This window comes from Spirosoma fluminis (genome assembly GCF_054778895.1).
On sequence record NZ_BAAGZD010000045.1, the window covers coordinates 1 to 57,671 of the forward strand.

Consider the following 57,671-nt stretch of genomic DNA (forward strand, 5'->3'; position numbering starts at 1 on the left):
GTTGGAAGCCCTGACAGAAGCTGTTTTAGAGCAAATCGACACTTTGGGAAAAGATCGGAGATTAGTACAAGCCTTCTTCTACAAAAAGGAGATTGGCTTCTTTACAGGTTAATTCACGCATCAATATTAAGTCCGCGCATAGTATAGGTTACGATGGGGTGTTGGGGAACAAAACAAGTGAGATTTCATAGAAAACAAAAACACGTAATCTGATCGACATAACTAAATCGGTTTTAGCCGGAATGTCCGATATTTGCCCCGCCAAAACTATAGTGGCAGCGGGCCAGTCATGCATAACCGTATGGCTGCGAACGGTGCCTTATGTCTGATGTCTCAAAAAGTAGTTCTTGCCTTCAGCGGAGGATTAGATACCTCCTTCTGCGTTAAATATTTGTCGGAAGACCGGGGAATGGAAGTTCACTCGGTGCTGGTCGACACAGGTGGCTTCTCGGATGCCGAATTGAAGGCAATCGAAGAACGGGCCTATTCGTTGGGCGTGAAGTCGCACGTAACGATCTCCAAAACGGACGATTATTATCAGCAATGCCTGAAATTTCTGGTGTTTGGTAACGTATTGAAGAACAATACGTACCCACTTTGCGTGAGCGCCGAACGGATTTTCCAGGCGATTGCTGCGGCTGAGTATGCTCGTGAAATTGGCGCGTCGGCGATTGCACACGGTAGCACCGGTGCTGGTAATGACCAGGTTCGTTTTGATATGGCGTTCCGGATCATTGCGCCAGAGGCCGAAATCATTACGCCCATCCGTGATCTTCGCCTGTCACGGGAAGCCGAGATTGAATACCTGAAGTCGAAAGGTGTTGAGCAGGAGTGGCACAAAGCGGCTTACTCGATCAACAAGGGTTTGTGGGGAACGTCGGTTGGCGGCAAAGAAACGCTGACGTCTGACCAGTTCTTACCCGAATCAGCCTGGCCAACACAGGTCACAAAGTCGGAGCCCGAAACCATTACGCTGACGTTCCAGCACGGCGAAATCAAAGGCATCGGGGATGAGACGTTCGCGAATCCGGTTGATGCTATCCGTAAACTGACGGAAATTGCCGGACCATTCGGCGTTGGTCGCGACATTCACGTGGGCGATACAATCATCGGTATCAAAGGTCGCGTAGGCTTCGAAGCTCCCGCGCCGTTGATTCTGATCAAAGCGCATCACACGCTCGAAAAGCACGTCCTGACCAAGTGGCAGCTGTACTGGAAAGAGCAACTGGCGAACTGGTACGGCACCATGCTGCACGAAGGCCAGTTCATGGACCCGGTCATGCGCAATATCGAAATCTTCCTGGCCGATACGCAAAGCCACGTTACCGGAAAAGTGCATGTATTGCTAGCTCCGTATCGCTTCCAGGTGTTAGGTATTGAGTCAGACCACGACCTCATGGCGTCGGTGTTCGGTTCATACGGCGAAATGAACAACGCCTGGACCGGCGACGATGTACGCGGCTTCTCGAAAGTAGCGTCGAATCAGGTGATGATTTACGAGAAGATTCGTGAAAGTAATTCTTGATGTTAATCCGTTAGGCATTGGGTTCTACCACCGGCAGGCGCAAACGGGCGTTAGCCGTGTGGTAGACCAATTGCTGACGGGCCTGCAGCAGCGTACCGATGTCAATCTGTCCGTCGCGGCTCCTACGCACCTGGCCGAGAATATGCGTTACGTGCAGAATCGCTTAGGAGGTGCTGCCCCAACGTTCATCAATCGCCCGACGGAGCGGCAATGGGGACGTATCGAAAATGCGTTGCTCACTCCGTTTGCCATAGGCAGCTTACCCTCAAAAATCATTCGGGAGGCTTTCTATCGGACTAGGAAACTGCTGCATACCGACGAAGCCCGATTTGATCCGACCCAGTGGGCGGCTAGCAGCATTTACCACTCGCCGTTTTATCCGATTCCCGAAGCCGTACGGACGAACAAGTCGGTGCGTAAGGTTCAGATGATTCATGACCTGATTCCGATCTTTCACCCGGAATGGTTTCCAACGGGCGACAGTACGGTTCGGGACGTATTGAATACGTTACCACCCGACGCCTATGTGATTACGGCATCAGAAGCCACCAAACAGGATTTCTGTAGCTACACAAAAACTGACCCTGGTCGGGTAACGCCTATTCATCTGGCGGCATCACCCACGCTATTTCATCCGGTTACCGATGAAGCCCAAAAGCAGGCGATCCGGGCGAAATACGGTTTGGTCGATGCGCCCTATCTGCTGAGTCTGGCTACGTTCGAGCCGCGCAAGAATACCGATCACCTCATTCGCTGCTTTGTTCAGTTAGTACAAAGCGGAGAAATACCGGTCGATGTGAAGCTGGTGCTGGTGGGTACGAAAGGCTGGAAGTTCGACAAGATCATGGATGAGCTGTCCCGAAATCAGGCGTTACGGTCTCGTCTGGTCGTGACGGGTTTCGTGCCGAACGAAGAACTGGCTCCGTTGTATTCGGGGGCGCTGGGCTTCGTTTACCCATCCTTATACGAGGGCTTCGGTCTGCCGCCCTTAGAGGCTTTGCAATGCGGGATGCCGGTTATTACATCGACTATTCCAGCGATTGAAGAGGTCGTTGGCGATGCGGCCATCAAGGTGTCACCGACGGATGTAGACGCGCTTTGCCAGGCTATGCTGACTGTTATTACGTCCTCGTCGATAAGAAACAGCCTGTCGGCAAAGGCAGTGGAGCGAGCTTCTTTATTCGCATGGGACAAATTCATTGCCGAACACGTTGCGTTATATAAACGAATACTTTCCTGAATGAAACTGAACATTGGCATCATCGGCGGAGCGGGCTACACAGGTGGCGAACTGCTGCGCATCCTGATTAATCACCCTTTTGTCGACATCGCGTTTGTGCACAGCAATAGCCAGGCAGGTAAACCCGTCTGGGCTACGCATACCGATCTGTTGGGCGATACCGACCTGGTTTTCTCGGTCGAAAATCCTGCTGCGTTGCTGGCTAAAGAAGGACTCGACGCGGTGTTCCTCTGCTCCGGTCACGGTGCTTCCGCAACGTTTATGGCTGAGAATGAGGTGTCGGACGATGTAACGATCATTGATCTGAGCGCCGACTACCGCGACGAGCAGAACGATTTTGTGTATGGTTTACCGGAATTGCAGCGGGAGCGCATTCAGGAGGCTACGCGCATTGCCAATCCGGGCTGTTTTGCCACTACAATTCAACTGGCCTTGCTGCCGTTGGCCAAGGCGGGTAAGCTAACCGATGCCATTCAGGTAAGTGCCATTACGGGAAGTACCGGAGCGGGACAGGCGCTTGTGCCCACAACAGGCTTCACATGGCGGAACAACAACGTATCGATCTACAAAGCGTTTACCCACCAGCACCTTGCTGAAATCCGCCAGAGCTTAACCCGGCTCGATCCTGACTTTACGCACGCCATCAACTTTGTACCATACCGGGGTGATTTCACGCGTGGGATCATGGCGAACGTGTATACACCTTTCGACGGTACGCGAGAAGACGCCAAAGAGTTATACCGGACCTATTACGAAGGGCATCCATTTACGCACCTGAGCGAAACGCCGATAGATGTCAAGCAGGTTGTCAACACAAATAAGTGCTTCCTGCATCTGGAGCTGCACGATGGTCAGCTATTGATTACGAGCGTAATTGATAACCTGACAAAAGGGGCATCGGGGCAGGCTGTGCAAAATATGAATTTGGTGTTCGGCTTACCCGAGGATACGGGATTACGTCTAAAGCCAGTTGCGTTCTAAAAATAATAGAGAAGTGTTGGTGACGCCGTTGAGACGTAACCCTTTACGTTTCATCGGCGTCACCAACACGGGCTATTTGTTAGCCCAGAACTTGCCTTATTCAAGGAACATTCACACTTTTTGCCGTGGGTGTATAAGCTGCAACGGGCTTTTTGAGGGCGATTAGGGTCAAACCTGCCGAAAGCAGCAACGACCCCGCCATAAACAGATAAGAAGCCCCAAAATTACCCATCGTGCCGTTTAAATAGCCTACCAGATACGATCCCAGAAAGGCCCCTAAAGCGCCAAAGCTATTAATCAACGCCATGGCTCCACCCGCTACGTTGCTGGGAAGTACTTCGGGAATGATGGCAAAGAACGGTCCGTAAGGCGCATACATCGCTCCTCCCGCGATAATCAACAGGCCGAACGACAGCCAGAAATGATCGGTTCCTAAAGCGTACGACCCGTAGAAAGCCACAGCGCCGATCACCAGGAACGGCCAGACGAACGCTTTGCGGTGCTGAGTCTTGTCGGAATAATAAGAGGCACTCAACATGCCAATGATTGCCAGGACGTACGGCACTGCCGATAACCAGCCCGTTTTGACGATCGTCATATTCGGGGCTGCGTTCAGGATGGAGGGAAGCCACATCACAAAGCCATACACGCCGATGCTCCAGAACGCATATTGCAGACAAAGCAGGATGACAACGCGGGACCGGAATGCTTCGCTGTAATTTTTGACTGGTTTAATCCCTTGCTGCTCCCGCTCCAATTCGTCGGCTAAGGCTTGCTTTTCGGCTCCAGTTAACCAATCTGCATCCTGCGGTTTATCCTCCACCAGCTTCCACCAGAAATAAGCCCAGATGATGGCCGGGATGCCTTCCAGAATAAACATCCAGCGCCAGCCTACGGCCTGAATCAGATACCCCGACAGGACTGACATCCACAGGATCGTGGCCGGGTTACCCAGAATTAGGAACGTATTGGCCTGCGACCGTTCGGTTTTGGTAAACCACCGGCTCAAAAACAAAAGCATAGCGGGCATAACCGCACTTTCAACCACGCCCAGCATGAAGCGAATGGCGATTAGAATCGTTACGTTACTGATAAGGCCCGTTGCCGTAGCAAGTCCACCCCAGAGAATCAATGACCAGAAGATCAATCGTTTTGCGCTTTGTTTTTGGGCGTAAATAGCCCCCGGTACCTGAAAAAAGAAATACCCCAGAAAGAACAAAGAACTCAGCAGGGAAGACATGGCGGGGGTGATGTGCAGATCATTGGCCATGCCGCTGGCGGCCCCAAAGCCAAAATTAGCCCGATCCAGATAGGCTAAACTGTACGTAATGAAAACGACAGGCAGTAGCCGGTACCAGCGCTTTTTCGCCAACGAACGATTCATAAGAGTAAATTCCGCAATGTGTTCAGGTGATGTTAATCTGTATAAGTCGATTTATGCCCGTAGGCTACTGTTGACCGGTACGAAGCCCCAATGCTACGTTATATAGCGTGAATTATAGATAATAAATAGGCTGAGCGTCAGCAAAATGCTGTTTATCTGTTGATTACTTTAAGATAGATCGGCAGGCGGCCGTTAACGGCCGATGGCAAAGCCAACAGAAAAACTAACGTAACATTTACGCATGAAGCGGATTAGTCCCGCCATCCTTCCGGTTTGAACGGGGTTTGATTATCGCTCAGCAGACAGGGAACCAGCGGGGGACGGTCGTTAAACGGCCACAACCTGACTTTAGGTCTTTCTCGCTCGCCCAGATACGGTGGCGGAGGTTCAGGAGTAGGCCGACGCCTATTCAGGACGTAGAAGAGATCGTCGCCTTCGCTTAGATGAGGACCCGATGGGTCAGTCGCGCCGAACGCTAAGCCCTCGGTATCGGTTCGGTTGAGCCAGTAATGGACCAGCGAACTGGCTGAAGCGGAGAAATAGCCTACTACGCCGACATCTGGATTATCAACCTGCCGTATGTTGCCGATTAGTACGCTGGCTGGCGTGTCGGCCAAGCCGCCCGTTTTCTGCGTTTGATCCTGGAAGAGTTTGTAATACCGATACGCGTCGGGGGATAGCGAGAGCTGACGGATATCAACCAGCGCCGGTTGGGCGTCGTAGAACGGAACCTGCGCTACCCGCTGCTGGATAATCGGGCTGCCATTGAGGAACTTATCATCCAGCACCGTAATGTCGTAGCCATAAAATATGTGCCAGCATGGGGTCTGACATTGGTAATCATAAAGGAAAAACTCTCTGGGAACTTCCGGCGCTTCTTCACCGGCTTTACCCGCCGGAGGGCTGAAGCAGTCATCCAGGCGTTCGGTGCCCGTCACAAAGTAATCCCGGCCTCTGTACATATTAGGCAGCACTTTATAGTAGGAATAGACGCCCTGCAAACAGGTTTTACACCAAAACTGCCGTTCCCAAAGTTTCCACTCCCAGCGGTAATAGTTGTGCTGGCCGGCGGGGTCCTGCGTATCAACGAAGATGTCGTGAGCGGCTGTATAGCCATCGAGTTGCTGTGCTGACAAACTCGTTGGGTTGAACTTAACTGTCACCTTCGCTATTGGCGATACGGGCTGCATCACCTGCTGGGCTGATACGTAGCGGGTGCCGTCGGGGAGGGTGAAGCGCAGCTGATAAGCATGTCCAACCTGCCCTCTGAAATCGCTGGGAAGCTGATACGTACCGTCGATGGTTTCATGGCAACTGACAACCGTAGCCGAATCAACCACAACCGCTACGGTTGCCTTACTGAGCGGGATGGTGCTGAACTGACCCGTGAGCCGATCGGCCTGGGAACGATTCAGCTTAATAAGCTGAGGCTCTACCTGATCGGTAATCAGACCGTCAACGACCAGAATATCATTTGTGCCCTGCGTCGTAAGGTCAATCGGATCGATGCAGGCGAGGGGAAAGATAAGGGCCAGCAGGTAGATCAGCAGGTTTAATGAAGGGCGCATACCGAACGTTTAATATCGACAAGAGAGTGATGACCAGTGTGCATTGTATTCTGCTAATAACGCGTCAGGGCGTGCAGTCTACTTACCAGTTCATAAAAAACCCACCTTCGTTATTAAAGACGGTTACTCATGCCGGTAAAGTTAGTATCCGTACCAATCGCCCCACCACTTTTGCAGGTTACGTCGAATTTCGGCTTCGCGCGCGTTATGACCCGGTTCATACAGCTTTTGCCCTTTCAACTCATCCGGCAGAAAGTTCTGTTGGGCGAAATTACCTTCGTGACTGTGAGCATACTGGTAATTTTTGCCGTACCCGATCTGTTTCATCAGTTTCGTCGGGGCGTTACGTAGGTGCAGCGGTACGGGTAAATGCGCTGTTTTCTCCGCTAAGGCAATAGCCTCGTCAACAGCAGCATAACTCGCGTTACTCTTCGGCGAGGTCGCCAGGTAAACGGCTACCTGCGACAGAATAATCCGGCCTTCCGGCATACCAATGGCTTTAATGGCCTGTACCGCTTCGGAGGCCATAATCATGGCGGTTGGATTGGCGTTGCCAATATCCTCCGACGCCAGGATCAGCATCCGGCGAGCGATAAACACCGGGTCTTCGCCCGCAATGATCATGCGCGCCATCCAGTACAACGCTGCGTTCGGGTCGGAGCCACGTAACGATTTAATGAACGCCGAAATAATGTCGTAATGCTGCTCGCCTGATTTATCGTAACGGGCAATGTTTTGCTGGGCTATTGTTGTTACCAGTTCATCGGTAATCGTCAGCGGATCGGCCGATACATGCGCTGAGGCCACTAACTCCAGCAGATTTAATAATTTGCGGCCGTCGCCACCCGACAGACGCAGCAGTGCATCGTAAGAGTCAACTGTTATCGTTTTCGACCGAAGAAAAGCGTCCTGGGCAATGGCCCGGTCAATGAGTTGAATCAATTCGTCACGGTCGAGGCTCTCCAGAATATATACCTGACAGCGCGACAGCAGGGCACTGTTTACTTCGAACGATGGGTTTTCGGTGGTAGCGCCGATCAGCGTAATCTGTCCCTTCTCAACGGCACCGAGCAGGGCGTCCTGCTGACTTTTGTTGAACCGATGAATCTCGTCGATAAAAACGACGGGCGGAAACATACCGCTGGGCCGATTCAGAACATCCCGAATATCTTTAACGCCCGAATTGATGGCGCTGAGTGCAATGAAAGGGCGCTTAACGGCTTCGGCCAGCAATAAGGCCAGGGTTGTTTTTCCAACACCCGGTGGACCCCATAGAATCATGGATGGCAGCCGACCGGCGTCGACGGCCCGGCGCAGGGCACCGCCCGAACCGATTAATTTCCGTTGTCCAATAACCTCATCGAGCGTGCGCGGGCGAACCCGCTCGGGTAGTGGCGTTGAATCTGTATTCATCAGGCGAAGTTACCGGAACGACGAGTTGTTCGCAACCCGCTTGGTTAACGTAGCTAATTCAAAAAATAAAAAACCGGTAGCTTTGAGAGCTACCGGGCAAAGTCAGGTTTAGGAATAAGCAGTATTAGGTATTAAAGAGAAACGTTTTCTGGGGTAACGTAGCGCTTGAGGTTGCTCATCGCGCCGAAGATCAGGTTATAAACCGATTGAATGTTAATCTGCATGAGGGCCGAAATTTCTTCGTTGCTCATGTTCTGAAAGTAACGCAGATGGACGGCCTCACGCTGGCGACGAGGCAATTTTTCAAGGGCCTGATGCAGGCAGTCGTTCATGTATGAATCTTCCTCGTGCGCAATAAGCAGGTTTTCGTGCGATTGATCCGCTCCTGGCAGTGTATCGCCTACCCGGCGACCGTTGGTGATTTCATCCTGACTAACCAGCTTCTGTTCGGCGGTCAGGTGACGGACCAGCTTCCGCTTGATGGAGGCCATCAGGTAGAACCGTACCGAAGTAGTTGGTCCAATGGTAGTCCGGTGTTTCCACAGCTCAACAAACAAGTCGTGAATGCAATCTTTAATCAGTGCCCGATCCGTTGCGAAATGAGCGCAGTAGTGGTAGAGAGTTTGCACGTAATTCTGATACAACCGAGCGAACGCGTTTTCATCGCCACCACGAAACTGATTCCATAATGTTTCGTCGTCGGGGCCGGTTTGTGTACGAGAGCGAGCCATGAGAGGGTAGGTAAGGGTTGGGAATAGCCTTGAGGTCTGTAAACATATTCATAAAAAATTGAATTAAAAACGGTAGGCAAATAAAATTTTTTATTGGCCTTATTTGATTATTTGAAGGGGGGCGAACGAAAACCGCTTTCCGTCAAATAAACCTTTGTTACTCAATTTTAAATCGGGTATAACTAAGAGGGCCATGAACGATAACGTCATGAACGGAGCGGCCAACGTACTGCCCAGTTCCTGCTTCGTGTATAGGTCGAGGGCCGTATACTGCTCCGCAATCTCGTAGCCGTCGCGGTCAGTCATTAAACCGGCAACCGGTAAGGGAAGCAACTGCGTATCGGGTGTGGTAGTCAGATGCAGGAACTTCCGGCGGCTCATCACTTCCTGATTATTCTGCGGCTGCTGGCCACTTACCGCAGATAATCCGCCGTTTGCTTCGATCACCAAATTAACTGCCCGGCAGATGCTCTCGTCGTCGCAGCCCACCGCGGTGATATTATGCGAGTCGTGCCCAACCGATGAGGCAATTGCGCCCTGGGTTAAGCCGAAGTTTTTGATGAAGCCAATGGCGGGTGGTTCGTCGTGATACCGGTTCACGACGACCAGTTTCAGGATGTCGCGTTCGGGGTCCGGTACGATATAGCCATCCTCTAGTTTAGGTTCCAGATGCAGCTCATTGGTAACAAGTTGCCCGTCGAGGGCTTCGATAACCCGAATCTGCCCTCCGGACTGTCCATCGTAAGTGACCGCAAAGTCGCCTGCTATTTTCGGCGAACAGTTAAATTGATTGACGTGCGCACTCCGCAAATCAGGAATGGCTGACTGACCATGTTCGGCCACCACCTCTCCGTTGATCACTGTTTGCTGTAGGTGAAAATCGAGCAGGTTGTTAATCACAATATAATCAGCGGGGTCGCCTTCGCGCAATAAGCCGATCGGCAGTCGATAGTGTAGAACTGGATTCAGGCAGGCGGCTCGCAGAACGTTCCAGAGCGAGTGCCCTGCGGCAAGGGTACGTAACACTAGCTGGTTGATGTGGCCTTCGGCGAGCGTATCGGGGTGCTTATCGTCGGAGCAGAACATGATCTGTTCCGGAAACTCGGCCAGCAGGGGAATCAGGGCCTCAAAATTGCGGGCGGCACTTCCCTCGCGAATCAGGATACCCATGCCCCGCCGGGCTTTGTCGAGCCCTTCGGCGTACGTAAAACATTCGTGATCGGTACTGATTCCGGCGTCGACGTAGCGCTGGGCATCGTCACCAGTCAGACCGGGCGCATGTCCGTCAATAGGTTTGTTGAACGCCTTAGCCAGCGCAATTTTCAGCATCAGTTCCGGATCCTGATTCAACACGCCCGGAAAGTTCATGACCTCCGCCAGATACCCAATTTCCTTCATCGCTAACAGCTTACGTACGTCGTGGGCGTCGATGGTTGCGCCGGCCGTTTCGAACGGAGTAGCGGGCACGCAGGAAGGCGCACCGAACATGAACTTGAACGGAACCCGTTTGCCTTCTTCGATCATGTACTCGACACCCCGTACGCCTAATACGTTGCCGATTTCGTGCGGGTCGGAAACAGTTCCTACGGTCCCGTGAACAACCGCCAGCCGGGCGAACTGGGGCGGAGTGAGCAGGGAGCTTTCGATATGAACATGGGCGTCGACAAAGCCGGGAAGGATGTACGGTTCGCCGGGCCGTTCCTGCCCTAAACGGTCCAACTGTACAATACGTCCGTTTTCGATGATCAGCGTGCCGTAGAAAATCGTTTGATCGAAGAGATTAAGAATATTTGCCGTTGTCATAGGTCAGATGCGGATAAAAAGATTCCGGCGGTACATCCACCGAAGAATAAGGTAAAAAATAAGTAGCGTGGCAGCGCCGATAAGCAGTGGTTCGTAAGCTAGGCCAAACACCTGAAATGGCCCATGGCCGAGGTGAGTATATAATGAAGTAACGATGAAGCGGTCGATGAGGTGTACCAGACAGTAGATCGCAATGGAGTTCATGCCCACTACGATCAGCGGAAAGGCCCACTTCCGGTAGTTCAGTACGTCGATGAGGTAGTAAAATAGGGCCAGTAAGCCGAAGCACCAGCCTCCGCTGAACAAAACCCAGGCGGGCGTCCAGATGCGTTTAACGACCGGACAGATACCGGCGATGTGCAGCAGGAAACCCGCAACCAGCCCAATGACACCGGCCATTAGCAAGTGTCTCAGTAACCCACGGGGCGTTACGTCTGACCGTAGCCACCAGCCAGCCTGCAGGCCCAGCAGCATCGTGCCGAGCGTTGGGATGAAGCTAAGCGTTGCATATCCACCCCCGTTGTATAAAAACGGGTGTTCTCTGGGAAATAGGTTCAGAAACCACGTATCGAAGGCCCAGGCGAGGTTACTGTTTTTGTTGAAATGCGCCATCAGTCCGGTATAGTGCTCTGGCCAATCGGGCGGAACGCCCACCGACGCGTAGTCAAACGTAGCATCAGGAGCGGGGTACAGAACAAACGCCAGCCAGTATCCGACCAGCACTACGCCTAAAGCGATCCAGGCCGTTCGGGGTCTGGTGTTGCCCAGTAGAAATAGAAAGGGGTAACCCAGGCCGATTTGTGTTAACGTATCTTCAAACGTAAAATAGGTTTGATCGGTGTGCGTTGAGCGGAGAAATATACCCAGCAGAATCAGGATCAGGGACCGCCGAAGCGCACGACCGAACTGCGTGCCGACCGACTGTCCCTGCGTTGCCCGGCTGGCAAGCGAATAGGGCAGCGCAACCCCCACCAGAAACGAAAACGAAGGCTGAATTAAATCGTGCAGCGAACAGCCTGCCCACTCAACGTGGCTTTGATGATACGTTAGAAATGCCCAGAACGGACTGTCCGGAAACGCTTCCTGTAGCTTATGAAACCGCAAAATCTCGGCCGCCATCAGTGTCATCACAAAGCCTCGGTAGGCATCCATCGACATCAGACGGCCAGCCAGGAAGCTGGTGCGCTTTTCGGGTAAAGGAGTAGGCATGTTCGGGTAGGAAAATAGAGGCCAAAACTTGGGATTGACGGTCACTTTCGCAATAGCGTTCGACAAAGTTTTTGCGGCAGGTGGTATATTTCGGCTGAATACGTCTCTTTACAAGAAAAAACATATTTTCTGATGCTTGCCCGTGTGCTGAAAGTTCATCCTGCCGACAATGTTATCGTGGCCTTGCGCGACTTGTCGGCCGGGGAAAAGATTGCGTTTGAGAACGATCTGTATGAGTTGCCGTACGCCGTCGGGGCGAAACATAAATTTGTTACCGAAGATCGCCAGCCGGGCGACCCGATTATCATGTACGGTGTATTGGTTGGGAAGGCTACAAAGCCAATTCGTCGTGGTGAATCCATTACGACGTTTAACCTCAAACATGATGCCGACCGGTACAGCCTCGACAAAAAACAACCATACTCCTGGCAGCCGCCGGATGTGTTGCCCTGGCAGAACCGCCGGTTTATGGGCTATCACCGGGCCGATGGCAGCGTTGGAACGCGTAACTACTGGCTGGTGGTGCCGCTGGTTTTCTGCGAGAATCGGAACGTACTGATCCTGAAAGATGCGTTCGAGCGGGAGCTTGGCTACGCCCAACCCGAAACGTACCGCGAACAGGTGCACGAGCTGTTACATCTGTATCAGGCGGGTGATATTGGCGCGATTAAGAAGATGCAGCCGTTTGTCGATGAATCGCAGAACAAGACATTGACGAACTTAAACCAGCGCCACCAGCACCGGCCGTTCAAAAATATTGACGGAATCAAGTTTCTGACGCACGAAATGGGATGTGGCGGTACCCGGCAGGATTCTGCGTATCTGGGCTCGTTGCTGGCGGGGTTCATTAACAACCCAAACGTAGCGGGGGTAACGGTGTTGAGTCTGGGTTGCCAGCATCTGCAGGCCGATACCATCGAGAAAGAAATCAAGCGTCAGAACCCTAAATTCAACAAACCGCTGCTGATTTATGAACAGCAGAGCGGTACCGAATACGCCCTGATGGCGCAGGCGGTGAAAGAAACGTTTCTGGGGCTAATCGAAATCAACAAGATCGAACGTCAGCCTGCTCCGCTGAGTGCCCTGACTGTTGGTTTGAAATGCGGTGGGTCCGATGGCTTTTCCGGGATTTCGGCGAATCCGGTGCTTGGCCATTTGTCGGACGTATTAGTTGGACTGGGTGGGAAAACGGTGCTGGCGGAATTTCCGGAACTGAACGGGGTGGAGCAGGAGCTGATTAACCGCACGACCGACGTAGCAAAAGCTCAGAAGTTCATTGATCTCATGGGCGGTTACTCGGCCCAGGCCGAAGCAGTGGGCTCCGGGTTTGACATGAACCCATCGCCTGGTAACATAAAAGACGGTTTGATTACTGATGCCATTAAATCGGCAGGGGCCGCCAAAAAAGGCGGTACGGCTCCCGTTGCCGATGTACTCGACTACGCAGAACCTGCCAGAACACCGGGTTTAAGTTTGCTTTGCACGCCCGGCAACGATGTTGAAGCCACAACCGGAATGGCAGGTTCCGGTACGAACGTCATTTTGTTTACTACGGGCCTAGGAACACCCACGGGCAATCCCGTTTGCCCCGTTGTGAAAGTGTCGACAAACACGACGCTCAAAAACCGGATGCCCGATGTGATTGATTTCGACAGCGGCCCCATTATTGACGGCGAGCAAACGATCGAGCAAAACGCCGACGCATTATTGGAGTACATCGTTCGGCTAGCTTCCGGCGAAGAAACGACCCAGGCCGAACGGCTCGGGCAAGATGACTTTATTCCCTGGAAACGCGGGGTATCTTTATAAAGAGTGAACGAGGAAGTCTACAACCGCCTTCTTTCACTCGTTCACTCATTCACTCTTTAGTTATGTTTTCACTTAAAGACAAAACAGCGCTGGTTACGGGGGGAGCCAGCGGAATTGGTCTGGCTATTTCCCGGACGTTTGCCCAGGCTGGCGCAACGGTTCACATTTTAGAAGTCAACGCGGATCTGGCGCAGCAGGTTGCTCAAGAAATTAACGGAAGTGGAGGACAAGCCCAGGTCCATGCCGTGGATGTGTCGGACCAGGCGCAGGTTATTGACACCGTAAACCGCATTGCTGAACAAGGCCGTATTCATATTCTGGTTAACAATGCCGGGGTGTCGCACATCGGTCGGGTAGACACAACGACCGAGGCTGACTTTGACCGGATTTTCCGCATCAATGTAAAAGGTGTATATAACTGTCTGTATGCCGTTATTCCGCACTTTAAAGCAAGCGGGGGAGGGGTAATCTTAAATATGGCGTCGGTAGCCGCTACGCTGGGCTTATCGGATCGATTTGCTTATTCCATGAGCAAAGGCGCGGTGTTGACCATGACGCTTTCGGTGGCCAAAGATTACTTAAACGATAACATCCGCTGCAACTGCATATCACCCGCTCGGGTGCACACACCGTTTGTGGATGGATTTATCGCCAAGAACTATCCGGGTAAAGAAGCTGAAATGTTCGAGAAGCTATCTAAAACCCAGCCGATTGGCCGTATGGCTAAGCCCGAAGAGGTTGGAGCTCTAGCATTGTATCTGTGCTCCGACGAAGCCGGATTTGTAACCGGTTGCGATTATCCGTTGGATGGCGGATTTACGCGGTTGAATTCATAGCAGTAATCGGAGATGTCGGCTATGAGTACCCAACATCTCCGATTGCCGAATCATTTCTTACTCAAGAGCAGGGCATCCGCGTCGCGGAAAACGCCGAAGTAAATATCGGGTAAGCCATCTTTGTTAAGGTCGGCAACTTCTACCGCGATTGCTTCTTTACCAGCACCTTCCGGGAGAAGTTGCTTTGTCTGCTCGGTAAACACGCCTTTCCCGTCGTTCAGCAGTGCCTGCGGACCCGCGCCAAATACGTTGGCCAGGATGAGGTCGAGGTCTTTGTCGTTGTCCAGATCAACAAACTGCGCGTCGGCGGTATTGAGGTTGTTGACAGCCTGATAACGCCGTGCGGTTTCGTCGATGAACACGCCTTTGCCGTTGTTAATCAGCAAGCGATTAGCCGGGTTTTTGGTCTTTCGGAAGTTGACGTTCGAGAAATGAATATCCAGATCCCCGTCGTTGTCAACATCCGCCAAATCGACTTTCCGAGTCTCTTCAGCACCAGCCTGAATCGGTAAGCGCCCTGCTGTGGCATTGGTAAATATACCTTTCCCGTTGTTCAGATACAGCTTGTTGTCGTCTTCATTACCGAAAATCAGATCCAGGTCGCCGTCTTTGTCAATGTCGGCTGCTTCAACGTCCTGCGTTACGTCCTTGTCTTCCGGTAAACGGGCAGCGGTTTCATTCGTAAACTTTCCCTTGCCATCATTCGCCAGAAAATAGTCCTGCCCATCATTACCCATGATCAGGTCGAGGTCGCCGTCCTTATCGAAATCACCCGCTACGACCGCATTGCTGATGCACTGAACCGGAAACTGATCACTAACGTCTTTAAAGACGCCCTTACCGTCGTTGAGGTGGTACTCGTGTACTTTATCGTCTTCACTCACGAAAATGATGTCGGTATCGCCATCGCGGTCAAAATCACCGAGTGCAATGTCTTCGTGATCATGGTTTTTGGCCGTCAGCCGTCCCGCGGTGCCATTCGTGAATACGCCTTTTCCGTCGTTGATGAGGATTACGTTCGGGCGGAATTCGGAAGCAATAATTAAGTCGAGGTCGCCGTCGTTGTCGATATCTAATGGCTCAACATCCATGGAGTTGCTGATGAGGTCGAGCAGGGGCAGGTTGGTTTGCGTAACGTCGGCGAACTGAACCGGTTTTGGGGCCGAACTGGTCAACGCTACACTGAAGGCGGCTACCGTTAGCCAATGAACCGAATGTTTCATGCGATCAAATTTTGCAAAGTTTATTGAAATCTGAATTCGACCTTTTGTCAAAAACTGCTTTTGTTCGGTCAGCCCGTCGGATAGTTTCGTTGCGTATTACGTATATGCCATGGTTCACTTCAAGCCCGCCCACGACGCACTCTTTATCAGCAGTTCCCGACCCGACGGAAGCAAAGCCGTTTTCTCGCGCCTGCACGCCTTTCAGCGAGTAGACACCGATTCGCCCACGGTGTCGATTAAGTACGTCATGCAGGGCCTGGAGAACTACCGCGTAAATCGGCATACCCATCGGGTGAAGGATGGTGAATTTTTGGTCGTGAACCAGACGCAATCGCTGGAAATAGACTTTGCGTCGCAGCAGGCCGTGCTGGGGCTGTGTCTGTACGTAAATGAGCAAATCGTGAACGATGTATACCGAAATATGACGGGCGACGATGGCCGTTTGCTGGATAACCCGGTCTCGCCGTCGTGCCGGGGATTTGATTTTTACGAATCCGTCTGCTCCGTGCATGACGATACGTTAGGGCAATTCCTGGAACACCTCGCTTGTCGTACGAATCTGCAAACCGGCCAAATCACGATGGATAGCGACGAACTGTATTACCAGACCGCCGAAGGGCTGCTGCGGTCGCAATTACGTATTGCCGGTGCCATCAATCGAATGTCGGCCCAGCAGGTTAGCACACGTACCGAGTTGTTTCGACGCGTAAACCTGGCCAAGCGGATGATAGATGCTGACGTACAGGCTAACTGGACCGTGGCCGAACTGGCTTCACAGGCTGCTTTGTCGGAGTTTCATTTTTTTCGCTCGTTTAAGCAGGCGTTTGGCGTGTCGCCCCGTCAGTATCTCATTCAGAAGCGACTCCAACAATCGGCAAGTCTGTTGAAAACCAGGCAATACGCCATTGCCGACGTAGCGTTTTTGACGGGCTTCTCCGACGTATTTGCGTTTAGCAAGGCGTTCAAAAAAGCGTACCTAACGACGCCAGCGGCTTATCGAACAGAATAGCAGGTTTTGACAAAGGTCACTGGTAGCTATGCACCTAGTTTTGCCTGAACGACTTTCGGAGGGGGGAGTCCGGAAGCGAGCAAAGTAGATTTGACAAGTAAACATTATGAAACGTATTAATGTAATTGTTCAGGTTTTGCTCCTAACAGGCACGATTCACCTGGCGACGGGGCAGCACCTTAAAAAGCGCGGAGTCATTGGGGTTGTCCCCGCTCCGGTCAGCGAAACCATCGCTAAATACGTCGGTTTGCCGAAAGCGGAAGGCGTGCTGGTACAGCAAATTGTTCCAAACACAACAGCGTCCCAGATCGGTATTCAGGAGAAGGACATCATCACCAGCGTAAACGGCGTATCCATCAAAGGCCCGCAGGAACTCGTCGCGTTCTCGCAGAAGCTGACCGAAGGTGATCCGGTCAAGGTTGTGCTTATTCGTAACAGGCTGGAGAAGATTGCGTCGGGTAACGTAAAGGCGCGGGCCAATGAAGTAGCACCCGATTTAGAAATGGTGTACGATGAGTTTCCGTTTCAGAGTGGCTACATCCGTGCTATGGTGAAGCGCCCGAAAGGCTCGGAGGGCAAGAAAATGCCGGTGGTCTATTTTATTCAGGGAGCGTCCTGCATGACCATGGGGTACCTGCCGCCGGTTGATCCCTACCGCATGGCTACCGATCAGTTGGCGCGGAAAGGGTATGCCGTGTATATGGTCGAAAAACCCGGTATGGGCGATTGCGACGGCACGCAACCCTGCGCCGAAATTGGTTTCAATACGGAACTGTCGGCGTTTCAGAAGGGATACGATAAGTTAATGACGTATGATTGGGTCGACAAAAACAACGTATTTCTGTTCGGGCATTCGCTGGGTGGCATTGTCGCTCCGTTGCTGGCTGAGCAGTACAAACCAACGGGCGTGGTTGTTTATGGTACCGTTGTCCGTACCTGGCACGATTACCTGCTCGACGTATTACGTGACCAGAAAACGCTGGAAGGCGCCGATTTCGCCACCGTAGAAGACGACTTGCGAGCCTTTCGCGAACCGATGTACCAGTACTTCTACGGGAAAAAGTCACCGCAGGAATTGGTGAAAGTTAATCCGGCCGTGGCGCAGCAGTTCGACAATATGTTTGGTTACGACGGGAAGAACTCCCTGATCGGGCGGCACTATACGTTCTGGCAGGAGTTGAACGATAAGAATCTGTATGCGGCCTGGAAAAATACGTCGGCTCCGGTCTTGGCGATATATGGTGAGGCTGACGTAGCGGCTCTGAAACCCGATGACCATATCCAGATTGCCAACATCGTGAATCGATACCATCCCGGAAACGGCGAGTATTACTTTCTGCCTAAAACCGATCATATATTCGTTGAATCGGGCACGATGCAGGCGTATCTGAAGGTGAAAGATGCGCCCGAGTACGGTCAGTTACTCCGCGACAAATTCAATACGAAGCTGATTGAGAAGCTCGACGCGTGGATGAAACAAAAAAGTAGTAAGAGTTAACGGATATAGCTAGAGAGGGTACTGTTCGGCCGTCTGGTCATCAACGTAACGTCTACGCTGATGACCAGACGGCTTTAGTTTAGAGCAGGAGATTCGCTAACAAAACCAGTCAATTGTTGGGCTTATGGTTAAAAACCTACGTACTTGCTCTTTTCTTGAAAACCTGATATTGATTACATGAAACTTTTCCGCTTCGGCCAGCCCGGCCATGAACACCCCGGAGTCGTTCTGTCCACTGGTCAATCTGTCGACGTAACGCATTTCGGTGAGGATTACGACGAATCATTTTTTGCTTCAAATGGCCCCGAACGGCTCCGGCATTGGCTGGAAAGTCATGCGCAGAATTGCCCTGAAGTATCGCCCGAGGAGCGTTTTGGACCGTGCATAAAACGCCCATCCAAGATTGTGTGTGTAGGGCTGAACTACGCCAAACACGCAGCCGAAACGGGTGCTCAACCACCAGCCGAACCTATTTTATTCTTTAAATCGACAACGGCCCTGTGCGGCCCGAACGACGACGTAATCATTCCGAAGCGCTCAGAGAAAACCGACTGGGAGGTTGAGCTAGCCATCGTCATTGGGAAAAAAGCTACGTATGTAGAACTCGACGAGGCCATGGAGTATATCGTCGGCTATGCCGTGCATAACGATTACAGCGAGCGGGCGTTTCAGTTGGAGCGCGGTGGGCAATGGGTGAAAGGGAAGAGCGCCGATACGTTCGCTCCGCTAGGCCCCTATCTGGTGACGAAAGACGAAATCCCAAATCCGAACGCGCTGCGGCTGTGGCTGGATCTTAACGGCGAACATCTGCAGGATTCGAACACGGACGATATGATCTTCAACGTACCGACGCTCGTTAGCTACATCAGTCAGTTTATGACCCTGCTGCCTGGCGATGTGATTTCAACCGGTACGCCAGCGGGCGTAGGTATGGGGCTAAATCCGCAGCGTTTCCTGCAACCCGCTGATGTAGTTGAGCTTGGTATCGAGGGCTTAGGCCAACAGCGGCAAACAGCAAAGTCCTATAGCCGGGATTAATATGATTATAAATGATTAACAGGATTTTGTCTTTTAGTCGCTACTAACAAAATCTTATGAATCTATCTAATCCAGCAAATCCCGGTTATGACAATTGACGCGCACCAGCATTTCTGGCATTTTGACCCCGTCCGTGATACCTGGATTACGGACGATATGGCCGTGATCCAGCGTGATTTCCTGCCTGCGGATCTGGAGCCGGTACTAAAAGAGAATGGTGTAGACGGCTGCGTGGCGGTTCAGGCTGCGCAGTCAGAGGCTGAAACGCTGTTTTTGGTAAGCATGGCCCAGAACTACGATATTGTGAAAGGTGTCGTCGGCTGGGTCGATTTACAATCAGAACAGATCTATGAACGGCTGGAGGTATTGTCGCAGTTTGAAGAAATCAAAGGATTCCGGCACGTAGCACAGGCTGAACCCGACGATTTTCTGATGCGTCCAGCAGTTATCAAAGGAATCCGTCAGTTAGCCGCCTTTGATCTGACGTATGATATTCTGATCTACCCAAATCAGCTCAAAGCCGCTATGCACCTGGTACGTGCCGTGCCCGAGGTCAACTTTGTGATCGACCATCTGGCTAAGCCTTACGTCAAAAAGAAGGAGATTAGCCGCTGGTCGAACTTCATGACGGAGATTGCAAAGAACAAAAATGTGTCTTGCAAGCTATCCGGCATGGTTACCGAAGCCGATTGGCAGGACTGGGGTAAAAAAGATTTCTTTCCGTATCTGGACGTAGTGTTCGAGCATTTCGGTCCCGACCGGTTGATGTTTGGCTCAGACTGGCCCGTGTGCCTGGTTGCTGCCAACTATACGCAGGTCAAAACCATTGTTGAGGAGTACGTAAGTACCTGGGGCGACGAAGCGCGGGAAAAAGTCTTTGGCGCTACTGCAATGGCGTTTTATAACTTAACGTAAGTTATGGACAGTTTTCGGGTTAACTGATTGGTATTCGCAATACTAAAATAATATTTTTTGTCGTCCCGAGGTACCTTCTGTCACCAGAGGGAATATCGGCTTCAGCCGAAGATTCCTCGTGCCTCGGGATAACAAAATTTGATGTCAAAAACGCCAGCCCATTCTACTTCAACTTGTTCTCAAGCAGCATAATGCCCGTACCGGGTTTGCGCCATTGTACCATCAGGTCCATATACTTCGGGCTGAGAGCCCGGAAGAACGAACCTAACAGAATATCCTCATCGCCATCCTGATCAACATCGCCAGCCTCCAGTCGTAGCCAGCGCCCATGGTCGGCCATCGGGAACGTGCGGGCGCTGAAGGTTAGCTTTCCTTTGTTCTCAAAGTAAATAAAGCTCTCGTTCGGGTGGTGCGTAAAATCCGGGAATTGAGCAATAGCGGCAATGTCAAAATCCCCATCCTGATCGAAGTCGCGAACCACTGTCTGGGTGGCACCGTACATCGGGTAGAACCAGGCTTGTTTAAATCGAAAACGTCCGTCGTTCAAAAAGATACGAATGCCGTGGTAGGGCTTGAGCACAATAGAATAGTCGGCGTTGTCGCCATTGGCGTACACAACATCCTGATCACCATCGTTGTCTATATCCGTCAACTCAAGGTAACTCGACCCGTAGACCGGTGGGAAACGGAGTACGGTTTCTTTCCGGAAAGAGCCGTTCCGCTGGTTATAATAGACCGCAACCTGTTCGTTTCCCTGCGTTAAAAGGGCTACCACATCGGGCCACTGATCGTTATTAAGATCCCGCACCAGCGCAACACGTGCGCCGGGAGCCGCATCGAGCACATGCTCAGTATAACCCTGGGCCGTTTTTTCGAACCAGCTTAGCTTACCCAGATAATTGCCAAACTGACAAATTACTACGTCTTCCTGGCCATCGCGATTCAGGTCTGCTGGTATTGCGCTAACGGGGCGCTGCAACTGCCTGATCTGTGGCGTTGGCGTTTTACTGGTTGAGGTCAGCCGGTCCCAGCTTCCGGCCTGCTTGTCATTTGGATTCAGAACGCCCACCGACAATACGTCCATCCGCCCGTCCGGATGCTTGTAAAGGTCCGTAGCGGGACTGTCGAGGCTGACCGAGTCAATACGTTCGAGCTTCTGGTTCAGGGCGTATAAATGCGCGTTGGCGTCACCCGCCCAGATACGCCCCGCCAGCGAATCATACCGAAGCAGCGTAACCATACCATTAATGGCCTGAGTCGACTGCCGGGCCTGAAACAAGGGCAACCCAGTCCGAACGGCCTTATGAGCTACCTGAGCGGGCAGTTTATCGGGGGCTTTTTCGATGTAATAACTGACGATTTTCTGCCAATCCAACTCGTGCAGCGTTGGCCGTTCCGGAAAAATGTTGGCTTCGATAATCCGGGTCATTTCACCCGTATCGGTAAAATTGCCGAGTACACTCACCTGCTGAGCCGACTGCCCCATCCGGAGCGCCATCTGCGGCAAAACCCCGTGTTTCCAGGTGGCTTTGTCCAGCAGGGACGGGTCGGGGGCGAGGTGACAATTCCCGCAGTACGTTTGACTAAGTTGCTGACCCGTTAATTGAGTGGGTTCAGGCAGGGCAGGAGCCGACGTAGTTTCCGTTGAAGAGGACGACTGACAGGCCGCAAACAGCAATGAACTATACGTAATAAAAAACGCTGACCGAACGAAACGCATACTGGACTCTTTTCACAAATATACCACAAAGCTGACGATGCATTTAGCGAAAACCTACCGAATGTGGGGTTGGCTAGTCAGGCCTCTTCAGGCAGTTTTTACAACGTAGTACAGGAGCTAAGCTAAAAAATGCGTTGCTTTGGCGGATAAACTCTTTGCTACACGCTATGGATTGCTTCGTTGGCGTCGATGTCGGCACCACCAACGTGAAGGCACTTGCTATGCCTTCCGATTTGAGTCAGATTATGGCTCATGCCTCCGCCCCGGTAACTACGCTGAATCCCGAACCGGGTTATGCCGAACAGGACCCCGATGAGATCTGGTCGGCGTTTGTGCAGGTAATGGCCGAAGTAAGTCGGGAAGTGGCCGAAAGCGGTAACGTGATCACCCACATTGCCTTCAGCACAGCTATGCACAGTCTGCTGGCTATAGATGCTGACGGGAAGGCACTGGGTAACGCCATTCTTTGGTCTGACAATCGCGCTGAAGCCCAGGCTACCGCCTTACGTACCCAGCAGGCCGAGCTTGGGAACCAGATTTACGGGCAAACCGGGACGCCTATTCACCCCATGATTCCGCTTTGCAAGCTGGCGTGGATGCGTGAGAACGACCCCCGGCTGTTACGTCGAACGGCGCGCTTCGGGTCCATTAAAGAGTTTCTCTGGTATAAATTAACGGGCGTTTTTGAAGTCGACTACTCGATTGCAACGGCAACGGGTCTTTTCGACGCGAACGCCCGGCAATGGAGTCCGCTGGCTATGGACTACGCGGGTGTACGGCCCGATCAACTGTCGACACTTGTGCCAACGACCCACCAACGGGTTTATCAGGCCCGGACCGACGCTGCGGGTGCAGGCATTAAAGCAGGCGTGACCTTGCTCATTGGCGCGTCGGATGGCTGTCTGGCCAATCTGGGTGCCGGAGCGATTAAGCCCGGCGTTGCTACGCTGACCATCGGTACCAGCGGTGCGATTCGGCAAACCGTGCGAAAGCCGCTGCGTGATGAACAGGGCCGGTTGTTTTGTTACATCCTGGACGATAATCATTACGTAGTGGGTGGCCCGACCAACAACGGCGGAAATGTGCTGGAGTGGGTATCCGAAAAATTAACGAAGCAGGACACGGAGACCGTGCTTGCCGAGGCCGAAACGATTGCGCCCGGCTCGGAGGGGTTACTGTTTCTGCCGTATCTGCAGGGCGAAAGGGCCCCACTCTGGGATGCTTCGGCCAGGGGCGCTTACCTGAATGTCGATTGGCTGCATACGCAGGCTCACTTTGCCCGAGCCGCGCTCGAAGGCGTTCTGTTTAATCTGCTAAGTATCAATGAACTGTTAACCAAACATACAGGTCCGGCCCGGGTGATTCACGCAAACGGCGGCTTTGCACAGTCAACGTTCTGGGTGCAGATGCTGGCCGATATAGCCGGTATACCGGTGCGGCTCAATGCCAGCAATGAAAGCGGATCGATGGGCGCGATTCTGTTGACGATGAAAGCGACCGGACTAGTTAAGTCGCTCGATGAAGCCGCTGAGCGCGTAACGTTTGGCGAAACGTTTGAACCCGATGCCGCCCGCACCAAAATGTATCAATCCGCCTTTAGGCGTTGGCAGCAGGCCGTTCAAAACGTAGTACGTTCGTAATAGCTAACGCATTGGCGAACAAATAAATCAGCGCAAATACGTTAAATATGTTTGTCATGCTGACAAAGGAAACATCTTATGTAACCCAATAAAAGGCTTTCAATCCAGGGTACGTCCTTTGTTCGTGTAATGACAAACGCGGCTATCGGATACGCTAAACCAATTGTATTTCAGTACTTGATTCCACCCGGACAGACAAACCCGATAGCCGCGTCATCTCCAACGAACGTTACGTTGCTACCATCGAACCTGACCATCGCCGACAACGATCCATTTCTCGGTGACTAGTTTTTCGAGCGCAAACGGACCGCGTGCGTGTAATTTTTGGGTTGAGATGCCGATTTCAGCCCCGAGGCCAAACACACCGCCATCCGTAAAGCGTGTTGATGCGTTAGCGTACACTGCGGCTGCGTCGACTTCACGGAGGAATTTGTCAATGACCGGTTGGTACTGAGACACAATGGCCTCTGAGTGCCGTGATGAATACGCCTGAATATGCGAAAGAGCCTCGTCCAGGTTGGCGACAACTTTAACCGCACATTTGTAGTCCAAAAACTCCCGGCCAAAATCTTCGGCCCGAGCCGCCTGGAGCTTGTCGTAGCCCGCGCTCCGGAAGATCTCATAGGCCAATTCGTCGGCGAATACCTCCACGTTCCACTTCGTGAAACCCTCGATCAATTTCGGTAAAAATTGGTCGGCCACACCTTCATCGACAAGCACGCAATCGAGCGAGTTACAAACCGATGGCCGTGACACTTTGGCGTTTACGACGATAGCCGCAGCTTTGTCCAGATCAGCCGATGCTTCTACGTAGGTATGACAAACCCCGGCACCCGTTTCGATGGTGGGAACCAGTGAGTTTTTGCGGACAAACTGAATCAGCGACTCGGAACCGCGTGGAATGATGATATCGACGTAGCGCGTAGCCGTTAACAATTCGTTCACGACGGCACGATCGGGAGGCAGCAACGTAACAGCCGCTTTCGGTACGTCGAATTCAGCTAAAACATCCTGAATCAGGCCGACTAAATAACGATTCGAAAAATCCGCTTCTTTGCCGCCTTTCAGTACACAGGCATTGCCCGACCGCAGGCAAAGCGAAGCTACATCTACCGTTACGTTCGGGCGTGCTTCGTAAATGACCCCAACCACACCGAGGGGAACAGTAATTTTCCGGAGTTGTAATCCCTGTTCGATAGTACGTTCAACCACAACTTCTCCGGCCGGATCGGGGAGCACGGCCACATCACGCAAACTCTTCGCCAGGTCCGCTACCCGGGCTTCGGTCAACTTCAGCCGATCGTATTTCGGGTCATCGACGGGCATACGGTCGAGGTCTTTTCGGTTCTCGGCCACAATCTGGGCGCTTTGAGCCGTCAATACGTCGGCAAGGCGGTTGAGCAGCTCAGTTTTTGTGGCTGGACTAAGACGCCGGACAGCGGCTGCTGCCTGTTGAGTGGCCTGAAGGAGAGGAGTAATGGGTGTCATACCTACAAAAGTACAATATCATTGGCATTGGCTACCTCAATATTCTGCTGATTAAGTTGTTGCGTGAGCACTTCTGACGAAATGCGGGCGCGGCCTACGGCCACGGCTTCATCGCGCTCATCCCAGATTTCAACCATCTCACCGGCGGCAAATTCACCCAGAATGGCGCGGATGCCCACCGCCAGCAAACTTCTTCGTTGTTGTAAAGCCCGAACGGCTCCGGCATCGACCTGCACACGTCCAACGACTAAGCTGCCACTCGCCAGCCAGCGGTTCCGAGCCGAAAGCGACGTTTCGGACGGAGTAAAGTTCGTGCCCGTTTCGCCACGTAATGCCTGCCTGAGGCTATCGGGTTCGTTCAGCCCAAAAATGACGACTCGAATGCCCATTCGGGTGGCCAGCTTGGCGAACGTAAGCTTAGACGCCATGCCGCCCAATCCCAGCGACGATTTATCCGTGCGGACTACGCCAAACACCTCTTCGTTGAACTGCGTTACCTGCCGGATAATCTGTCCATTGGCATCTAACAAGCCACCCACCGACGTACACAGCATGAGTGCCTCGGCCCCGAAGCCGACCGCAATGAGCGTTGCCAGCTCGTCGTTGTCCGAAAATTTGAGTTCGCGGCTACTGACTACGTCGTTTTCGTTCGCAATTGGAATGATGTTATTGTCCCAGAGTTCCTCGTAGGTCTGCTTGAGCTGAAGAAACTGGTCGCGGTGGGCAAAGTGATGGCGTTCGCATAAGCTCTGCGCAATGGAAATACCATAGATCGAGAAGAAACGGGAATACTGATTCAGCAGGATAAGGTTGCCAATCGCGGCTGCGGCCTTACGCTGGGTAATGTCGCCCCGGTACTCGTGAATCAGGGACTTGCCCGCACCAACTGCCCCGGATGAAACCAGGACGATGCGGTATTGAGTATGCAAAGCGGCTACCTGACGGGCAATGTCCACCATGACGGGTTCGTTTGGCTCGCCAGTGGGTTTAGTGATGGACGCTGTGCCGAATTTAATGACAAGAACGGGTTTCAAGGCTGTTTGAGTGTTTGACCGTTGATTGGGTTAGTGAATCTGCAACCGCGTCGCAAACATACAAACCAGCCAACAACCAAACCCAATTAATCCCCGGCATGGTTCTTAAACAGGTGCTCCAGTACGTTCTCGGTGAAGCGCGCTTTCTGACGGAGGCTTGTTTTCAATTGCCGCAGGTAGTCCGCTTTCGGGATTTCGATGGCTCCGTAGCGCCGGACATTATCATTAATAAACTGCGTATCAAGTAGGGTAAACTGTTGCTCTCTCAGAATCAGAATCAGGTAGTGAAAAGCAACTTTCGACGCATTACTGACCTGATGGAACATGGATTCGCCGAAGAAAACGGCTCCGAGCGCCACGCCGTACAGACCACCCACTAAACGGTTATCCATATACGTTTCAACGCTGTGCGCAAGACCCAACCGGTGCAATTCGGTATAGGCTTCAATAATTTCATCTGAAATCCAGACACTGTCGTCTTCCGACCGGGGCAAGGCGCACTGTCTCATCACCTGCTCAAAATCGGTGTTTATCCGGATCTCAAACGCATTGCGGTTCAGGACAGGACGAAGTGACTTGGCCGGTTTGTACGTATCAATCGGGATAACCGCCCGGGGGTCGGGGGCGTACCAATACAGCGTACCGTCGGCATCGGCCATCGGGAAGATACCGTTGATGTACCCGTAAATCAGGTCGTCGGCGGTCAGCTTGTTCATGAAACGTTGGATGTGTCTACAGGCAAAGATAAAAAAATAGTTGACCGTTGGTAAGTCCCGGTTTTGGAGTTTACCAACTGCGTAGTGAACAACTTCTCAATCAAGTTTAATTCAGGACCGCAGGCTGTCTGCCTATTTCTTAGACGTTAATAGACGTACGATAAATTGCATTGTAAGCAGCCGCACTAGCCCTTACTTCCAACGTTTGTGAAAATCTAAGCGGTTTAGGGTTTCAGTTTGAGAAGAATTTTGTCATCCCGAGTCTGCAAGGGATGACAAAAACTATTTCTCCCTTATCCAGCTTTCTAAATTCTGAACACGCCCGTTTGTTAAGAACGATTAAACCAAACACTTTGACCCCTGTCGAACGTTTATCATCTAAACGAGTTGAATCAACCATGAAGAAAGGACTTATTTTTATGCTGGTGGCTATGCCCTTTTTGTTTAGCCGCTGTAGCGTGAACCAGCAATTATCGCAGGCGAAAGCCCTGGGCGATTGTCGCTATACGATTGCCTCCGCCGACAGTGTGTTTCTGGCTGGTACCGATATTCGGGAGTTTCGCAAACTGGAGGATCTCAATCCGGCGCGGTACCCGCGAATAGCCGCGGGTTTGCTGACCCGTAACGTACCGCTGGACGCCCGGATCAACCTCGATATTACGAATCCAACCAACAAGCTGGCGGGTATCAATCAGTTGGAATACCGGGTGCTGCTGGCTGGTCAGGAGCTGTTTAACGGATTTCTGAATCAACGGATCGAAGTGCAGCCCGGTGGTGGCCGGACCCGCGTGCCCGTTCGACTGAGCACAAATGCGTTTCAATTACTGACCGATCCGAAAACGCGCGATGCCTTTTCGCAGCTCGTCCAGAATTTATCCGGGGCGGCAAACACCAAACCCTCGAAGCTCACTATTCGAATTAAGCCAACGCTGGCGCTGGGTAACAAGGCCGTTAATTACCCCGGCTACATCACCATCGACCAGGAAGTAACCAACAAAATCCTGTTAGGCAATTAATCGGCTGCATCTTTTGACGTTGCTAACAGTAGCAAACAGATAGCCCTGACTTTTTTAAGCCGGGGCTTTTTGTATTCCGAAACCGAATCGATTGTCATTCAGCTTTTCCGCTAACTCTATATCTCGATGCGTCAACTCGTTTTTTCTCTTCTACTTGCTACGTCGGCTTTATCGGCGCAGGCCCAGTCCAATCAAATTCAAGTTACTCATAACCAGGCTCAAAAGCGCGTCGACGTAACGGTAGATGGTAAACCGTTTACCGCTTACATTTATCCGGGTCCATCCGTATTGAAGAAGCCGGTGCTGTACCCAATTGTATCGGCGGGGGGGAACTTCATTACGCGGGGCTGGCCAATGGACCCTCGGCCCGGAGAGCGCGTTGACCATCCGCACCACGTTGGCATGTGGTTTAACTATGGTGACGTAAACGGCCACGATTTCTGGAACAACTCAACCGACATTGGCCCTGAGCACAAAGGACCATTTGGAACGATAGTGCATACGGGCGTGAAGTCCATGAAGAGTGGCAAGGACCAGGGCGAACTGACTGTTACCGCCGATTGGCTTGACAAGGATGGCAAGGTGATGGTGCAGGAAACAACCACGTTTCAGTTCAAAGCGACCGCTACCGACCGCACAATCGACCGGGTGACGGTATTGAAAGCAGCCGACAAAGACGTAGTATTCAAAGACAACAAAGAAGGCATGATCGCGCTGCGGCTGGCCCGTCAGCTCGAACAACCTTCTACCAAACCCGAGGTATTTACTGATGCACAGGGCGTAGCTACCAAAGTGCCGGTACTGGACAATGCCGGGGTAACGGGCATGTACCAAAGCAGTGAAGGGGTAAAAGGGGATGCGGTTTGGGGAACGCGCGGTCAGTGGGTGAAGTTAACCGGTACAGTTGGGGGCGAAGCACTGTCGGTTGTCCTGATGGATCATCCGCAGAATGTAGGGTATCCTACGTACTGGCACGCCAGAGGATACGGTTTGTTTGCCGCTAACCCGCTTGGCCCGTCCGTCTTCACCAACGGCAAAGCACCGGCCATGAACTACACACTTCCGGCTGGTAAATCCGTTACGTTCCGGTACCGATTGCTCGTTCGCTCGGGCGATTTGCCAGATTCTAAAGTTAATGAACTGGCAAGGCAGTAACACGAGTTATCGTAATAGGAGATTTCGGTTCATTTGGCATATTATTTGTAACTCGCCCTGACTGGTACCCAAAATGTACTGGTCTTGTATGCCCTACTTACCAATCCCCGGTTCACTGCATCGATACGTTGCCTGTGTTGTGGCCTGCCTTCTGCTTGCTCACTCCGCATTTGCTCAGCCAAGAGGAGCTGCTCCTCGCCAGCTTTATACGCCTTCAACTACCGGGCAAAAGGTGGCGTTAACTGGTTTACAGACCATTGAAAACGACAAAATTCGCGTAGGAGTCGATACCCGGTATGGGGGGGCGCTGACGTATCTGGCCTTTAAGGATAGTCATAATGGCCAGGTACGTACCGAGAACATGGTAAATAACCCGGACCTTGGCCGTCAGGTACAGATTGCCCTGTATAGCGGACCGACCGATTACTCGAAAAACGGAGCACCCGCCTGGACCGGTCTTGGCTGGAACCCGATTCAGGCGGGCGATACATATAACAACCCTTCGGAAGTAGTAGCGATACAAAAAGAAAGTAACCTGCTATATGTTAAAACGATCCCCAAGCAGTTCGGGATCAATAACGAACCGGGTGAAGCAACCATTGAACACTGGTTACGGCTGGAAGGTAACGTAGTGAAAGTGCACGCGAAAGTCGTGATGTCTCGTTCCGACAGAAATCAGTACGAAGCCCGCCAGCAGGAAATGCCATGCGCGTACCTGAATGGTGACTACCACAATATGTGGTACTACAGAGGTGGCCGACCCTTCACGAACGATAACCTGGATCTGGTACGTCCCCCAACCAGTTTCAGCGACGTTCTGCCCACTGAACCCTGGATGGCGTCTACCAATGACTACGGGTATGGCGTTGGGATGTACGTGCCGAACAATTACGACTGGAAGAAAGGATATTTTGGTTCCGATCTGGCTGGTAACGAGTTTAGTTTTGATGCATCGTACATAGGTGCAACCAATTATCTAGTACTCGATCATAACCTGGTCCATGAATGGGATTATGAACTCATTGTGGGTAACCTGACCGAGATCAGAAATTACATATACTCGCGGCCCCGTCCGCTGCCAGGACCTAACTACCGGTTTGATACGTCAAGAAAGGGGTGGTATTATTACAAAACACAGGATACAGGCTGGCCAATCAACGGAAAGCTGCATATCATTCTAAACGACAGCAGAAACAACCAGATCAAATCGCCTTTCGCCTTCTGGAAAGGACGCGAAAATCCAAAAATATACCTTAGAGCCGCTTTCCAGACGCAGCACAATACGTTTCGACTGAACTGGCGAAGAGCCGAGGATGTGACCTTGTATGGTACCGGTGACCGATACGCTGACTTCCCAATCATAAACGACGGGCAGTTCCATACGTACGAGATCGATTTAAGCAAAAACGAAAACTGGCTGAACCACAACATCGGACAGCTTATATTCAGACCTGTTTTTGAGGGCCCGTCGATTAATGGCTGGGCTGAGTTCGAGTGGATTGCTACAAGCGCGGCAGGTCCTATTGATCAGGTAGTTGAGCCGGGACCCGGCGATCCGGTGGTTGAGGTTCCTTGCGAACCGGGTTGTGCTCCGGTGCGTTCGCAAAGGCTACGCTACGTAGTCGGCAATCGAAAGGGGTAGCGATACTGTAGTACAAAAAGGCTTCAGAAGAGACTTCTGAAGCCTTTTTTATGAAGGATGAGTTGATTAATTCAGGTGAACCAGCGCGGATCGGTACACGCGTCCTTCGAGCGATTCGATCCAGGCCCGAAGCGTACTGTTCTCGTCCGAAGCCTGGTTTAGCTCGGTGTCGATCTGGCGCAGTAGAAAGAACAGTTGGTGTACGTGCAGCCACTGCTGATGAACGCGATCAGGATCCTGACTGGTTTGCGCAAGCCGTCGGGCCTCCTGAGTGAGTTGACGCAGGCTCATTTTAAGGTGATACCGAAGCATCATCAACCGGCTGGCCATTGGTAACTCCGTAGGGTTACGTTCCATATGAGAAATACTTTTGGCCAGCATGTTATTACGTTGCTGTAATTGGTCGGATACAATCATCCAGGCATGTTCAGCCCGAAGTGACTCATAAGTGATGGTTTTCATGGCGATCAGTACTGTACGGTTAATAAACAAATATAAAAAAACAGTCAGTAAATTGATTGCTATTTCCTAAAATCAGAAAATTTTTATCTGCCTTATTGCTCTTAAACCAATTATTAGATAAGAATAATACAAACAAGGTTTAACGGACACCACGAAAAATCTCGCTGGGCAAAAGGAGTGATTTTGCGCTTTGCTACGTTCCAATTCAGTACTATCTCAGTATGTAGATTACATTCGGTACTTTATCAAACTACAGGTCGTCTACCGCTTATGTATTACGTCAAGGCAGCGGTATAGTCTGAACCCCGTGGTTTGAAGTTTATCGGTAAACTGCAAGCTTCAAACCGCTAATCGCCAAACTGAACTATGGATCCTACCTACCGCGCCCTTATCGTTTGTACGAACCACACCGATTACCCGACCAAATCGCATAAAACCGGATTGTGGCTGAGTGAGGCTACTCACTTCTACGATGAACTGGCTGATCGTAACTTACCCTACGATATTGCCAGTCCGAAAGGCGGACCGGTGCCTATCGATGAAAAAAGCTTCGACCGGCGCGACACGATCAACGAAAAATGGTATAACGACCCGACGTTCCGTTCGAAACTAGACCATTCGCTCCGCCTGGACGAAGTCAATCCCGCCAATTATCAGATTATTTATTTCACGGGAGGGCACGGCACCATGTGGGACTTTCCGAACAATCCCGTACTGCAAACCATTACGCGGCATATCTACGAGAACGGCGGCATGGTTGCGGCCGTTTGTCACGGGGTCAGTGGGCTGCTCAACGTAAAGCTTTCGGATGGCTCACCGTTGATTGACAACCGGCAGGTAACGGGTTTCTCAAACATGGAAGAGAAACTCGTTCGGCTTGATGAAGAAGTGCCTTTTCTGCTCGAAGATGCGTTGAAGCAGAAAAATGCCCTGTACAGCAAGAGCCTGATTCCATTCCTGCCTTACATTGAAGTCGACGAGCGGCTCGTTACAGGGCAAAATCCGCTTTCGGCGCGAAAGGTTGGCCGCAAGGTTATGGAAGAAATGTATGAAAAATAAAAAACGGGCCTGAGCCCGTTTTTAGTTTGTATCAGACAATAACGTGGGGAAATACCTCCCGTAAGTATTTGAGTTCCTGATCTTTGTCCGAGACCAGTGGGTTGCTTACACCCCAGTTGATGTTCAAGTCCGGGTCATCCCACCGAATACCGGATTCAGCCGCTTTGTTATACACGTTCGTGCATTTGTAGCTGAAGATGCTGTCTTCCAAAGCGACAAATCCGTGGGCAAACCCTTCCGGGATATAAGCCATATTGGCAAGTTTAGCGTCCAACAGGAACGTTTCGTACTGACCGAACGTAGGCGAGTCGATCCGAAGATCAACGGCGATGTCCAGCACCTGACCGCTGACAACGCGCACTAATTTGCCCTGCGCGAACGGTTCGTTCTGCATGTGCAGACCACGTAGCACGTCTTTCACCGAAAACGACTGATTATCCTGGACAAACTCCATAGGCAGGCCGAGTGATGCGAAAAGAGGCTTGTTGTACGACTCGAAGAAATAGCCCCGTTCATCTTCAAACACGCGTGGAATCAATTCAATGAGGCCTTCGATGGGCGTTTGCCGAACTTGCATAAGAAGTTTTTTAGGTAAAAATAGTTGGTCTCGTCGGCAAATTTATGAAACTGAAACCGGAGTTCGTACTTTTGACCGGGGCCAATTTAGCTTAAGGCTCTGTGCGTTGGCATGAATTATTCGCAGTTAAGAGATTTAATTTTCCGGAAACAATCTTATCTCTGTGTCGGTCTGGATACCGATCTCCGCAAGTTACCCCTTCATTTACGAGCTGAACCGGACCCGGTTTTTGCCTTCAACAAAGCCATTATTGACGCTACCGCCGAGTTTGCTGTAGCTTATAAACCGAACATCGCGTTTTATGAAGCGCAGGGGCCGCGTGGGTGGGAGAGTCTCCAGAAAACAGTGGAGTACATACCTTCCGACTGCTTTACGATTGCCGACGCCAAGCGGGGCGATATTGGCAATACGTCGGGTCTGTACGCCCGTACGTTTTTTGACCCCTCTGCGGCAGGGCTGAACTTCGATTCGATCACCGTTGCGCCTTACATGGGTCACGATTCGGTAACGCCCTTTCTGGAATACGAGGGGAAGTGGGTAATTCTTCTGGCATTAACTTCTAACCCAGGCAGCGCAGATTTCCAGCGACAACCCGTAGGCGAGCAGGAGTTATTCGAGATCGTCATTCAAACGGCTCAAACCTGGGCAGATGCTGATCGACTGATGTTTGTCGTCGGGGCGACGCGGGCCGACGAATTGAGCCGAATTCGGGAAATTGCTCCCGATAATTTTTTGTTGGTTCCGGGAGTAGGAGCGCAGGGCGGTAACCTGGCTGAAGTTTCGCAGCGGGGCCTGACGGCAAACGGTGGCCTGCTGGTTAATGCGTCAAGAAGTATTTTGTATGCTTCCAATGGCGAGGATTTCGCTCAGCGGGCGCGGGAAGAAGCGCAGGCGCTTCAGCAGGAAATGGCCGGTTATCTGAAGGCGTTTACAGCTTAAATTAAGATTCTTTGTATATTAGACCGCATCTTTAGTATACTCACGCTTGGAGAACTGGATTGATAGACACCACGTACAAATTGTTCTCCCCCGTGCCAGAAGCCTTTCTTTATTTTCTGTGGCAGTACCAGTATTTTGATAAAACCAGCCTGACCACTACCGACGGCGATTCCATACAGGTACTGCATCCTGGTTTTCGCAATCGAGATGCCGGACCCGACTTTACAAATGCCCGCCTGCTGATTGGCGAGGTTGACTGGGTCGGCACGGTTGAAATGCACACCAGAACGTCGGACTGGCTGGCGCATCGCCACCAGCACGATCGAGCCTACGACAACGTCATTCTGCACGTCGTCTGGGAGGATGATCGCCCGGTAAATGGGCGTCGTGTAGATCGGGCGAATGGTACGCCACTGCCAACGCTTGAGCTTCGTCTACGAACGCAGCCTTCTTACATAGATCGCTATCTGGCATTGCAGGAGTCGCCCGATACTATTCCATGCGCGGGTCAGTTTCGATCAGTACAGCCGTTACGTCTTACGTCGATGCTTGATAAGGCCATGCTTCAGCGGATGGAGCGCAAGGCCTCGGCCGTTCAAACCCTATTTGAGCAGACCGGTAGTGATTGGGAAGAAACTGCCTACCGACTGCTGGCCGTAAATATGGGTTTCAAAATTAACGCTGAGCCAATGGCCCAGCTAAGTCGGGCGGTACCCCTAAAAGCCATTCTGAAACATCGGGACGTACTGCTCCAGGCTGAAGCCATGCTGTTTGGGACGGCGGGTTTGTTAAACGTTGAAGAACCCGATACGTACGTAGCGACCCTGCAACGCGAATACCGGTTTCTGGCGGTTAAATACAACCTGAGCGATAAAGAGGTAACCGGCCACAGCTGGAAGTGGGGAAGGCTTCGGCCCGCTAATTTTCCTACGTTGCGCTTAGCACAGTTTGCGCGACTGGTAACGAAGCACGCCAGCTTATTTTCTTTGTTCGTTGGCTCAGGTGATGCCGAGATACTGCTTAAATCCTTGCAGGTGACACCATCGACGTATTGGGAGTCGCATTATCGCTTTGGGAAAAGCACAGAGAAAGGAGCGCCGGTTCTGGGATTAACTTCGGCCGAAAATATAGTGATCAATACCGTAGTGCCCTTACTGGCCGCTTACGCCCATCATCGGGGTCAGCCTGCCTACGTAGACCGGGCCATCGCGTTATTAGAGCAGCTACCCGCTGAGAAAAACCACTTGACTGAGGGTTGGGATAAGCTTGGTTTAGGCATCCATACGGCTTTCGACTCGCAGGCGTCGATCGAATTGTACAACGAGTTCTGCTCGCTTAAGAAGTGCCTAAGCTGCCAGATAGGGGCTGGCTTGCTAAAGGGATAAACAAAACGGGTGAGCCAATGCATTGGCTCACCCGTTCACTCAAACTGACTAACTCTGTTAGCTCATGATGACGTCTTGTTTGGTAGCGTCCCACGTAACGCGTTTTCCCGTATGCAGAGCCATGGTTGCCATGATGTTGGCTACGGAATGGTTGAATCCGACGCGGGCCGGAGCGTTTGGCTCTTTACGGCTACGTACACACTCCATCCAGTTCAGCATGTGCAGCGAAGTCATGGGGTCGCCACCGGTGTTGGCCGATGTTTCTACTTTGGCAGCCTGACCGAGCGCCATCGTTGGCAGCAGATTAGCCTCCATGTTCATTTCTTTGGCATACCGGGCTTCAAGACCACCATCGGGTGAAATTTTGTTGGTATCCAGATTGATCATGCCGCCATTGGAATAATAATACTCTTTTACGCCACCGGCTTCGTTGTTCATCCGCGACGAATAAAGCACCTGGAATCCCTTCGTTTTGTCGTTATCCGGACCGTAGTCGAACACCGCCGTAAACGTATCGGCATTGGTACGTCCGTCTTTCCAGCTGTAGATGCCACCGTTGGCAACAACGCTACGTGGGTGATCCAGACCGCTGAACCAGTGGACCGTATCAATCTGGTGCGACATCCACTGACCCGGAATACCCGATGAATAGGGGTAGAACAACCGGAACTCCAGGTATTTCCGCGGATCCCACGCTACCTTAGGCCGGTTAAGTTGGTACCGATCCCAGTCGGTGTCTTCCTTCCGAATCTCGGATACGAGTTTAGCACGGCGCCAGCGACCCGGCTGGTTCACGTTCCAGGTCATTTCGACCATCGTGATGTCGCCGAACTTGCCGGACCGAATAAATTCGTTGGCTGCGTGGTAGTTTGGAGCAGACCTGCGCTGCGAGCCGATCTGAACGATTTTTTTACTGGCCTCTACCGCCTTTAAGGCTTTACGGGCATCGTCGAGCGATTCGGCAAAAGGTTTTTCGCAGTAAACATCCCGGCCCGACTCAACCGCTGCTGCACAATGCAGGGCGTGCTGGAAGTCGGCCGTTGAAATGATGACTGCATCAACATCTTTGCGGTCGAAGAGTTCGTCGTTGTTGCGGGCCTTGAAAAACGAACTGTCGATCAGCCCTTTCCCTTTTAGATACTGCTCTGCTTCCTCGCGACGGCGGTTCCAGATGTCGGATACACCAACGAAGGTAAAGTTCTGGCCTTTGGCATGTTCGGCAAAGGCCGGTACCAGCGATTGCCGGAAGCGGTCTGAGAAACCAACAATACCAACCCGAACGCGTTCGTTCGAGCCGATGATCCGGGCGTAGCTACTGGCCGAGAAACTCATGCCGAGCCCCGCCAAAGCTGATTTCTTTATAAACTCACGACGATTTTCCATGTGATTCAGGACGTTAAAAGTTGAATGCTAGCTTTTTGATAAAGACAGCGGTCGAGAAAGTTTACCGCTCTTTATCAAAGAGTTCTGATTTTAATATTCCGGAACGATACTTTATTGCCGTGATCCTGCAACAGAATATGGCCTTTGGACGCTTCGCCAAACCGGCCGTTTGCGTTGTATTCCGGTGCTTTGTATTTGCTCATGGCTACCAACTCCCGGAACTGCTCACTGCCCCGCTCATACTCGACTACTTTGCTACCATTGAGCCAGTGTTCGACATGCTTACCTTTTGAGACAACGCGCCCCGTGTTCCATTCCCCGATTGGATTGGCTTTTTTGTCTTTGGCCGGAATCAGGTCGTAAAGCGAACCGACTGTACGGTTGCCGTTTCGGCCCATTTTAGCGTCCGGATGCTTAGCGTCGTCCAGAACCTGAAATTCCAGGCCGAACGCCGAGCCTTTGGGTTTGGGCGATTGTTCCACGACAAAATACTTAAGGCCGCTGTTGGCACCTTCGGTCAGTTTAAAATCGAACACCAGATCGAAATCGCTGTATTCCCCATCGGTAACAATATCGCCGAAACTCTGCGATTCCGAACCGTCGGACTGCTGAATCGTCAGGGCACCCCCGTCGACAGTCCAGCCTTTGTCGGGAAACTTATCTTTGTAAGCCCCACGCCAGCCATTGGTTGTTTTACCATCGAAGAGCAACTTCCAGCCTTCTTTCTTTTCTTTATCCGTGAGGGTGTTCGGCGTCTGCGGCTTTTCAGCGGCCAGCAGCGTGGTGAGAAGCAGGCCGGTTACAATCAGGTGTTTCATACGTAATGAGCAAAAGAATGAACGAGTTCGTTTTAAACGGCTCATTCACTGGTTATAGCGGAAATTTAAGCGTTTGGGTGATGTATTCTTTGTTGATCTGCGCGCACTGAAGGGGCGTTTTATCTTTCTCCGGCACCCCGTCCAGTTCGACGATGCCCCAGCCCGAAAACTTAATGTCCTCCAGTGCCCTAAAGACGGCAGGCACATCTACGTTACCGCGACCAAGCTCTACGAATTTATAGGCTTTCGGATCTTCGGGCTTGTCTGGCCGTGGCGACATCGTATCTTTTAAATGCAGGGCGTGAATGACATCCTTGTACTGCTTGACCGCCTTTTCGGGTTGACCGCCACCTTGCCGATAATGGGCAATGTCGAGCAGCAGTTTGCAGTACTTGGGATTCATGGCCTGCACAATCACATCTACTTCTTCGGGCGTTTCGCCAAACTGATGCATGTGATTGTGATACGTAGCCTGAACGCCCATATCGGCCGTTTGCTTCCCAATTTCATTCATCACGGCGGCTAACCGCTTCAACTCCGCCGTGGTTGGGAGCCTGTCCTTCTGACGGAGATTGTTGGTCATCTGAAACGCCGAGCCGCCTAGTGCTTTTACAAAGCTGGCATGCGCTACGTGCATATCGATGGTGCTCTGTTCTTTAGCCGGATCAATGTCAACATTGCCACTCGAAAACATGGCCAGCGATAGCTTGTGCTGATCGAGCAACGCTTTTAGCTCCGAGGGTTTGGTTTTAAACGGAGCAAACGTATTGGCGCGAAGCTGGATGCCCCGGTAACCAAGCGAAGCTAAATCCGTGATGGCCTGCGCATCGTTACCTCCCCACGTAATAGCCGAATAAGCAATCTTCAAGCCTTTAGGAATGGCTGCACCGGCAAACAGCCGTTGTGTGCCCGCCAATAGAGACAGAGCCGACAGGCTTGCTGTGGTGAGAAACTGTCGTCTGTTTACAGTCTCCTGCATAGGAAAGTCGAATAAGTGGCAAACGCGACTGCTGCGCTTACCGATGATAAAACAAAGTAATAGAGATACTAACTACGTAAAACAAGCCTCGTTGGCGGGAGTTCTACTTGTACAAAGCAGCAAAAGAGCCAATATTGCTATCAGCTCTTTTGCTGTTCGTATTTAGAATCCGGGATTCTGGGTGAACCCTGATTTCTCGGTTCGGTCAATCTGCGTCTGCGGAATGGGTCGAAGGTTATGCGTCTCTTTTACGTTAACAGCGCCATCCGGGTTGTATTTTTTTACCCGTTCCACCAATATTCCCCAGCGTTTGAGATCCATCCAGCGGGTTTGCTCACCGGCCAGTTCGCGCGCGCGTTCTTCGTAGATCGTTTCCATCGTTACGTCGGCTGCTGCGAGTTCCATGGCCGCTTCCTTGCCCGGCCAGGCCGCCCGCCGACGTACCGCGTTGAGAGCGGTAGTTGCTTCGGTCGTTTTACCCTGTTTGAGTTGCGCTTCGGCGAGAATCAGATACGTTTCGGCTAACCGGAAGGTGATAAAATCGCGGCTGCCCTGTTCATAGGTCAGGTCAGGACGAGTCGGATCCAGAAATTTTTGCAGCGTCGGGAATAAAGCGGCCGTATAAGCACTGGGCACCAAAACCTGGTAAGGCTTAGCGGCCCGCTGTGCCACGGTCCATTCTACCCCTGGAATGTAAATGGCAGTATCCCCCGCTTTCAAGGTCATCTTCGCCTTACTGTTGTCGAACGAGGTATTCAGGTTCGCACCGGGGTTGTTGCTCAGCCATGTATCCTTGAACGTTTTTTTATACCGGGAGTCATTCACGCGATCTTTGAAAACGGTTTCGAGCAAGTACATGGTTGGACGCAGCCGTTTAAAGGGCCGGTCATTGGCGATGTCGCGCTTCATACCCGGCTGCACGTCGTACTGCATCCCGAAGTACAAGTGCAGCTTATTGCCGTCGCCGTTATTCGTGTTTGCCGTATTAATATTGGTGAGCGGGTCCGTTGTGTACTGCACCGAGAAGACAACTTCGTCGTTGATTTCACCTCCACCCTGAGCAAATACGCTGGCAAAATCGGGCAGCAGCTTCAGTGTATAGTTGTTGATTACGTTCTGCGCGTAGGTTGCGGCTTTGGCATAATCATCGGTGGCCTTGGCTGAGGAGGTAGCTTTGGTCAGGTACACTTTAGCCAGCAGGTGTTCAGCGGCCGCTTTAGTAGCCCGTCCGTAATCGCTGGCACCCTGTGCGGCTGCTTTGACAGCGGGCAGATCAGGGATCGCTGCTTCCAGGTCAGCCGTGATCTGCTTGTAAATATCGGCTTCGGAGGCCCGGCTGGTTACTTTCGTGGGCCCCAGCGTTTCTTTCAAGCGCAGGTCAACCGGCCCGAACTGCTGCACCAGAATGAAGTAATAGTGCGCCCGCAGAAACTTCATCTCCGCAACCCGCTGTTTTCTGATGGCATCTGAAACGGTAGCGGCCGGAGCACGCTCAATCACCGCATTGGTCGTATTTATTCCTTTATACAACTCTTCCCACATCTGCTGAATGATGTCGACGAAGCTGTTCATCTGGGTATCATAGAAGTGAAACCCTTTATAACTTCCGTCGGCACCAGCCTGGTAGATATCCGTGCCGTATTCAGTCATGGTCAGTCCACGCTCCGAACCGTAAAAATTACGTAACGACGAATAAGCCGCCTTACTGGCATCTTCAAAGCCTTTGGGCGTGTTGATGTAATCGTTCCCGATCAGGGCGATTACTTTCTCATCCAGTACGTCCTTGCAGGCCTGTCCACTCAACAAGAGAGCCGATAGCGCCAGGATACGGAATGATTTTGGTGAAAAAAATGAGTTCATAGTTTATATACTTTTAAAACGTGGGGCAAGCAGGTACCCGTGTTTAGAATTTAACGTTTAAACCAAAAGTCGTAACCCGGGTAGCCGGTACAACACCGTTGCTGACAACACCATCACTCGCGCTTGTTTCCGGGTCAACACCGTTATACTTCGACCGGTAGCTCGAAAAGATGAATGGCTGCTGAATGCTGGCAAACAAACGGAGCGACTGCATACGAAGTTTCGACGTAATGCTGGCCGGGAATGTGTAGCCAAAGTTGATATTCCGCACCTTCACGAACGTACCGTCGAAGTACAGAATAGCACCGTTATAGACGGGAAATTCCTGGCTCGAGTTTGGCCGTGGGAACTCATTGGTTGGATTGTTGGGGGTCCAGTAATCGACTTTGATCTGCTGGTACCGGCCCGCCAGTTGGTTGTTGTCCCGGTGGAAGCCGCTTAGAATGGTCTGACCGACCCGCGCGTAGATAAAGAAGTTCAGGTCAAATCCTTTATAGCTGAACCGGTTTGTAATCCCACCACTCCAGGTTGGAATATCGGAGCCCAAGAACACGCGGTCGTCGGCCGTAATTTTACCGTCGTTATTGGTGTCCTGTACTTTAATCTGGCCCACGGCGCTTTGGTAAGACTTAGCAGCATCGGCTTCATTCGTTTGCCAAATGCCTGCTTTCTTGTAATCGAAGAAGGCGGTCAGAGGCTTGCCAATAAAACGTTTGTTGCCTACGTCGTCAACTGCGCCATTGAAGAGCGAGATAATGGCTTCGGTGTTTTTAGTGAACACAATGTCGGACGTCCATTTAAAGCCGCTCTTCGTGTTCACGTTCACGGTCGATATACTGGCTTCTATGCCTTTGTTGTTGGTTTCGCCGATGTTTTTAGTTACCGCGTTAAAGCCAATTGACGTAGGCAGCAAATCCGAAAGCAGCAGGTCCGTTGTCCGGGTGTTATACAGTTCAATGGAACCCGCTACCCGGCCCCGCCAGAGGCTGAAGTCAACACCAACGTTGGTCGTAGTAGAGGTTTCCCAGCGCAGATCAGGGTTTCCGATCGTTTCGGGGCGGTATCCGTAGGCCGGTGTAGTCCCAAATGCATACACGGTACGTCCCAGCAGTCCCTGGGTTTGGTACGGTGCTACGCCCTGGTTACCTACTGAGCCATGACTAACCCGAAGTTTCAATAAATCGACCCAGGAAGAACCTTTCATGAAATCTTCATTACTGATATTCCAGCCCAGCGCAATACCGGGGAAGTTACCGTATTTCGTGTTTTCCCCAAACCGGCTCGATCCATCCCGGCGTAACGTAGCCGTCAGTAAGTACTTGTCTTTGTAATCGTAGTTGATCCGACCCATGAACGAGTTGATCGTCCATTGAACCAGGGCACTACCGACACCTAATACCGAACTCGCGTTGCCTACGTTGTAGAACTGCTGCGATTCGGCCGGAACCCCCTGCACCTGAATGGTATTACCTTCGGAATTATCGCGCTGAATGGATTGCAGGGCGGTGATGCCAAGATTATGATCACCAAACTTCTTGTTATACGTCACTACGTTCTCCAGCGTGTAATCGAAGTTGAACGTACTGGTATAGGAAGCTTGTGGGTCACCAAATTTCCGGGCATTTGTCTGCGAACCGATAAAGCGGCCAAACCGGTTGATGGTGAAATCAGGGCCGAAATTAACCCGGTATTTCAAGCCGTCGAGAATGTTTACCTCGGCATAAATACTGTTGAAGATCCGGTACTTTTTCCGTTCTTCTATTTGAGCGCCCGGTATAACTTCCGCGAGCGGATTGGTCAGTAACGCGTCATTCGTAGGCGAGAAAATCAGGTTTCCGTTGTCATCGTAAGGACGTCCAAGCGGATTTTGCTGAAGGGTAAAGTTATACGGGTTCAGTGACTCGCCATTGCGCAGGCTATACATCATGTAAGAGGAAACCCCTACTTTAAGCACCCGATTGATCTGGTGATCGATATTGGCACGTAGCGAGTAGCGGGTAAAATCCAGGCCCGGCATGATTCCTTTATCCTGGAAATAACCGGCCGAAATATAGAACTGGGTTTTCTCGCTGCCACCCTGAACGCCGATTGTGTGGTTCTGCTGGAAACCCTGTTTAAGAAGCAGCGACTGCCAGTCTGTATTACGTCCGGCGGCTAGCCCGGCTGCTACGTTGGGGTCACCACCCAGCACGGCTACTTTCGAGTCTGCGTACGGGTCAGCTACTCCCGTCGGAACCGGATTGCCGTTGGCGTCTTTGTAGTTATTTGTCGTCCGATACGCTTCCCGAACGAACTCGGCAAATTCAGAACCGCTGAACAGGTGTACTTTATCCAGCGCGTCGGTAACGCCCACGTAATTATCGTACGTGATGGTTGTTTTACCGTTAGGATTCCCCCGCTTCGTCGTAACCAGCACAACCCCGTTGGCACCCCGTGCGCCATAGATGGCCGTTGCGGTCGCATCCTTCAGGATTTCCATCGAGGCCACGTCGTTCGGGTTGACGTCTTCATACTCTCTCGCCAGCGGAATACCATCCACTACGTAGAGTGGGTCGTTACCGGCGTTGAACGAACGACGTCCCCGAATCCGAATCGTTGGCACTGAGCCCGGCCGACTACCCGACTGCGCTACGTCTACCCCCGCTACCCGGCCCTGCATGGCCTGGCCAATGTTGGTAATGGGCTGTTCGGTAATCTGCTTGGGCGTAACGGACGAAATGGCCCCCGTTGTCTGGCTCTTTTTCTGCGAACCATACCCAATCACAACTACCTCGTTCAGCGACCGGGTGTCCGTTGTCAGCGTGAGGTTCAGGGTGGACTTGTTACCGACTGTAATTTCCTGAGACACAAATCCTACGGCGGAGAAAACTAAATCGGCGTTATTGGAAGGGACACTGATCCGATACTCACCGTTGGCATCGGTGGTAGTACCACGCGTAGTACCTTTAACGGCTACGCTGACGCCCGGCAGCGGCTGGTTGTCGTCGCCGGAGGAAACTTTACCACTTACCAGGCGTTCCTGGGTGGGGTTTTCGACGGTTGTCCAGTTCGGTTTGGGAGCGCTGAACACCGGTTGGCCGAGCAGGGTTAACGCCGTTAGGCCAAGCAAAGACAGCCACGGTCGCGGTGGCGGTGAGGTAAACAGGTTATTCATTATAGGTACAGATTTAAGAGATTAGAAATCAAGGTAAAGGTTGTATTGTCCCTGCTTCTACTTCGACAGAGTCGCCGGGCTGAAGCCGAATTGGCTTTTGTTGCTTAACTAATAAATTGATTCGCCCCGACGTCAGCGCTACGTGCGTACATTTTGGCTGCTGGCGAACCCGAAAACTGGTGCCTACTGCTTCTACCGTCAGATCGTTCGTGTGTACGCGGAACAAACGGGCCGACGACGTATCACTTCGATGCGTAACCGAAAAATCAGCTTCACCCTGCAATAGCCAGACTGCGCGTGGCGTTTCGTCGGTCCATTGACGGGCAAAGCGAACGGCACTGCTTCCGTATAATTTTACCGTTGAGTTATCGGGCAATCGAATCAGTCGAATCTGACCCGGCTGCGTGGCTACCGTCCGGACGGATTGATTTGGACCGTACTGCATCCATAAGGCCCATCCCATCAGTCCTACAACCCCACAAACCGCAGCCAGCGTACGTATGAAATACCACCAGCCTACCACGGCCCGGACATCAGGCTGCAACGGGCGAACGTCTTCCATCGTTTGAAGCGATTCCCGAATGCGCCCCCATACTGACGAAATCTCATCCGTTGTCAGGGCGGGAAGCGCAGGACGACCTCCTTCCAGAATGATCAGACGCGCCGTTTCGACCGTATCCCCACAAGCTGGGTTTGCCGCCAGCCAGCCCTCCCAATACGCTACCACCTCTTCGTCGTCGGGGTGCTGCACCCAACGGACAAACAGGTCGTCGAGGGCGAACTCCTCAGCGGTATAAACAGAGTAGGGCTTACGGGACACGGTTTAGTATGTTGACTTTCACCCAAAAAGAGCAGGGTTTAAGCAGTTCTACTTATAAGGATCTGGGTAAAAAAAGAGTCATTTTTAAAGCGGGTAAAATTTATAGCTTTCGTTCTTTAGGCAGTTTTTTAGGATAGAGAAGGCTGCTAAAGTTTATTATTTATGAGATAATTTATTGATAGATAGTTGATTATCCTTTGTTCGTAAAGTGATTGTCAGTTAGTTTAGAAAGTAAGATCACTTCAGCCGATAGAATTAAAAGGAAGGTAGTAGCGAGAGCCGATCGGTTATTACGTAAACGGCTGCGATTCGCTGGCTGGCAGCAGATCCCTTGATGGAAGACTGTGCACGGTAACTAGCCCGGACGTCGCCCGGCCCCTGCTGGCTCTGTGAGGTTATCAGAATCAGATGGAGTCGAATCCACTGGTCAGTTCCAGGGTATGGTAATTTGTCCGATTGATTAAGAGACTTATAACCATTGTCGGCCTTCTTCGTTATGTTCTCATCAACGGTATGAACTCTCATGAGCCTGTGCAGGCATCTTTTACTCATTATCTGGATTAGTATTCCTGGAATAGCTTCAGCGCAAACCAAGGCGTCCGTTGAAGCACTAACTCATTTAAAGGTAGAGCCGCCAAATTCGGACCGGGCGCCTGAGTTGGCCCAGCCCAAGTCGCTTACGTTCACAGCGTCAACTGACCAGCGCTTTTTCTTTTTCAACGACACCCGGGACAACGAAAATCACCGGGTGCCCGTTAGCGTGTATGGGATTCGGGCGGGTTTTTTGTTTCCTGCGAGCCATCCGCGACCGGCGCTCGCCAGTGGTCGGCCGGCAAGTTTCAAGGCTGGAGCTGGGTTCTATTTTGTTAATCAGCGCTTGAACCGCCCCGGCCTGTTGCCGGGAACGGATGAGACGGTTACGCGGCACCTACGTATTGTAACCGTTTTTTATGAACGCTACTTATTACGTCGGAACGCGTTTGAAGTAAGTTTACCGCTCGAAATCGGATATGGTCATTCTCGATACGAAGTCAACAAAAACCTGCCCAACGAATACGAAGTGGCGCGGGGAGTTTTTATTCCGGCCGGGGTTGGCGTGGCAGCGGCATATCAATTTCCGGCGTTACGTTGGTTTAAGCCGCTGCACTGGTTTGGCTTCAATGTGCTGACGGGGTACCGGTTTATTCTAAAGAGGGACGTACCCGAGAGCCAGATCAATTACTCGGGCTTTTATATATCCATCGGGCCGTCTTTTTTCCTGGAAAACTTAACCAGTGATGTAAAGACCTGGCGGCAGCGACGAAAGCGAAAATAACTATCGGCGGCTGCTACCCGGTCAGCTTGTTGGGGCGCGTTTATAGTAGTCACTACCCTGTTGATCGTCAATCTTTCTATTTAGTGCCTGCGTCGTAGTCGGTCAGGACGTAATGCGCAATAGCGCCACTCAGAAAGCCCAGATGAAACGCGAGCGCTTTTTTATCATTGCGAATAAAGGGAACCAGGGCCATCAGCGTTTGACCGACCAAAAAAGTCGCATCCAATTTCTGGTGCTCTTTAAACGTAAGCGCGGGTTTGATACCAGCCGGTGTGTCCGTTAAGGCGTTGACCGCCAGAAAGCCAGCCCCCAACGCCTGATACGTTCTGGTCGCTTTCGCATTTAAGCCCATCACCGACGGAACCAACAGCTGAACACCTGCGAATACATAATCAATAATGCCGTGCAGTTCCGGCTTTACGGGTTTGTTGTTTATTGTCGTCACAAAAAAATAGCTACAAATCAGTTTGTGATTGATCCAAGGTGATAATAGGGAAAAGGCGCTGGCAATGGGGTAATAGGGGCGTTGCAAATTTCGGCCGTAGCCGGGCCAACCCAAACGTATGGGCGTTCTGCTAGCAGTGTTGTTAGCTGAAATTAGCCTGCTTTGGCTTAAAGTGGTACAGTGCTCAGTTCGTCTGTTCGTTTGCCGATGGCTGGTTTTGGGGATCTAAGGTGTCTTTCAGGGCCTGCTCTCCATACTCGCGCTGGAGTTTGCCCAACTCTTTGTCGGATCGGGCATCGGTATGGTCGGGATTGCGGATGGTGCCCGGTTGTAGGTCATGTTTCTTTTCCAGGTTACCTACCTGAATATCAGAACGGTCTCTTCGGGTCTTGCTCATGATCGGGTTGAGTTGGTTAGCCAATACGTAGTAGACACGTCAATCAACCTCTTTGTTTTCGTAATGAGCCAGGGAGAAGTGGATGGAAAGCCTGACATTCATTAGTAAGGCTAAACGAACATGTATGTAGTGAAGCTATTCGCATAGATAGGTCTCTGTACATACGTAATGTTTACGTCTGTTTACCCCCTTTTTAAGATTGGTTTTTACCATTGAGCTATCTGGGAAATTTAGCTCGTAATGCGTGATAAGTAACTGTTTGTCAAATACTTATCTGGCTGTGTTTTTAGGTGAAAAATGCACTATATAGCGCTCATGTGTGTTATTTATATGACAAACAAACCAACGTTATGTACTGTATAAAGTGTGGTAATCCGATTCCTGAAGCGCGCTTGAAAGCCCTTCCGACCGCCAGAACTTGTGTGCATTGTTCGTCCGCTCAGCGGGTGGCTGGTTTTCCGTTGATCACCGGTAAGACGGAGTATTCGGCGCTTCAGATTATGTCGCAGCAGGAGGCATCCCGTTTGCAGAAGATGCAGGCGCGTCGCGGTACTGGCGCTTCGCTGTCCATGACACGCGAGAAACGCAATTAGCTGATCAACTTTGGCGCACGGCCGTTCTGACAAGGAGCGGCTTTTTGTTTTTCAACCCGATGGAGCGCACAGCCGCCAGGCAGATAGGCTAAAAAGCAGGATGGTTAATTCATTTATTAAGCCGCCGGGTGTTACTTGCTTTACTCGTAAGAATTCTTTTATCTATGAAAACCATCCTGATCACCTTAACCCTTGGTTTACTGGTAGCTTATCAGGCGAGTGCGCAAGTGTTCGTCGATGGTGTTAATGTCAATGAGCAAACGATAACGTACTGTCAGTTGATCGGCATAAACCGGACAATCTTCAGCGGTACGCGCATCTGGATTGATTACGGTCAGCCTAAATTCACGACGGCGAATTCACAGCAGATTAGTGGACAGGACGCTGTTGCCAGGAAGTTCAATTCCGTGATGGACGCGCTGAATTTCATGGTGCAGAACGGCTGGGAACTGGTTAGCTCGAACGTAACATCGAGCAAAGAGGAACCTACCACCTACGTGTATTTGCTGCGGAAACGCGTCCAGTAAAAGAGATGGACTATCCAGGTAAGGTTTTTGACGTTACACACCAAACGGAAATTCCTCTACAATTTCCCATTTCTGCCCACTATGCCTGAGCAGGGTAAGAGCCGAGGCTGTAAACAGGCGCTCGTACGGTTGGGCTGAAAAGTAAGCCCACGCTTCCGAAAACGTTGATCGGCTTAAATCTCTAAAGGCCACTGTCATGTGCGGATGAAACGGCCGTAAATCGAGCGGTACGTCCAACTGACGGTGACAAAACGAAGCCAACTGCTGCTGACAGTCCAGAAGCGCCTGCTCCTCCGCAACATGAACGAAAATAACGCGGCTACCGAACCGACCGAAATTTATCAGTTGAACCGAAAAGGGCAGTTGTTGCTCCGCGAAATCCTGCAACGCTGAAAATGAAGTCCGATCGGTTCGGAATGGAGGAATCAGCGTAACGTGCGGGGGCGACTTCAACGCATGACCTGAACCAAACCGAGCCTGCGCTTCCCGCTTAAAATGGGTCACTTCATCCTGAATGGCCAGACCAGGCAGTAAAGCTACGAAATACAACTGCATAGCGTTTCCAAATTTTTTCAGCAAAGTTCAGATCCTGTTTGAATCTGTTTGTAACTGAGTTTTGCTCAGATGCGTTGGATTATGTTCGAATGACCTATACTTTTTCTACTAAATCTAAATATTTAAACGAGTTTATGGATGACAATACTTATCTAATGGGATAGGGGTAGTAAGTTTGGATAAAAACACAATTCAGATTAGTTTCTGGTTGTTTAATATATATATCCTACAAGTAACTGAAACCGTGCTTAATCGAAAGAGCTCAAACGTATTAGCCGCTACGATCCGTCGTGTGCTGATTGGGTTACTCCTGTATGGTGGCCTGCCGGGCGCGTACGGACAAACAACGTATTACGTAGCATCTACCGGTAGCGACGCCAACAACGGCCGATCGGCCAACGCGCCGTTTCAGACCATAGACAAGGTAAACAGCCTTGTCTTGCAGCCGGGTGACAATGTCTTGTTTAGGCGGGGCGATACCTTTCGCGGAACCGTACAGATTCGCCAGTCAGGAAACGCCGGCAATCCAATCATTATCGATGCGTATGGCTCCGGAAATAAGCCCGTATTGGCGGGTTCGGTTCCTGTCACGAACTGGACCAGCCTTGGCAATAATACGTGGCAGGCTGACTGTCCGTCCTGCGGTAGTCGCGTAACGGGGCTATACCTGAACAATTCTATTTTACCGCTGGGCCGGTATCCGAACCTGAACGCAGCCAATAAAGGCTATCTGACCATACAATCGCACGCTGGCAAATCGCAGATTACCAGCCAGCAGGGGCTCCCCGCCAATTTTACCGGGGGCGAGGTAGTAATACGTCCTGTACAGTGGATTCTGAACCGGGCTACGATTACGCAGCAGAGTGGCAACACCTTGTCGATCAGCTATGATTCCGGCTACGAACCCGCTAACAACTGGGGCTACTTTATTCAGAATCACCCGGCTACGCTCGATCAGAACGGCGAGTGGTATTACAATGCAGGTTCGAAAAAAATTCAGCTTTACAGCGACCAGAACCCCAACGGACAGTCTATTACGGCGACGGCTTACGGCGAAGGGGTGAGTCTGTCGAACGTAAACTACGTAACGGTTCGTAATGTCCAGATTACGCAGACCCTGAACACGGGACTGGCAGTTACGAACAGCTCGAATCTGGTGTTCTCGGGCGTAGAGATTACCCGTTCGGGCGAAGATGGGGTGGTAATTGCCGGTTCGGGCAACAACGTACTGATGGAAAACGGCCTGATCGAAGACGTTAACAATAACGGGTTCACCATTCAAACCTACCAGAATTTCACGTTCCGGGGGAATATCGTTCGGCGGATCGGTCTTGTGCCGGGCCAGGGCAAAAGCGGTGACGGTACCTACACTGGGTTTCAGTCTGCCTGTACGGCTAATACGTTGATTGAGAACAACGTGGTGGATAACATCGGCTATAATGCCGTTAATTTTTCAAACAGCACGGTACTGCAACGTAACATAATCAGCAACTACTGCTTAACCAAAAGCGATGGGGGCGGTCTGTACATCTGGAATGGCAACAAGCAGCCCATGAACGGCATCCGAATCAGCTCGAACGTCGTGTACAACGGGATCGGATCGCCCGAAGGAACGCCCGGTGGAACCTACTCAGGCGCGAACGGAATCTACCTCGACGATTGTACGACGAACATTGAGGTAACTGACAATTCCGTTTTCAACTGCCGAGGGCTGGGCATTTACCTGCACGGCTCGTCGAATGTGCGCGTAACGGGCAACACCGTGTATAATAATGGTGAAGGGCAACTGGCCATTACCGACATACCGGGTGCTTGTTCCCCTCGCGACAATATCGTTCTAAACAACGTATTGGTGAGTCGCACGGCCGATCAGTTTGTAAATAAGTACGAGTCGCACCAGAACGACCTGAGCAGCTACGGTCAGTTTGACAATAACGTGTATGCCCGGCCGTCCAGCGATGCGCAGAAGATTTTTATCGTCTATAACAACGGTTCAGGTATTGTTGGCGAGAGTATTTCGCTGGCGAACTGGCAAAGCCGCTACGGTAAAGACCCCAATTCCAAGAATAGTCCGGCAACTTTTACGGCCTCTCAAAATCCTGATGATAACATTAAGCTGGTATACAACACCACCGGCAATCCAGTCCAAACGTCGGTAAGCGGTCCGTTTCAGGACGTGCGGACGGGTACGGTATACAATGGCCAGGTGTCGATCCCCGCGTTTTCGTCGATGGTGCTGGTGAAGCAGACGGGTCAAACGCCAACGGCCCCGCTACGCGATCCGGAAAATCCGGCTAACACAGTCGCTGGGCTTGACTACGGCTATTACGAAGGGAACTGGAGCACACTCCCTAACTTCGACGCGCTGACGGCGCAGAAATCGGGGAGTGTGGGAAATGTGGATTTGTCGGTTCGAAATAGGGACAGCCAGTACGCAATTCGTTACAAGGGCTACATCAGCGTACCAGCGGATGGACAATACACGTTCTATATAACTTCCGACGACGGCAGCAAGCTACTCATCGGCAGCACGGAGGTGGTTAACAACGATGGCCTCCACGGTGAGCAGGAGCGGACAGGAACCATCGGGCTGAAAGCGGGTAAGCACGCGATCACAATTTCGTTCTTGCAGGGCGGTGGTGGTCAGGCTTTAACGACCAGCTACAGCGGTCCTGGTCTAACTAAGCAGGCAATTCCGGCATCTGCCTATTTTCGGGTGGGTACCGAGCCCCAAACGCCTGCCACGCCTGGAACGGGTTCCGGACTTCGGGCCGAGTATTTCAATAATATCAGCTTGACAGCACCAGTTGTGCTGACGCGCACCGATGCAGCCGTAAACTTTGATTTCAGTACTAACTCGCCGGCATCGGGTGTGATAAATACCGACAATTTCTCGGCGCGCTGGAGCGGTCAGGTGCAGGCTCCGGTAACGGGCAATTACACGTTCAGCACAACGTCTGACGATGGCGTTCGGCTCTGGGTAAACGGCAATCAGGTCATTAGCAACTGGACAAGCCACGGACCAACAACTGACAACAGCGCATCAATTGCCCTGACAGCGAATCAGAAGTATGACATTCGTATGGAATACTACGAAGGAAGCGGTGGCGCTACCGCCAGGCTGTTGTGGACCTACGCCGGACAGGGGCAGCAGGTAATCCCTCAGGATCGATTGTATCCGGCCACGGCTCCGACCAGCAATACGGGCACGGCACCTACCGGGAATGCGGTGTACTTGTCGGATTTGACCTGGGCGAGTATGACCAACGGCTACGGTCCTGCCGAAAACGACAGAAGTAACGGAGAAGCCGGTAGCACCGATGGCCGGACTTTGAAACTCAATGGCGTTACGTATGCGAAAGGCGTTGGTACTCATGCTGCCTCCGAAATTACGTATAGCGTGGGGGGGCGTTACAGCACATTTATAACCGATATGGGTATTGACGATGAAATTGGCGATGGGTCCTGCGGCTCCATTGAATTTCAGGTATACGTAGACAACGCGCTGGTGTATAGTAGTGGGACGATGACGCCGATAACCGCAACCAAATCAATCAGTCTGAACGTATCGGGTAAACAGACGCTCAAACTGGTAGTTAGTTCACTGGGCGATGCCTGTGGAGACCACGGCGACTGGGCGGGGGCGCGGTTGATTCCATCGACGACGGGATCGGGTAGCGGTACCGGCACGTACTTATCTGATTTGACCTGGACAAGTATGAACAATGGGTATGGACCCGTCGAAAAAGATCGGAGCAACGGAGAGGCTGGGGCTACGGACGGTCGTCCGTTGAAACTCAACGGCGTCACTTACGCCAAAGGTTTAGGAACGCACGCGAACTCTGAAATCACCTACAATCTGGAAGGTCGGTACAATACGTTCATTACGGACGTAGGAATCGATGATGAGATCAGCGATGGGGCCTGCGGATCGCTGGAGTTTCAGGTATACCTGGATAATGTGCTCGCCTATAGCAGCGGGACCATGACGCCAACCTCGGCCACCAAATCCGTCAACCTCAACGTATCAGGTAAGCAAACGCTCAGACTGGTGGTTAGTGCCTTGGGCGATGCCTGCGGAGACCACGGCGATTGGGCCGGAGCACGGCTGACAAGTGTCAGTGGCGGACGAGTAGGGGCCATCGATGAGTCAGGAGCCAGCGAATTCGTACAGGTAAATGTTTATCCGATACCCGCCGGTGATGAGGTGCGGATACGGTACCCGGCCAAAGCGGCTGGCGAGGTAATTGTGCAGTTGATCAATGCGGCAGCGGTTCCGGTTGCTGAAACCATTCATCAGGCCACCGAAGGCGAGAATCTAATAAAGGTAGCGGTGAGTGCGCTTCCCCGCGGGCTTTACGTATTGACGTTGACCCAGGGACACCAGCGCATCAGCCGAAAAGTGATCCTCGCTGACTAAACCTGATTCTAGGCCAAAGCGAGCAAAAAGCAGCAGCAAAACCTTCTGTTCAACGTCTTTTCCGATACTGGATCGACCACTGAACAGAAAGTTTTTGATTAGTGCCTGACTATATCAAGCCGAAACTGAGGCTTCCCACCGCAGGGTAACAGCCTGTTCAATGTCTGGATGCAGGCTAATGGCTACCGGACAAGTATGAGCAATCTTTTCCAGCTGGGCACGGGCCGCTTCATCAGGCATAGGGTCAGCCCGAAGCACCAGACTCACTTCAATGCGGGCGATACGTCGCGGAGGCTGGCTGGTCATAATTTTTGTCACATCGAGCTCACTGCCCTTAAGTTCGATGCCATCGCGTCGGGCAAAAATACCCATGGTCGTAATGATGCAGGTACCGAGTGCATTCGCCACCAGGTCGGTTGGCGAAAAGGCTTCACCACGGCCCTGATTGTCAGTCGGAGCATCGGTGTTGATCTGGGTTCCGGATTGAAGGTGAACGCAGGCGGTACGTAACTCGCCGAGGTAATCAATGTGAATTGTCGCCATTTTGGTTTTAGGTGGTAGTCCTTACGTCAGGCCGTCGAAACGACATGACTCAGAAAATGACCATTTTACTTTTTCGCCTAAACATAAAAATTATGGATTGGTTACGCTAATAGGCCGGGCTGATTTTGTGAGATGATGATAAATTAGTAGCTTTATTTCAGGAATTTACGAAGATGCGAACATTATATATACTAGTAGGGTGGATGCTGATGAGCCTGTTTGCAGCCACGCCGGTTGTTCAGGCACAAAATACCGATGCAGAAGACGATGATTACCAAACCGAAACTACGTTTGGTATCACAACAAACACAAACTCCGGCATTGTTGGCGGCTTTGCGTTTCGGCAATCGAAACAGCTATCAAGTACGTTCTTCGGCCTGCCGCAATACCGCTATCTGAGCGTTGAACTTGTTAACGTAAAGCACCCCAAAGAGATCCAGTCATCGGTCAATTCGGTTGGCTCACGCTACATTAGTGGGAAAGAAAATTACCTGTTTGTGCTTCGCCCGCAATACGGTCGCGAGGTGAAGCTGTTTCGACGGAACTCCGACGAAGGCATTGCGGTAAGTGGTATTCTGGCGGGTGGCCCCTCGCTGGGCATCATCAAGCCCTATTACCTGGAGGTGTCCTACGGCAACTCAACGCGCACCGTTCCGGCTTCCGAGGTGAATGGGTTCCAGACCGCTACGGGTGAAGCTGTTACCGGTGCTGGTGGATTTTTCCAGGGCCTCGGCGAATCGAAATTAACGGTTGGTTTAAACCTGAAAGCCGCGCTGAGTTTCGAATTGAGCGCATTTCGTAACAACACAACGGGCGTGGAAATTGGCTTCTTAACGGAAATTTTCCCCAGTAAGATCGTCATCATTCCGAACACCGACCCCGCCGGAGGCCGCGAGCTGGGCAATCGCAGCTTCTTTACATCGGGATACATTACGCTGTTTTTCGGCAGCAAGAAATAGTAAAAAAGAGGAAAAGCTGGAGGGGGATGAAGCAGGCAAGGGAGCGTGGTGACATATCTCCTTTTCCTCCTTACATCCCCCTCCAGCTATTTTGATGAACTTTACATCCGAAAAACGAATTTTGTTGGAAAGGATTGAGGAGCCATGATCGAACTACCCGTAATACCCTCCGAACAACAACGTAAAAAGAGACCTGATTGGCTGCGTGTGAAGCTGCCAATTGGCCCCGAATATGCCAAAGTCCGTAAGTTGGTGGACGAGCATAAACTCCACACCATCTGCGAGAGCGGTAACTGTCCGAATATGGGCGAGTGCTGGGGAGCAGGCACCGCTACGTTCATGATTCTGGGTAACGTTTGTACCCGGAGTTGTACGTTCTGCGCCGTAGCGACGGGACGGCCAAATGAATACGATACCGACGAACCCCGGCGCGTGGCCGAAGCCATTGTGCTGATGAAGGTGAAACACGCGGTGATTACGTCCGTTAACCGGGATGAACTTAAAGACCGGGGGGCTGAAATCTGGTACCAGACCGTGCGCCTTATTAAAGAAGCATCACCCACGACGACCATAGAAACGCTGATTCCTGACACAAAAGGCAACTGGCAAGCCCTCGAACGTATGATTTCGGCGGGGCAGGAAGTCGTTTCGCACAACATGGAAACGGTAGAGCGTCTGTATCGTCGGGTGCGCCCGCAGGCCAGGTACGAACGGAGCCTGGAACAGATTCAACGAACGAAGGCATACGGGCAACGTACTAAATCGGGCATCATGCTCGGTCTGGGCGAAACGCAGGATGAGGTCTTTAAGGCCATGGATGATCTGGCCCGGAACGGACTGGATGTGTTGACCTTAGGGCAGTATCTGCAACCCACCAAAATGCACCACGAAGTCATTGAGTGGATTCATCCGGAAACGTTTGCCATGTACAAGGAAGAAGGCCTGAAACGCGGGTTAAAGTATGTTGAATCAGGGCCGCTCGTTCGGTCGAGTTACCACGCTGAAAAGCACGTTAATGTGTAAGGGGCGAAACCGATTTGCAAACAATTTCGCATTCCGTTTATTTTACCAGAAGAGTCCGGACAGCCGCCCGGACTTTTTCTTTGCTGAATGAAAAAATACGACTTCATCATCGCTGGAGGTGGAATGGCCGGGCTAAGTCTCGCTTACTACCTTACTCAATCTCCGCTGCGCGACCGCTCGATTCTGATTTTGGACCGCGAACAGAAAAACCGCAATGATCGAACGTGGTGTTTTTGGGAACGTACCGCCGGACCTTTCGAAGAGATTCTGTTCAGAACCTGGAACGGGGTTAGCTTTCACGGCCCTACGCACGCCGGGCCGCTTGACATGGGTCAGTACCGCTACAAAATGCTGCGGGGAATTGATTTCTACGAGTTTGTGCAGAATGAACTGGCCAAATGGCCCAATATCGAACAGAAGCAGGCCACCATCAACCGGATTAAAGACACGCCCCAGGGCGGCTTTGTGATCGCGGACGACGAGCCTTACATTGCTGATTACGTGTTCGACAGTACGTTTTCGCTAAAGCTGGATAAGCCCCAGAACCATAACTTGTTACAGCATTTTAAAGGCTGGGTTATTAAAACTGCCAATGCTTGCTTCGACCCGGCCCAGCCAGAGATTATGGACTTTCGCGTTGAGCAGGGGGGAGATTGCCGGTTCGTATATGTCATGCCGTTCGATGCACAGACGGCGCTGGTTGAGTTTACCCTTTTTAACGACAAACTCATGGTCGACGACGAATACGAAGCGAATTTACGGGACTATATCGATCGGTTTCTGGATGCGGGCACGTATCAGATTTGCGAGACCGAAGCAGGCATTATTCCCATGACTGACGAAGAAACCCACGAAAATCCGTCGGAGCACATCGTTCGGATCGGTACGGCCGGAGGATTCACCAAGCCCTCAACCGGCTATACGTTTCAGCGGACCCAGCGGTACCTGCGTTCTATTGTGACAAATCTGGCCCAGACGGGTAAGCCCGACCGACACTTGCCTTGGTTTAAGCAGCGCTTTAAATTGTACGACAGTGTTCTGTTGAACGTATTGGAAAACCGACGCCATCCGGCCGACGACGTATTTTCGCGTATGTTCTCAGAGAACCGACCGGCCACCGCGTTTAAATTTCTCGACGAGGACACTCAGTTTTCCGAAGAGATCCGCTTGTTCACGACTATGCCCTGGTGGGCGTTCACCTCGGCTTTCTTTGACGTAATGCGACGGAAATGGGTTGGTTAAACCCCATTCTTCTGCTTAACTCTATGTCGTTACCTGCCCGAAAATACGATCCCAGTCGCTGATGAAACGGGGGAGGCTAAAGCGTTCCCCTGCCAGCTTGCGTGCGTTCTCACCCATCCGACGCGCTTCGTCGGGGTTGTCGAGCAGAAATTGCATAGCTTGCCGTAGCTCGCCGGGGTTATTGGACACAAATCCGTGAATGCCATTTTTAATGACCACCGGAAGTTCCGTCGTCGCCAGGGCTACCACGGGCATGCCAATCGTTAAGGCTTCGATAACGGCCAGTGGCAGGCTGCTGTAGCGCATAAAGCTGTAGAGAAATCGATATTCCGCTACGTGTTGATGAAGCCGTGTGTAATGAATTTCGCCGATGCCGCCAATGTCGGCCGAACCCATACCAACGGTGGTGAGCGGTAGCCCATCGGCCCTGAACGACTGATACAGATCAAAGCCCGCCATGCGCCCCCGTCGTTGCATTTCGTTTACGACAAAGATGCCTTCCCGACGGCTGCCATTGTAACGTAGCGTTGGGTCGATAGCGACGCTGTGCTCCACAACCGCCGTAGGCGTAGTGCCGTTGTCCCACATCAACCGGTTGTACTGCGTTACGTGCACGAGCAATACGTCCGGATCATCGGCGGCCCAGTGCCGCGAATCGGTCGGGTGCGGCTCGGGGCTGTTGTGCTGCAAGTAGATTTTAGGGAGATTGCGCTGATCGGCGGATAAAATCTCGAATTGATCTTCCTTGTAATTCTGGGGCGTCTGAAAAATAATCAGGTCGAGCTTTAAATTCTTTACTTCCTCGGCTGGGACTTCCCGAACGTAATCCGGCATGGATGAGCCAACGCCCCGACCGATGTAGCCTTCCGAATTGTTTTCTTTTTTGGGTAAATACCAGTTATGTTCAGTTTGGGTAATGGCCGTCAGATAGGCACCATGAATGTGCCAGATCAGGATATTCAATTTACGCATATGAGCCTTACCTGCAACGTGAAGGGGTTGTTACGCTAATTTAGCTTACGGCCGAATCGCCGTACCGACCCGCAAAAGGCCTGGTAAGCTCCTTTAGCGATATTAATTCGGGTTTCTTGGCGAATAACCCGTTTGCCCCCAATGAATAAACTCGTAGCTTTGTGGTTTCAAACTAAGTCATCCAGAGCAGCAATGCCTTATCTTTTCACTTCCGAGTCCGTCTCTGAAGGACACCCCGACAAAGTCGCCGACCAGATTTCTGACGCCTTAATTGACAACTTTTTGGCTTTCGACCCCGCCAGTAAGGTCGCCTGCGAGACACTTGTTACCACAGGGCAGGTTGTATTGGCCGGTGAAATCAAAACCGATACGTACCTAGACGTTCAAAAAATCACTCGGGAGGTAATCCGGAAGATCGGCTACACCAAGAGCGAGTACATGTTTGAAGCGAACTCGTGCGGTATTTTTTCGGCCTTACACGATCAGTCAGCGGACATCAATCAGGGTGTTGACCGGGAAGTTGCCAGCGATGACTTTGAAACCCGCGCCAATGCGCAGGGAGCCGGTGATCAGGGTATGATGTTTGGCTACGCGACCAACGAAACGGACAACTACATGCCGTTGCCGCTGGACTTGGCCCACGCGATCCTG

Annotated in this window: 48 protein-coding genes (1 of these 48 running past the window's edge); 24 read left to right on the top strand and 24 right to left on the bottom strand. The window is 51.7% G+C overall.

Annotated features, from left to right (window positions below):
• The first annotated feature begins 328 nt into the window (after positions 1-328).
• From ACYVBJ_RS27165 to argC, 3 genes are read left to right on the top strand one after another with little or no spacing between them, the layout of a single operon-like run.
• Complete coding sequence (locus tag ACYVBJ_RS27165) at positions 329-1,525, top strand: argininosuccinate synthase (RefSeq protein WP_460985438.1); 1,197 nt, start codon at positions 329-331, stop codon at positions 1,523-1,525.
• On the top strand, positions 1,509-2,765 hold the full coding sequence (locus ACYVBJ_RS27170) for a glycosyltransferase family 4 protein (protein ID WP_460985439.1): 1,257 nt from the start codon (positions 1,509-1,511) through the stop codon (positions 2,763-2,765). The genes ACYVBJ_RS27165 and ACYVBJ_RS27170 overlap by 17 nt, the downstream gene beginning before the upstream one ends.
• Entirely contained in the window at positions 2,766-3,746 is a 981-nt protein-coding gene (gene argC / locus ACYVBJ_RS27175) for an N-acetyl-gamma-glutamyl-phosphate reductase (protein ID WP_460985440.1), read from the top strand.
• Between the two features lie 100 nt (positions 3,747-3,846).
• Here the strand turns inward: argC and ACYVBJ_RS27180 are convergent, their stop codons facing one another.
• The 6 genes from ACYVBJ_RS27180 to ACYVBJ_RS27205 all read right to left on the bottom strand — a co-directional run bounded on the left by ACYVBJ_RS27180 (position 3,847) and on the right by ACYVBJ_RS27205 (position 11,854).
• Positions 3,847-5,130 (bottom strand): MFS transporter, encoded by a 1,284-nt coding sequence (locus ACYVBJ_RS27180; RefSeq protein ID WP_460985441.1) that lies wholly within the window; start codon positions 5,128-5,130, stop codon positions 3,847-3,849.
• Between the two features lie 251 nt (positions 5,131-5,381).
• Positions 5,382-6,698, bottom strand: coding sequence for a DUF4249 domain-containing protein (locus ACYVBJ_RS27185; protein WP_460985442.1), 1,317 nt, complete (start codon positions 6,696-6,698; stop codon positions 5,382-5,384).
• A 141-nt stretch (positions 6,699-6,839) separates the two neighbouring features.
• Positions 6,840-8,111, bottom strand: coding sequence for a replication-associated recombination protein A (locus tag ACYVBJ_RS27190; RefSeq protein ID WP_460985443.1), 1,272 nt, complete (start codon positions 8,109-8,111; stop codon positions 6,840-6,842).
• 131 nt (positions 8,112-8,242) lie between these two features.
• Positions 8,243-8,842 carry an RNA polymerase sigma factor gene (locus ACYVBJ_RS27195; RefSeq protein WP_460985444.1) on the bottom strand — a complete coding sequence of 200 codons (600 nt, stop codon included), beginning with the start codon at positions 8,840-8,842 and terminating at the stop codon, positions 8,243-8,245.
• A gap of 99 nt (positions 8,843-8,941) precedes the next feature.
• Complete coding sequence (ade, locus tag ACYVBJ_RS27200) at positions 8,942-10,645, bottom strand: adenine deaminase (protein WP_460985445.1); 1,704 nt, start codon at positions 10,643-10,645, stop codon at positions 8,942-8,944.
• A 3-nt stretch (positions 10,646-10,648) separates the two neighbouring features.
• Positions 10,649-11,854: an acyltransferase family protein gene (locus ACYVBJ_RS27205; RefSeq protein WP_460985446.1), complete on the bottom strand. Its 1,206-nt coding sequence runs from the start codon at positions 11,852-11,854 to the stop codon at positions 10,649-10,651.
• Between the two features lie 132 nt (positions 11,855-11,986).
• On the opposite strand from ACYVBJ_RS27205, the gene ACYVBJ_RS27210 reads away from it, so the two are divergent.
• Both ACYVBJ_RS27210 and ACYVBJ_RS27215 read left to right on the top strand, forming a co-directional pair.
• Positions 11,987-13,663: a UxaA family hydrolase gene (locus ACYVBJ_RS27210; RefSeq protein WP_460985447.1), complete on the top strand. Its 1,677-nt coding sequence runs from the start codon at positions 11,987-11,989 to the stop codon at positions 13,661-13,663.
• Positions 13,664-13,725: 62 nt separating this feature from the next.
• Positions 13,726-14,499: an SDR family NAD(P)-dependent oxidoreductase gene (locus ACYVBJ_RS27215; RefSeq protein ID WP_460985448.1), complete on the top strand. Its 774-nt coding sequence runs from the start codon at positions 13,726-13,728 to the stop codon at positions 14,497-14,499.
• Between the two features lie 50 nt (positions 14,500-14,549).
• On the opposite strand, the gene ACYVBJ_RS27220 is transcribed toward ACYVBJ_RS27215, so the two are convergent.
• Positions 14,550-15,722, bottom strand: a complete 1,173-nt coding sequence (locus tag ACYVBJ_RS27220; RefSeq protein WP_460985449.1) for an FG-GAP repeat domain-containing protein — start codon at positions 15,720-15,722, stop codon at positions 14,550-14,552.
• A 109-nt stretch (positions 15,723-15,831) separates the two neighbouring features.
• On the opposite strand from ACYVBJ_RS27220, the gene ACYVBJ_RS27225 reads away from it, so the two are divergent.
• The 4 genes from ACYVBJ_RS27225 to ACYVBJ_RS27240 all read left to right on the top strand — a co-directional run bounded on the left by ACYVBJ_RS27225 (position 15,832) and on the right by ACYVBJ_RS27240 (position 20,182).
• Complete coding sequence (locus ACYVBJ_RS27225; RefSeq protein WP_460985450.1) at positions 15,832-16,731, top strand: AraC family transcriptional regulator; 900 nt, start codon at positions 15,832-15,834, stop codon at positions 16,729-16,731.
• 106 nt (positions 16,732-16,837) lie between these two features.
• Entirely contained in the window at positions 16,838-18,229 is a 1,392-nt protein-coding gene (locus ACYVBJ_RS27230; RefSeq protein ID WP_460985451.1) for an alpha/beta hydrolase, read from the top strand.
• Between the two features lie 177 nt (positions 18,230-18,406).
• Complete coding sequence (locus ACYVBJ_RS27235) at positions 18,407-19,267, top strand: fumarylacetoacetate hydrolase family protein (protein WP_460985452.1); 861 nt, start codon at positions 18,407-18,409, stop codon at positions 19,265-19,267.
• 87 nt (positions 19,268-19,354) lie between these two features.
• Positions 19,355-20,182: an amidohydrolase family protein gene (locus ACYVBJ_RS27240; RefSeq protein ID WP_460985453.1), complete on the top strand. Its 828-nt coding sequence runs from the start codon at positions 19,355-19,357 to the stop codon at positions 20,180-20,182.
• A gap of 163 nt (positions 20,183-20,345) precedes the next feature.
• Here ACYVBJ_RS27240 and ACYVBJ_RS27245 read toward each other — a convergent pair whose 3' ends face one another.
• Positions 20,346-21,902: an FG-GAP repeat domain-containing protein gene (locus ACYVBJ_RS27245; RefSeq protein ID WP_460985454.1), complete on the bottom strand. Its 1,557-nt coding sequence runs from the start codon at positions 21,900-21,902 to the stop codon at positions 20,346-20,348.
• A gap of 167 nt (positions 21,903-22,069) precedes the next feature.
• Here ACYVBJ_RS27245 and ACYVBJ_RS27250 point away from each other — a divergent pair, with 167 nt between their 5' ends.
• On the top strand, positions 22,070-23,542 hold the full coding sequence (locus tag ACYVBJ_RS27250; RefSeq protein ID WP_460985455.1) for a gluconokinase: 1,473 nt from the start codon (positions 22,070-22,072) through the stop codon (positions 23,540-23,542).
• A 237-nt stretch (positions 23,543-23,779) separates the two neighbouring features.
• Here ACYVBJ_RS27250 and ACYVBJ_RS27255 read toward each other — a convergent pair whose 3' ends face one another.
• The 3 genes from ACYVBJ_RS27255 to aat form a co-directional block, all read right to left on the bottom strand.
• A complete protein-coding gene (locus ACYVBJ_RS27255; RefSeq protein ID WP_460985456.1) occupies positions 23,780-25,030 on the bottom strand; it encodes a glutamate-5-semialdehyde dehydrogenase in 1,251 nt (416 codons plus the stop codon).
• A 2-nt stretch (positions 25,031-25,032) separates the two neighbouring features.
• Positions 25,033-26,064: a glutamate 5-kinase gene (proB, locus tag ACYVBJ_RS27260; RefSeq protein WP_460985457.1), complete on the bottom strand. Its 1,032-nt coding sequence runs from the start codon at positions 26,062-26,064 to the stop codon at positions 25,033-25,035.
• A gap of 86 nt (positions 26,065-26,150) precedes the next feature.
• On the bottom strand, positions 26,151-26,780 hold the full coding sequence (gene aat, locus ACYVBJ_RS27265) for a leucyl/phenylalanyl-tRNA--protein transferase (protein WP_460985458.1): 630 nt from the start codon (positions 26,778-26,780) through the stop codon (positions 26,151-26,153).
• A gap of 398 nt (positions 26,781-27,178) precedes the next feature.
• On the opposite strand from aat, the gene ACYVBJ_RS27270 reads away from it, so the two are divergent.
• From ACYVBJ_RS27270 to ACYVBJ_RS27280, 3 genes are all read left to right on the top strand, one after another.
• Entirely contained in the window at positions 27,179-27,796 is a 618-nt protein-coding gene (locus ACYVBJ_RS27270) for a hypothetical protein (RefSeq protein WP_460985459.1), read from the top strand.
• A 126-nt stretch (positions 27,797-27,922) separates the two neighbouring features.
• Entirely contained in the window at positions 27,923-28,951 is a 1,029-nt protein-coding gene (locus ACYVBJ_RS27275; protein WP_460985460.1) for a DUF6807 domain-containing protein, read from the top strand.
• An 88-nt stretch (positions 28,952-29,039) separates the two neighbouring features.
• Entirely contained in the window at positions 29,040-30,593 is a 1,554-nt protein-coding gene (locus ACYVBJ_RS27280) for a hypothetical protein (protein WP_460985461.1), read from the top strand.
• Positions 30,594-30,659: 66 nt separating this feature from the next.
• On the opposite strand, the gene ACYVBJ_RS27285 is transcribed toward ACYVBJ_RS27280, so the two are convergent.
• Positions 30,660-31,055 (bottom strand): hypothetical protein, encoded by a 396-nt coding sequence (locus ACYVBJ_RS27285; protein WP_460985462.1) that lies wholly within the window; start codon positions 31,053-31,055, stop codon positions 30,660-30,662.
• Between the two features lie 366 nt (positions 31,056-31,421).
• On the opposite strand from ACYVBJ_RS27285, the gene ACYVBJ_RS27290 reads away from it, so the two are divergent.
• Positions 31,422-32,114: a type 1 glutamine amidotransferase domain-containing protein gene (locus ACYVBJ_RS27290; RefSeq protein ID WP_460985463.1), complete on the top strand. Its 693-nt coding sequence runs from the start codon at positions 31,422-31,424 to the stop codon at positions 32,112-32,114.
• A gap of 31 nt (positions 32,115-32,145) precedes the next feature.
• Here ACYVBJ_RS27290 and rfbC read toward each other — a convergent pair whose 3' ends face one another.
• On the bottom strand, positions 32,146-32,691 hold the full coding sequence (rfbC, locus tag ACYVBJ_RS27295) for a dTDP-4-dehydrorhamnose 3,5-epimerase (protein ID WP_460985464.1): 546 nt from the start codon (positions 32,689-32,691) through the stop codon (positions 32,146-32,148).
• A 111-nt stretch (positions 32,692-32,802) separates the two neighbouring features.
• Between rfbC and pyrF the strand changes: the two genes are divergently transcribed.
• Together pyrF and ACYVBJ_RS27305 are read left to right on the top strand one after the other, a co-directional pair.
• On the top strand, positions 32,803-33,630 hold the full coding sequence (gene pyrF, locus ACYVBJ_RS27300; RefSeq protein ID WP_460985465.1) for an orotidine-5'-phosphate decarboxylase: 828 nt from the start codon (positions 32,803-32,805) through the stop codon (positions 33,628-33,630).
• 92 nt (positions 33,631-33,722) lie between these two features.
• The gene (locus ACYVBJ_RS27305) at positions 33,723-35,015 is read left to right on the top strand and encodes a DUF2851 family protein (protein WP_460985466.1); all 1,293 of its coding nucleotides are present in this window, start codon (positions 33,723-33,725) and stop codon (positions 35,013-35,015) included.
• A gap of 57 nt (positions 35,016-35,072) precedes the next feature.
• On the opposite strand, the gene ACYVBJ_RS27310 is transcribed toward ACYVBJ_RS27305, so the two are convergent.
• The 6 genes from ACYVBJ_RS27310 to ACYVBJ_RS27335 form a co-directional block, all read right to left on the bottom strand.
• Positions 35,073-36,398, bottom strand: a complete 1,326-nt coding sequence (locus tag ACYVBJ_RS27310) for a Gfo/Idh/MocA family protein (RefSeq protein ID WP_460985467.1) — start codon at positions 36,396-36,398, stop codon at positions 35,073-35,075.
• Positions 36,399-36,472: 74 nt separating this feature from the next.
• Positions 36,473-37,216 carry a 3-keto-disaccharide hydrolase gene (locus ACYVBJ_RS27315; RefSeq protein WP_460985468.1) on the bottom strand — a complete coding sequence of 248 codons (744 nt, stop codon included), beginning with the start codon at positions 37,214-37,216 and terminating at the stop codon, positions 36,473-36,475.
• A gap of 52 nt (positions 37,217-37,268) precedes the next feature.
• A complete protein-coding gene (locus ACYVBJ_RS27320; RefSeq protein ID WP_460985469.1) occupies positions 37,269-38,195 on the bottom strand; it encodes a sugar phosphate isomerase/epimerase family protein in 927 nt (308 codons plus the stop codon).
• Positions 38,196-38,357: 162 nt separating this feature from the next.
• Positions 38,358-40,055, bottom strand: coding sequence for a RagB/SusD family nutrient uptake outer membrane protein (locus ACYVBJ_RS27325; protein WP_460985470.1), 1,698 nt, complete (start codon positions 40,053-40,055; stop codon positions 38,358-38,360).
• Between the two features lie 43 nt (positions 40,056-40,098).
• Positions 40,099-43,209, bottom strand: coding sequence for a SusC/RagA family TonB-linked outer membrane protein (locus ACYVBJ_RS27330; RefSeq protein WP_460985471.1), 3,111 nt, complete (start codon positions 43,207-43,209; stop codon positions 40,099-40,101).
• Positions 43,210-43,237: 28 nt separating this feature from the next.
• Complete coding sequence (locus ACYVBJ_RS27335; protein ID WP_460985472.1) at positions 43,238-44,029, bottom strand: FecR family protein; 792 nt, start codon at positions 44,027-44,029, stop codon at positions 43,238-43,240.
• Between the two features lie 523 nt (positions 44,030-44,552).
• On the opposite strand from ACYVBJ_RS27335, the gene ACYVBJ_RS27340 reads away from it, so the two are divergent.
• Positions 44,553-45,344, top strand: a complete 792-nt coding sequence (locus tag ACYVBJ_RS27340) for a hypothetical protein (RefSeq protein ID WP_460985473.1) — start codon at positions 44,553-44,555, stop codon at positions 45,342-45,344.
• A 76-nt stretch (positions 45,345-45,420) separates the two neighbouring features.
• Here the strand turns inward: ACYVBJ_RS27340 and ACYVBJ_RS27345 are convergent, their stop codons facing one another.
• Together ACYVBJ_RS27345 and ACYVBJ_RS27350 are read right to left on the bottom strand one after the other, a co-directional pair.
• On the bottom strand, positions 45,421-45,789 hold the full coding sequence (locus tag ACYVBJ_RS27345) for a hypothetical protein (RefSeq protein WP_460985474.1): 369 nt from the start codon (positions 45,787-45,789) through the stop codon (positions 45,421-45,423).
• 184 nt (positions 45,790-45,973) lie between these two features.
• Positions 45,974-46,186 carry a hypothetical protein gene (locus tag ACYVBJ_RS27350; RefSeq protein ID WP_460985475.1) on the bottom strand — a complete coding sequence of 71 codons (213 nt, stop codon included), beginning with the start codon at positions 46,184-46,186 and terminating at the stop codon, positions 45,974-45,976.
• A 350-nt stretch (positions 46,187-46,536) separates the two neighbouring features.
• Here ACYVBJ_RS27350 and ACYVBJ_RS27355 point away from each other — a divergent pair, with 350 nt between their 5' ends.
• Together ACYVBJ_RS27355 and ACYVBJ_RS27360 are read left to right on the top strand one after the other, a co-directional pair.
• Complete coding sequence (locus tag ACYVBJ_RS27355) at positions 46,537-46,779, top strand: TraR/DksA family transcriptional regulator (protein WP_460985476.1); 243 nt, start codon at positions 46,537-46,539, stop codon at positions 46,777-46,779.
• 164 nt (positions 46,780-46,943) lie between these two features.
• Positions 46,944-47,306 (top strand): hypothetical protein, encoded by a 363-nt coding sequence (locus ACYVBJ_RS27360; protein WP_460985477.1) that lies wholly within the window; start codon positions 46,944-46,946, stop codon positions 47,304-47,306.
• Positions 47,307-47,339: 33 nt separating this feature from the next.
• Here the strand turns inward: ACYVBJ_RS27360 and ACYVBJ_RS27365 are convergent, their stop codons facing one another.
• Positions 47,340-47,861, bottom strand: coding sequence for a 2'-5' RNA ligase family protein (locus tag ACYVBJ_RS27365; RefSeq protein WP_460985478.1), 522 nt, complete (start codon positions 47,859-47,861; stop codon positions 47,340-47,342).
• 244 nt (positions 47,862-48,105) lie between these two features.
• Between ACYVBJ_RS27365 and ACYVBJ_RS27370 the strand changes: the two genes are divergently transcribed.
• A complete protein-coding gene (locus ACYVBJ_RS27370; protein WP_460985479.1) occupies positions 48,106-52,281 on the top strand; it encodes an NPCBM/NEW2 domain-containing protein in 4,176 nt (1,391 codons plus the stop codon).
• Positions 52,282-52,395: 114 nt separating this feature from the next.
• Here ACYVBJ_RS27370 and ACYVBJ_RS27375 read toward each other — a convergent pair whose 3' ends face one another.
• Entirely contained in the window at positions 52,396-52,824 is a 429-nt protein-coding gene (locus tag ACYVBJ_RS27375; RefSeq protein ID WP_460985480.1) for an OsmC family protein, read from the bottom strand.
• Positions 52,825-52,997: 173 nt separating this feature from the next.
• Between ACYVBJ_RS27375 and ACYVBJ_RS27380 the strand changes: the two genes are divergently transcribed.
• The 3 genes from ACYVBJ_RS27380 to ACYVBJ_RS27390 all read left to right on the top strand — a co-directional run bounded on the left by ACYVBJ_RS27380 (position 52,998) and on the right by ACYVBJ_RS27390 (position 56,048).
• A complete protein-coding gene (locus tag ACYVBJ_RS27380; RefSeq protein ID WP_460985481.1) occupies positions 52,998-53,783 on the top strand; it encodes a hypothetical protein in 786 nt (261 codons plus the stop codon).
• A 144-nt stretch (positions 53,784-53,927) separates the two neighbouring features.
• Entirely contained in the window at positions 53,928-54,806 is an 879-nt protein-coding gene (gene lipA, locus ACYVBJ_RS27385) for a lipoyl synthase (RefSeq protein WP_460985482.1), read from the top strand.
• 87 nt (positions 54,807-54,893) lie between these two features.
• A complete protein-coding gene (locus ACYVBJ_RS27390; RefSeq protein ID WP_460985483.1) occupies positions 54,894-56,048 on the top strand; it encodes a lycopene cyclase family protein in 1,155 nt (384 codons plus the stop codon).
• 21 nt (positions 56,049-56,069) lie between these two features.
• On the opposite strand, the gene ACYVBJ_RS27395 is transcribed toward ACYVBJ_RS27390, so the two are convergent.
• The gene (locus ACYVBJ_RS27395; protein WP_460985484.1) at positions 56,070-57,020 is read right to left on the bottom strand and encodes a glycosyltransferase; all 951 of its coding nucleotides are present in this window, start codon (positions 57,018-57,020) and stop codon (positions 56,070-56,072) included.
• Between the two features lie 192 nt (positions 57,021-57,212).
• Here ACYVBJ_RS27395 and metK point away from each other — a divergent pair, with 192 nt between their 5' ends.
• A protein-coding gene (gene metK, locus ACYVBJ_RS27400) for a methionine adenosyltransferase (protein WP_460985649.1) crosses the window boundary here: on the top strand, positions 57,213-57,671 show its 5' end (the start). 819 nt of this gene lie beyond the right edge of the window; 459 of the gene's 1,278 nt are visible here — the first part of the coding sequence; its start codon is at positions 57,213-57,215; its stop codon lies beyond the right edge, outside the window.

Coding starts and splice junctions, on each gene's coding strand:
- ACYVBJ_RS27165 (WP_460985438.1), top strand. CDS start 329: ATGTCTCAAAAAGTAGTTCTTGCCTTCAGCGGAGGATTAGATACCTCC.
- argC (WP_460985440.1), top strand. CDS start 2,766: ATGAAACTGAACATTGGCATCATCGGCGGAGCGGGCTACACAGGTGGC.
- ACYVBJ_RS27180 (WP_460985441.1), bottom strand. CDS start 5,130: ATGAATCGTTCGTTGGCGAAAAAGCGCTGGTACCGGCTACTGCCTGTC.
- ACYVBJ_RS27185 (WP_460985442.1), bottom strand. CDS start 6,698: ATGCGCCCTTCATTAAACCTGCTGATCTACCTGCTGGCCCTTATCTTT.
- ACYVBJ_RS27190 (WP_460985443.1), bottom strand. CDS start 8,111: ATGAATACAGATTCAACGCCACTACCCGAGCGGGTTCGCCCGCGCACG.
- ACYVBJ_RS27195 (WP_460985444.1), bottom strand. CDS start 8,842: ATGGCTCGCTCTCGTACACAAACCGGCCCCGACGACGAAACATTATGG.
- ade (WP_460985445.1), bottom strand. CDS start 10,645: ATGACAACGGCAAATATTCTTAATCTCTTCGATCAAACGATTTTCTAC.
- ACYVBJ_RS27205 (WP_460985446.1), bottom strand. CDS start 11,854: ATGCCTACTCCTTTACCCGAAAAGCGCACCAGCTTCCTGGCTGGCCGT.
- ACYVBJ_RS27210 (WP_460985447.1), top strand. CDS start 11,987: ATGCTTGCCCGTGTGCTGAAAGTTCATCCTGCCGACAATGTTATCGTG.
- ACYVBJ_RS27215 (WP_460985448.1), top strand. CDS start 13,726: ATGTTTTCACTTAAAGACAAAACAGCGCTGGTTACGGGGGGAGCCAGC.
- ACYVBJ_RS27220 (WP_460985449.1), bottom strand. CDS start 15,722: ATGAAACATTCGGTTCATTGGCTAACGGTAGCCGCCTTCAGTGTAGCG.
- ACYVBJ_RS27225 (WP_460985450.1), top strand. CDS start 15,832: ATGGTTCACTTCAAGCCCGCCCACGACGCACTCTTTATCAGCAGTTCC.
- ACYVBJ_RS27230 (WP_460985451.1), top strand. CDS start 16,838: ATGAAACGTATTAATGTAATTGTTCAGGTTTTGCTCCTAACAGGCACG.
- ACYVBJ_RS27235 (WP_460985452.1), top strand. CDS start 18,407: ATGAAACTTTTCCGCTTCGGCCAGCCCGGCCATGAACACCCCGGAGTC.
- ACYVBJ_RS27240 (WP_460985453.1), top strand. CDS start 19,355: ATGACAATTGACGCGCACCAGCATTTCTGGCATTTTGACCCCGTCCGT.
- ACYVBJ_RS27245 (WP_460985454.1), bottom strand. CDS start 21,902: ATGCGTTTCGTTCGGTCAGCGTTTTTTATTACGTATAGTTCATTGCTG.
- ACYVBJ_RS27250 (WP_460985455.1), top strand. CDS start 22,070: ATGGATTGCTTCGTTGGCGTCGATGTCGGCACCACCAACGTGAAGGCA.
- ACYVBJ_RS27255 (WP_460985456.1), bottom strand. CDS start 25,030: ATGACACCCATTACTCCTCTCCTTCAGGCCACTCAACAGGCAGCAGCC.
- aat (WP_460985458.1), bottom strand. CDS start 26,780: ATGAACAAGCTGACCGCCGACGACCTGATTTACGGGTACATCAACGGT.
- ACYVBJ_RS27270 (WP_460985459.1), top strand. CDS start 27,179: ATGAAGAAAGGACTTATTTTTATGCTGGTGGCTATGCCCTTTTTGTTT.
- ACYVBJ_RS27275 (WP_460985460.1), top strand. CDS start 27,923: ATGCGTCAACTCGTTTTTTCTCTTCTACTTGCTACGTCGGCTTTATCG.
- ACYVBJ_RS27280 (WP_460985461.1), top strand. CDS start 29,040: ATGCCCTACTTACCAATCCCCGGTTCACTGCATCGATACGTTGCCTGT.
- ACYVBJ_RS27285 (WP_460985462.1), bottom strand. CDS start 31,055: ATGAAAACCATCACTTATGAGTCACTTCGGGCTGAACATGCCTGGATG.
- ACYVBJ_RS27290 (WP_460985463.1), top strand. CDS start 31,422: ATGGATCCTACCTACCGCGCCCTTATCGTTTGTACGAACCACACCGAT.
- rfbC (WP_460985464.1), bottom strand. CDS start 32,691: ATGCAAGTTCGGCAAACGCCCATCGAAGGCCTCATTGAATTGATTCCA.
- pyrF (WP_460985465.1), top strand. CDS start 32,803: ATGAATTATTCGCAGTTAAGAGATTTAATTTTCCGGAAACAATCTTAT.
- ACYVBJ_RS27310 (WP_460985467.1), bottom strand. CDS start 36,398: ATGGAAAATCGTCGTGAGTTTATAAAGAAATCAGCTTTGGCGGGGCTC.
- ACYVBJ_RS27315 (WP_460985468.1), bottom strand. CDS start 37,216: ATGAAACACCTGATTGTAACCGGCCTGCTTCTCACCACGCTGCTGGCC.
- ACYVBJ_RS27320 (WP_460985469.1), bottom strand. CDS start 38,195: ATGCAGGAGACTGTAAACAGACGACAGTTTCTCACCACAGCAAGCCTG.
- ACYVBJ_RS27325 (WP_460985470.1), bottom strand. CDS start 40,055: ATGAACTCATTTTTTTCACCAAAATCATTCCGTATCCTGGCGCTATCG.
- ACYVBJ_RS27330 (WP_460985471.1), bottom strand. CDS start 43,209: ATGAATAACCTGTTTACCTCACCGCCACCGCGACCGTGGCTGTCTTTG.
- ACYVBJ_RS27340 (WP_460985473.1), top strand. CDS start 44,553: ATGAGCCTGTGCAGGCATCTTTTACTCATTATCTGGATTAGTATTCCT.
- ACYVBJ_RS27350 (WP_460985475.1), bottom strand. CDS start 46,186: ATGAGCAAGACCCGAAGAGACCGTTCTGATATTCAGGTAGGTAACCTG.
- ACYVBJ_RS27355 (WP_460985476.1), top strand. CDS start 46,537: ATGTACTGTATAAAGTGTGGTAATCCGATTCCTGAAGCGCGCTTGAAA.
- ACYVBJ_RS27360 (WP_460985477.1), top strand. CDS start 46,944: ATGAAAACCATCCTGATCACCTTAACCCTTGGTTTACTGGTAGCTTAT.
- ACYVBJ_RS27365 (WP_460985478.1), bottom strand. CDS start 47,861: ATGCAGTTGTATTTCGTAGCTTTACTGCCTGGTCTGGCCATTCAGGAT.
- ACYVBJ_RS27375 (WP_460985480.1), bottom strand. CDS start 52,824: ATGGCGACAATTCACATTGATTACCTCGGCGAGTTACGTACCGCCTGC.
- ACYVBJ_RS27380 (WP_460985481.1), top strand. CDS start 52,998: ATGCGAACATTATATATACTAGTAGGGTGGATGCTGATGAGCCTGTTT.
- lipA (WP_460985482.1), top strand. CDS start 53,928: ATGATCGAACTACCCGTAATACCCTCCGAACAACAACGTAAAAAGAGA.
- ACYVBJ_RS27390 (WP_460985483.1), top strand. CDS start 54,894: ATGAAAAAATACGACTTCATCATCGCTGGAGGTGGAATGGCCGGGCTA.
- ACYVBJ_RS27395 (WP_460985484.1), bottom strand. CDS start 57,020: ATGCGTAAATTGAATATCCTGATCTGGCACATTCATGGTGCCTATCTG.